This is a genomic window from Nonomuraea sp. NPDC050680, from assembly GCF_040654555.1.
Taxonomy (GTDB): Bacteria; Actinomycetota; Actinomycetes; order Streptosporangiales; family Streptosporangiaceae; genus Nonomuraea.
Genome location: NZ_JBFAIF010000001.1, coordinates 912,720 through 970,093, shown reverse-complemented (window position 1 = coordinate 970,093; position 57,374 = coordinate 912,720). Strand labels below are relative to the sequence as shown.

Below are 57,374 nucleotides of genomic sequence, written 5' to 3'. Positions count from 1 at the left end.
AGACGACCGGCCGGATCGAGGCCCTGCGTCTGGGTGAGCGTGGGCTTGGCGTCGCGGTCACCATGACGATGCAGATGCCCGGCTTCGAGACGGCGCCGGACCATCGGCTGGTCGCGACGGCCAAGCGGGCGGTGGGTGACGCCGGCGGGCCCGATCTGCCGCTGGCGGGATGGACTGCCGCGTGCGACGGCGGATTCATCGCCCGCGACGCGGGGGTTCCGGTGATCGTGCTGGGCCCCGGTTCGGTCGCCGAGCAGGCGCACCGGGCCGACGAGTCGGTCGGCCTCGAGGAGCTCGTGGTCGCTGCCCGCGCCTACGCGCTGTGCGCGATGAGACTACTCACCGGCTGAACCGGGGTCGTCACCGGCGTCCAGGGCCGCCGCGAGCACCTGTGCCAGGTGCAGCGCGGTCCGGTCGGTGCACTGCCCGATCTGCGTGCGGCAGCTGAAGCCGTCCGCGACGATCGCCGTCGCCGGGTCGGCCGCGCGTACGGCGGGCAGCAACACCCGCTCGCCGGCCGCCCGCGACACTTCATCATGGCCCCGCTCGAACCCGAAATTACCGGCGAGGCCGCAACAGCCGGAGTCCGGGGCCTCGGCGTCGATGCCCGCCGCCCGCATCAGCGCGGAGTCCGCCTCGAAGCCCATGACCGAGTGCTGGTGGCAGTGTCGCTGCACCAGCGCCTTCCCGCCCACGTCGGGCGGCCGCCAGTCCGGGGCGTAGGCGGCCAGCAGTTCGGCCAGCGTGTGGGTGAGCCGCTTGGCCCGCTCGGCCCGCTCGTCACCGGGCAGCAGATCCACGGCCTCGTGCCGGAACACGGCGGTGCAGCTCGGCTCCAGCCCGACGACGGGCACGCCCGCCCGCAGGTAGCCGTCGAGCAGGCCCAGGGAGTGGCGCAGCACCCGCTTGGCGACACCGAGCTGCCCGGTCGAGATCCAGGTCAGCCCGCAGCACACCTGGCCGCGTGGCAGCACCACCTCGAAGCCCGCCGCCTCGAGCACCCGGACCGCGGCCCGGCCGACCTCGGGGGAGAGGTAGGTGGTGAAGGAGTCGGGCCACAGCACGACCTTGCCGCGCGTGCCGGTGCCGGCCGGTCGGCCGCGCCGGCGAAACCAGGCCGTCAACGGCTGGTCGGCGAAGCGCGGGATGGCCCGCTCGGGCGCGATCCCGCCGATCCGTTTGAGCAGGCCCGCCAGACCCGACGACGTCGTCCGGTTGACCACTCTCGGGATACGTGCCGCCAGGCGCGACCACAGCGGCAGCCAGCCCATCGAGTAGTGCGACGCCGGGCGGAGCCGATGCCGGTAGTGGTGGTACTGGAACTCGGCCTTGTAGGTGGCCATGTCGACGTTGACGGGGCAGTCGGACAGGCATCCCTTGCACGACAGGCACAGGTCGAGGGCGTCGCGGACCTCGGTGGAGCGCCACCCGCCGGTGATGACCTCACCCCGGAGCATCTCCCACAGCAGGTGGGCCCGGCCCCGGGTGGAGTGCTGCTCTTCGCGGGTGACCTGGTAGCTGGGGCACATCACGCCGCCCGAAGACTCCCGGCACTTGCCCACCCCGACGCAGCGGCGCTGCGCCTGGGCGAAGCTGCCGGCGTCCTGCGGGTAGGCGAAGACCGTCAGCAGGCGCTTGGGGTCGCTCGCTCCGGCATGCCGGATGTTCGCGTCGATCGGCGCGGGGTCGGCGATGATGTCCGGATTCAGCACCCCGGAGGGATCCCAGAGCTGCTTGACCTCGCGGAACAGGCCCATGATGTCGGTGCCGTACATGCGGGTCAGCAGTTCCGAACGCGCTCGTCCGTCGCCGTGTTCGCCGGAGACCGAGCCGCCCAGGCCTACGACGAGGTCGGTGGCCTGCTCGGCGAACGAGCGGAAGGTGGCCAGACCGGCCCGGCTCATCAGGTCGAAGTCGATGCGCATGTGCATGCAACCCTCGCCGAAGTGCCCGTACGAGGCGCCTGACAGGCCGTGGGCCTCCATCAGCTGGTCGAGCTCGCGCAGGTACGTCGCGAGCCGGTCGGGCGGGACCGCGGCGTCCTCCCAGCCGCCCCAGGCCTCCGCGCCGTCGGCCCGGCGGGTGGCCAGGCCGGTGCCGTCGCGCCGGCACCGCCACAGCACGGCCTGCGCCCGCGGGTCGGTGACCAGAGCCGACGTCACGGGGATGCCCGCGTTGCCGAGGTCGGCGACGATCGCGCGGCCGGCGCGGGCCGCGTGCTCGGCGTCGTCGCCCGCGACCTCGATGAGCAGCCAGGCGCCGCCCTCCGGCAGGCCCGCCGCGACCGCGTCGTTCCTGACCTGGTCGGGCAGGCGCCGCACCAGCGCGTCATTGATCGATTCCATGGTCAGCGGCTGGTGGGGCAGCACGTGGGGCACGCACTCGGCGGCGCTGAAGGAGTCGCGGAAACCCAGCACCAGCAGGGCCTTGGCGGCGGGCAGCGGCACCAGGCCGACGGTCGCCCGCAGGGTGGTCGCCAGGGTGCCCTCGGTGCCGCAGAGGAACCGGGCGACGTCGTAGCCGTGCTCGGGCAGCAGCCGGTCCAGCGCGTACCCGGAGATGCGGCGTTTGAGCCCGGAGAAGCGCCGGCCGATCGCGAGGGCATTGCGCTGGGCCAGTTCCTGCATCGCCCGATGGAGTTCGCCTTCGCGGCCGGGCCGGGCGGCCAGCTCGGCCATCTGCCGCCCGGTGTCGGCCTCGGCGGCCGGCACGGTGAGGTCCAGGCGGGAGCCGTCCGCGAGCAGCGCCTCGAGACCCACGAGGTTGTCCGCGGTGGTTCCCCACGCCACCGAGTGGGCGCCGCACGCGTTGTTGGCGATCATCCCGCCGAGGGTCGCCCGGCCGGCCGAGGAGGGATCGGCGCCGAAGGTCAGGCCGTGGCGGCCCGCCGCCGCGGTCAGGTCGGTGAGCACGACGCCCGGCTCGACCAGGGCGGTGCGGCTCGCGGGGTCGAGGTCGAGGATGCGGTTGACGTGGCGGGAGACGTCGACGACCACGCCGCCGATGGCGTTGCCGGCCATGGACGTACCGCCGCCGCGGACCACCACCGGCGCGCCCACCTCGGCCGCGATACACACGGCGGCCACGAGGTCGTCGACGTCGGCGGGCACGACGACCAGGTCGGGCACCAGCCGGTAGTTGGAGGCGTCGGTGCTGTACAGGGCCTTGGTCCCGGGGTCGTGGCGGGCTGTTCCCCGGAGGACGGACGTCAGCCGCGTGGCCAGCGACTCGACGTCGAAAGCCGTCGAGTGGCGGGTCAATGGCTCAGCACGGCGTGCAGGAAGCTCTTGGTGCGATCTTCCTTCGGCGCTTTGAAGATCTCGGCGGGCGGTCCCTGTTCGACCACGGAACCGTGGTCGAACATCACGACGCGATCCGAGATCTCCTCGGCGAAGCGCATCTCGTGGGTCACCATGAGCATCGTCATGTCGGTGCTCACGGCCAGCTCCCGGATGACGTTGAGCACCTCGCCGATCAGCTCCGGGTCGAGTGCCGACGTGGGCTCGTCGAAGAGCAGCACCTTGGGCCGCATCGCCAGCGCGCGGGCGATGGCCACCCGCTGCTGCTGCCCGCCGGACAGCTGCGGCGGCTTGTGGTCGAGGTGCTTCTGCAGCCCCACCATCTCCAGCAGTTCGACCGAGCGCTGACGGGCCTCCTCCTTGTCCAGCTTGAGCACCCGGGTGGGCGCCTCGAGGACGTTCTCCAGGGCGGTCATGTGTGGGAAGAGATTGAACTGCTGGAACACCATGCCGACGTGCCGGCGGGTCGCCCGCATCTGCTTGGTCTCCTTGGGCCGTGAGCCGGGCTTGACGTCCCACAGGGTCTCGCCGTTGACCGTCACGAGTCCCGTGTCGGGGGTCTCCAGGGTCATCAGGATCCGCAGGATCGTCGTCTTGCCCGATCCGGACGGCCCGATGATGGACACCTTCTCGCCCGACTTGACGTCGAAGTGCAGCGATCGGAGCACCTCGTTGTCGCCCCACCGCTTGCTGACGTCGTTGAAGGAGATCATGACCTCGCGGTCCGCCGCGGGCGTCGATTCGGGTACGGGTCCCGATTCGGTGTCAATGTGCGGGGGCAAGTCGACGCTCCAATCTCCGGACCATCTGAGAGGCCGGGTAGCTGACCAGCAGGAAGAGCAGCCCCGCGATGGTCAGCGGCTCGAGGTACCGGAAGTTGTTCGATCCGATCGCCTGCGCGTGGGCCAGCAGCTCGAAGACGGTGATGGCCGACAGCACGGCCGAGTCCTTGAACATCTGGATGAGGTAGTTGCCCAGGATGGGGATCACCGACCGGACGGCCTGAGGAAGGACGATCCGGGTCCAGGTGGCACCGATGGGCAGGTTGAGCGCCTTCGCCGCCTCCCACTGCCCGGGCGGCACGTCGGTGATTCCGGAGCGGTATACCTCGGCCGTGTATGCGCTGTAGTTGATGCCGATCACCACGATGCCGGTGGCCATCGGACTGAAGCTCAGGCCGTAGTTGGGCAGGATGAAGAACGCGCAGTACGCCTGGATCAGCAGCGGCGTTCCCCGGACGAACTGGACGTAGAAGTTGAACAGCTGCGACACGACCGGCAGGCGCGAGAACCGGATGACCGCGACCACCAGGCCGAGGATCATCGCGATGACCGTGCCGGCGAGGGTGATCTGGACGGTCACCCACAGTCCCTGAAGCAGATCCGGCAGGATCGACAGCGCGAATTCAGAGTCCCAGATCATACGGGCATCCCTGCCTTCACGAGCGGACCCGGCTGATCACGGCGTGACTTGGGTCGGCGGTCCAGGGCGAATCGCCGCTCCAGCCACTTCATCAGCAGGGAGATCAATGACGAGAGCACGAAGTAGAGCACGAGAATGGTGAGGAACACGGCCGTCGTCTGCCCGGTGGTATTACGCACCATCTGCCCGCGGAAGGTGAGATCCGCGACCGTGACGAGCGAGACCAGAGAGGTGTTCTTCAGCAGATCGACCATCACGTTGCAGAAAGACGGCAACATGGCCGGAATGGATTGGGGTATCAGCACCCGCCGCATCCGCAGGGCTCGGCCCATTCCGAGGGCCACGCACGCCTCGGTCTGCCCGGCGGCGCGTGAGTTGATCGTGCCACGCACGATCTCGGCTGCGTAGGCCCCCTCGTTGAGCCCCAGCGCCAGCACCGCCGCGGTGAGCGGGGCGAGCTGGAAGCCGAAGAAGGGCAGCGCGAAGAAGAACCAGAACATCTGGACCAGCAGGGAGGTGCCGCGGAAGACCTCGACGAAGACGCCGGCCGGCCACCGAAGCCACCAGTGCTGCGAGAGGCGGGCGAGACCCGCCGTGAACGCGGTCACCACCATGAGGATGGCGCCGAGAACGGTGACGAGCAGCGTGATGAGCAGCCCCTGCAGCAGCAGCGGCGCGTAGGTGATCACATCAGACATGGGTCGTCGATCTCCTCGGCCGTGGGGGTGAGGCTGGGTGGCCCACTCGTGTCAACCGGCGTTCTTGCACAGCTCGGCGGCTGTGACGCCCTTGGTGGTCTGCGCGTCGAAGCCCCACTTGGTGAGGATCGCCGCGAACTCGCCGGTCGCCTTGAACGCGGCGAGCTCCTTGTTGTACTCGGCCAGGAACGTCTTGTCCGTGGGGCGGAAAGCCGCTCCGGACCCGGTCCGTGGCGCGTCACTCACCGGCGCGGTGACCTCGAAGTCCTTGTCCTTCTCCCGCAGGGCATTCAGCGAGAGGGTCGGCAGGAAGAAGGCGTCGGCCCGCCCGGCCCGCAGCGCCTCGATGCCGCTGCGCCCGTCGTCCACCTTGACCAGCTGCCCGTCGGGCACCTTGGCCGTCTTGAGTATCCCGTCCTCGAATCCGCCGGGAAGCACCGCGATCTTCAGCTCCGCGTTCGCGAGCACGCCGGCGACGGTGGTTATCTTCTTCGGGTTGCCGGGCTTGACCCCGAAGGACTCCGTCGACACGATGACCGGCTCCGAATAGAGCACCTCGGCGCAGCGCGACTGCTTCATGAACAGGCCCGCCGCGATGGCGTCCCATCGGTTGGCCTTCAGACCGGGGATCATCGACGCGTACGGAGTGATGACCCCTTGGACGTCGTTGATGCCCAGGCGCTTGCACACCGCGCGGAACACGTCCGGCTCGGCGCCCGTGACGTTTCCGTCCGCGGTGACCTGCGTGTACGGCGGCTCGTTCGCGATGCCCACGCGGAGAAAGCCTTGCTTTCGCCCGGTCGCGAGCAGGTCCTGGGCAGCGCTCGCGGAGCCGGGGATCTCCGTCCGGCTGCAGCCGGCGAGAAATCCGGTCAGCGGCGCGGCCATCGCGGCGGCGCCGAGGCCGCGAAGAAGGGCTCTCCGCGAGGGGTCGTAGGTCATGTCGACTCCGATATCGTCGCGGCCGTCCTGGAGGACAGCGTTGGGAAGCCGGGATTCGCCTGGAGCGGCGCGAGGCCTCGTTGTTGCTGACCGAAGCTAATCAGCTGGTGTAGCATTGTCAACAATCTTATTGATCCCTCGGGATATTGGAACGCGCTCGAAACACTCGCGAAACGCGTTCTCCTCCGCATCACCGCTCAGCCGAAAGGTCATCCGTGAACGAAAAACTCCGTCATACGACCGTCGGTCTGCTTTACCCCGGCTTCGGCGCCGAGGACGATTTCCCCGCCCTCGAGCGACGGCTGGGCGGCGCCGTGCGCCTGCCTCTGGTGCACACGTCGGTCGGTGAGGACGCCCACAGGGTCGACGCGCTGCTGGACCTCGGCAGCGCCGAGCGCTTGGCCGAAGGCGCCCGGCAACTGGCCGGTCACGCTCCGGACGCCGTGATGTGGGCGTGCACCTCGGGCAGCTTCGTCTTCGGCTGGGACGGCGCCCGCGAGCAGGTGGACGACGTGGCGAAGATCATGGGGCTGCCCGTCTCCTCGACCTCGATCGCCTTCGTCGAGGCGGTGCACGCGCTCGGTCTGCGCCGCGTCGCCGTCGCGGCGTCCTACCCGCAGGACGTCGCCGCGCACTTCGTGGAGTTCCTGCGGCGTGGCGGAGTCGAGGTCGCGGCGCTGGGCAGCCACGGCATCCTCACGGCGGCCGAGGTCGGCACCCTCGGCAAGGAGCGCGTGGCGGACATGGTGCGTTCCGGTGACACCGACGACGCGGAGGCCGTGCTGGTCCCCGACACCGCGATGCACTCACTGGCCTGGCTGGACGATCTGGAGAGCGCCGTCGGCAAGCCGGTCCTCACCGCCAACCAGGTCACGGTATGGGAGGGGCTGCGGATCGGGGGAGGGAGCACCCGCCTCGACGGCATGGGATCCCTCTTCCGCCGGTGATCGGCATGACCTCAGTTGATTCGCACCTCACGATGATGAACAATCCACAATCGACGCGCACGCCGGGCTCTCCGCGCCGCACTGTCGCTGCCGAATCGGAGACCAGCATGACCACCCTGGGCAGGTTCATCGGACCCGTGGACCGCGAGTCCACGCCGAGCATCATCGCCCGCAAGCTCCGTGAGGCCATCGCCCACGGAGAGCTCCAGCCGGGCACCCAGTTGGGCGAGGCCGACCTGGCCCGCGAGCTCGGCGTGAGCCGCGGCCCGCTGCGGGAGGCCATGCAGCGCCTGACGCAGGAGGGGTTGCTGATCTCGATCCGCAACCGCGGTCTGTTCGTCATCGAGTTGACCGATGACGACGTCTACGACATCTACGTGGCACGCACCGCCGTCGAGCGCGCCGCCGCCGCCGAGATCTTCCGCCGCGATCCCGTCGCCGCGGGCACCCGGCTGTCGTCGATCATCAAGAAGATGGAGAAGGCCTCCGACCGGATGGACGGAGAGAAGATCGGCGCGGCGGACCTGGAGTTCCACGAGGAGCTCGTCCGGATGGCCCAGAGCCCCCGGCTGTCACGTATGCACCACACGCTGCTGACCGAGACCCGCATGTGCGTGACCGCGCTGCAGGAGACCTACCCTCCGCCCGACGACCGCGTCCCCGAGCACAACGAGATCGCCGACGCGTTCGTCGCCGGCGATGCCGAACTCGTCGACCGCCTGCTCATCGAGCACATGCGCGACGCGGTGGTCCGCCTCGGATCGCGGGGGGCCGCCACCTAGACCGGTCAGGCGAGGGCGATACCGATGTACTTGGTCTCCAGGAACTCCTCGATGCCGGTCGGCCCGCCCTCGCGGCCGAGCCCCGATGCCTTGACCCCGCCGAACGGCGCGGCGGGGTTGGACACCACACCCTGGTTGATGCCGACCATGCCCGTCTCCAGCGCCTCCGCGACGCGCAGCGCGCGTGACAGGTCGTTGGTGTACAGGTAGTTGACCAGGCCGTACTCGGTGTCGTTGGCGGCAGCCACGACCTCTTCCTCGCTGGTGAACGACGTCAGCGGTGCCACCGGGCCGAAGATCTCCTCGTGGCGCATCCGAGCCGACTCGGGCACGCCGGTCAGAACCGTCGGCGGGTAGAAGAAGCCGGGCTCGTTCCCGATCTCTCCGCCGGTGAGCACCTTGGCGCCACGCTCCACGGCGTCGGTCACCAGTTGCCGCACCTTGCCCCGCGCGGCGGCGTCGATGAGCGGGCCGACGCGGACGCCGTCGTCCACACCTCGCCCGACGGGCAGGGCGGCCATCTTCTCGGCCAGCTTCGTACCGAAGGCGTCGATGACGTCGGCGTGGACGTACATGCGGTTCGCGGCGGTGCAGGCCTCGCCGGAGTTGCGCATCTTCGCGGCGATCGCCCCGTCGACGGCCGCATCGAGGTCGGCGTCGGGGAAGACGATGAACGCGGCGTTGCCACCGAGCTCCATCGAGGTGCGCAGCACCTTGTCGGCGCACTGCTCGAGCAGCCGGCGGCCCACGGCGGTGGAACCCGTGAACGACAGCTTGCGCGCCAGGCCGGAGCGGATCAGCGGCTCCATGACCGCGCCCGCGTCGTCGGTGGGCACGACATTGACCACGCCCTCGGGAACACCGGCCTCGGCCAGGATCTCGGCCAGGGCCAGCATGGACAGCGGGGTCTGCGCGGCCGGCTTGATGACACTGGTGCAGCCGGCGGCGATCGCGGGACCGATCTTGCGGGTGCCCATGGCCATGGGGAAGTTCCAGGGCGTGATCAGCAGCGACGGCCCGACGGGCTGCTTGGTCACCAGGAAACGGGCGCCGCCGGCCGGCGCGACCTGGTAGCCGCCGTTGACGCGGACGGCCTCTTCGGCGAAGTGGCGGAAGAACTCCGCGGCGTAGGCGATCTCGCCTCGTGACTCCGCCAGGGGCTTGCCCATCTCCAGCGTCATGAGCAGCGCGAGAGTGTCAATGCGCTCGTGCAGCAGGTGAAAGGCGCGCATGAGCATGTCGGCACGCGCGCGCGGCGCGGTGGCGGCGAACGCGCTCTGCGCCGCGGCGGCGGCTTCGAGGGCGGCCATCCCGTCTTCGGGCGATGCGTCCGACACGGCGCAAAGCACCTTGCCGGTGGAGGGATCCAGCACGTCGAAGGTGGCTCCAGACGACGCGTCGGTCCACTTGCCGTTGATGAAGAGCTGCTTCGGCGCCGCCTCGACGACTGAGCTTTCACGGGCCTGATCAGTCATTTCTCGTCCCTTCCGACGGAGGGTGCTGGGAGCCGACGTCGCTTTGGGGGCTGACGCGGACCGCGAGCCGTTGTAAGTTATCTACCAGTTTGATTGTCGACAATCTACCAGAGGGGTCCTCGTGGCAGAACTCTCTTCGATCCTCAAGCAGGCAACCGGAGTCATCGCCGCCCGCGGCGAAGGCGTGCACCTCTACGATGAGGACGACCGCCGCTATCTGGACTTCACCGCCGGCATCGGCGTCACCAGCACGGGGCACTGCCACCCGCGCGTGGTCGAGGCGGCCCAGCGTCAGGTCGCGACCCTCATCCACGCCCAGTACACGACGGTCATGCACCGCCCGCTGCTCGACCTGGTCGACCGGCTCGGCGAGGTGCTGCCTACCGGCCTCGACCGCATGTTCTTCGCCAATTCCGGCTCCGAGGGGGTGGAGGCGGCCCTGCGCCTGGCCCGCCAGTCGACCGCCCGCCCGAACGTCGTCGTCTTCCACGGCGGCTTTCACGGCCGGACCGTCGCGGCCGCCTCGATGACCACCTCGGGGACCAAGTTCCGCGCCGGCTTCAGCCCCATCATGGGCGGCGTCGTCATCGCGCCCTTCCCCAACCCCACCCACTACGGATGGAGCGAGGAGGAGGTGACCGACTTCGCCCTGCGCGAGCTGGACTACCTCCTGCAGACCGTGACGACGCCGGCCGAGACCGCCGCCTTCTTCGTCGAGCCGGTGCTGGGGGAGGGCGGCTACGTGCCGGCCAACACCCGGTTCCTGGCCGGCCTGCGCGAGCGCGCCGACAGGCACGGGATCCTGCTGGTCCTCGATGAGGTGCAGACCGGCTGGGGACGCACCGGCAAGTTCTGGGGCGGCGACCACTTCGACGCCCGCGCCGACATCCTGATCACCGCCAAGGGCCTGGCCTCCGGTTTCCCGCTGTCGGCGATCGCCGCCCGCGCGGACATCATGGACAAGGCCTGGCCCGGATCGCAGGGCGGCACTTACGGTGCGAACGCGGTGGCCTGCGCCGCGGCCCTCGCCACCCTCGACGTGATCCAGAGCGAGGACCTCGTCCAGAACTCGGCGGCCCGCGGCGCCGAACTCCGCGCGGCACTGCGGGACGTGGCGACCCGGCACAAGAACATCACCGACGTACGAGGCCTGGGCCTGATGCTGGGCAACGAGTTCCGCGACGCGAACGGAGCCCCGGACGGCGCCACCGCCGCCGCGGCCCAGCAGGAGGCCGCCAAGCGAGGCCTGCTGCTGCTGACCTGCGGCGCCTGGGGAGAGGTCGTCCGGTTCATCCCCGCGCTCGTCGTCAACTCCGAGCAGGTGAAGGAGGCCGGCACGATCTGGGCGGAGGCGGTGAACGCGGTGACCGCCTGAGCTCGGCTACGCGTCCGGGGAGCCACCGGGCTCGGGCGGGAACCTCGTCAGTCCCCGGAGCTCCTTGCGCGACAGCAGGCCGAGCTTGCGCAGCGAGCTGGAGACGTGGCTCTCCACGGTCCGCCTGGACAGGAACAGCTCGGTCGCGATCTCCTGGTTGGTCTTCCCCGCCGCCGCCAGCAGCGCCACCTCCCGCTCCCGTGACGACAGCGTCTGCCCATGAGAGGGCCGCCCGCCGCGCCACGGATAGGGGATGGGCACCCCGTTCTGCCGCATGATCCGGCAGATCCGGGCGATGTCCCGGTCCGCGCCCATCGCCCCGTACCGTCGCAGCGCGCTTTCGAGCAGGTCGCCACCGTCGGCCGCGCCACGTTCGCAGCGCCACCTGCCCAGGCGCTCGGCGGCCAGGGCCTCCTCGTAGCGGAGCCCGGCGTCGCGCAGCGTGGTGCGCGCCGCGTCGATCAGCCGCTCGGCCGTCAGCCGATCCGCCCGGGAGCGGGCGATGACGGCCCGGGCGCTCAGCGCGGCGGCCTGCGCGATCGGCGCGTCGGCGCCGTCGATCGCGGCACTCAGTTCGTCGACCAGCGAGGCGGCCTCGCCCGCCTTCCCGAGGGAGTCCAGGGCGTCCACGAGGCACAGTACGGTCTCGGCGCCCCACACCCAGTTCCCCTTGGCCCGCACCTGGTCGAGCCCGGCGGTGGCCTGCTCGACGGCGCCCATGGTGTCGTCGAGGGTCAGCAGGAGCCGGGACAGCGTCATGCGGCCGGAGATGAGCGGCCAGACGGCGCCGACCCGCTCGGCGATCGCGATCACCTCGCCCAGGCCCGCCACTGCCTCCTCGGCCGGGCCCCTCGCCGCCAGCAGTGCGCCCCGCAACAGCCGCGAGTCCAGGGACCCGGCGGCGAACGTGGCCGCCGCGCCCTCCAGCGGGCGCAGGCGGAGTTCCAGCCCTTCCCACCGTCCGGCGGCTCTGTCGACGGCGGCCGTCACCAGCTCGACGACGTCCGCCACCCGGAGATATTCGGCCTGGTCGGCCGCCAGACGGCCCTCGGCCAGCAGGCTTTGCGCGCGTTCGAGCCGGCCGATGTGCAGGGCGCCCTGCGCCCAGTTGAGGCAGGCGCGGGCGTGCTCTCTGGGTGCGGACCGCAGACCGTCGTCTCGGAGCAGGTCGTCGATCAGCCGCCAGCTTCCCGGGTCGCCCTGTTCCAGCAGCAGCGAGGCCCGCGCGATGCGTACCGCGATGTCGACGTCGCGGTCGCCGCTGCGACGCGAGGCCTCCTCGGCCTGCTCGCAGCGCGCGGTGTGCTCGCTGACGTGCCGGTTCACCACGGTCTCCGGTGCGGCGAGCACGGCGAGCGCGCGGCCGAGCAGCGCGGGCCGCTCCGCGAGGTCGTCGATCGCGCCCTCGATCTGCAGGTAGCCCGCCCGCGCCTCACCCTGCTGACGCAGCAGGCGGCCGAGGGCGAAGCGCAGCTCACCACGCAGCGGCGCGGGGAGCGGCTCGGTGGCCAGCAGGCGTTCGAGTATCGGTACGGCCTGGGCGTGCGCCAGCCCGTCGACCGCCACCCGGCCGAGCTTGACGGCCAGCCGCACGCGCAGCTCATGGGGTAGCTCGCCGATCTCCAGCGCCTGGAGCAGGAACCGCGCCGCCGTGGCGTCGTTGCCGTGGGACAGGGCGGTGTCGGCGGCGGCCTCGGCGTTGCCGACGAACTCCGTCGTCCGGCCCGCGAGCCGGAAATGGTGGGCGAGCCTGGCCACCGGCCGGGGGCCGGCCACCGACTCCAGGGCCCGCGCGGTCCTGAGATGCAGCCACCGCCGGCTGGACACCGCCACGGACTCGTACACGATCTGCCGCGCCAGGGCGTGCCGGAACCGGCAGCGGCCGTCCTCCTCGTGCAGGAGCCCGACCGCCTGCGCCTGACCGAGAGCACGGGCGATCTGCGCCGCGCCGCGCTCCGTGACCTCCGCGAGCACCTGGTCATCGGGCGTCATGCCGATGACGGCGGCGGCGCCGAGGATCTCCTGCGCCGCGTCGTCGAGCGAGGACAACCGCCGCAGCACCACGTCCCGCAACACCGTCGGAACGGCGAGCTCGGCCAGGACGTCCGACCGGCCGGGGATCTCGCTCGCGGGCAGGCGCTCCAGGAGCGTACGGAGCACCTCCTCCACCACGAACGGGATGCCGCCCGTCTTCTCGTACAAGGGGGCGGCGAACGTGGGGGGAAGCTCCGCCTTGAGGATGCTCCGCGCGAGCTCGGCCACCTCGGACCTGCTCAGCGGGGTGAGGCTGACCGACCGCGCCGGCCCCGACGGCGCCCGGGCGAAGGCCTCCCGGATCGGGAGCAGCCCCGCCTCCGTACGGACCGTGAGGATCACCGACAGGTGCCTCGGCTGGTGGGCGGCGAGGAAGGCGAGGAAGTCGTGAGTGCCGCTGTCGGCCCAGTGCACGTCCTCCAGGACCAGCACCAGCGGGCTCAGATGGTCGAGCAGGGCCACGGCCGCCCGGAAGACCCGGTGCCGCTCCGCCCGCTGGTCGGGCAGCGGTGGCAGGGGCGGCGGCAGGTGCTCGGCGATCTCGGGGAGCAGCGGCGCGAGCGCCCCGATGACGGGGTTGACCGGGCGGGAGCGGGCGAGCTCGGCCCCGGCCAGGCGGAAGGCGTCGAGCAGGGGGGACAACGGCAGGGGTTCCTGAAGCTGCTCGCACTGGCCCACGAGCCGGCGGGTCCCGGCCAGGCCGGGTGTGGCCAGCAGTTCGCTCACCAGCCGGCTCTTGCCGATGCCTGCCTCGCCTTCGATCAGGGCGAGGGAAGGCGGCGCGGTGATGACCGCGCGCAGGAGCGCGAGCTCAGCCTGGCGTCCGACGAGCACGTCGGACAGGGAGCCCGAGGGGGCGATGCGGGCCGGTCCCAAGGGCATGCGGCGAACCCCCTACCTGCTGGCATCAGCATGAGCAGGCTACCGGATCCTAAACCCGCGGTAAGTGGCGGCCAAAAATCCGTATACGGTACGGATGCTCCACCCGGCCGGCTCTCAATAGCCTCGGCGATCGTCCGCGTGATCCGCGGCGATGCACTGAGGGGCGACGATGGATCTGTCCACATCTCCTGGACGCACTACCAGCAGGCGCCGCCGGCTGGCGGCGGCCATGGCGTTAGCCGGATTGACGCTGGCCGGAGCGGCCTGGCCCGGCCCGGTGACCGCGGAAGCCGAACCGGAACAGCAGAAGACCTACATCGTGCGGATGGCCGCCGACCCCGTCGTGACGTACGAGGGGGATGTGGCCGGGCTGTCCGAGACCAAGCCGCAGCGGGGCGAGAAGATCGATCCCCGCTCCACCGAGGTGACCAGGTACGTCGACCACCTGCGCGGCCGGCACGACGCCGCGCTCAAGAAGGTCGGCGGCGAGAAGGTCTACGAGTACGCCTACTCCTACGGCGGTTTCGCCGCCCGCCTGACCGCGTCCCAGGCGTCCCAGCTGCGCGCGATGTCCGACGTCGTGACCGTGGTCGAGGACAAGAAGGTGTCGGTGCAGACGTCCTCGACGCCGTCCTTCCTCGGGCTGGACGCGCGCGGCGGACTCTGGGACCAGCTCGGCGGCCCCACCGGCAAGCGCCAGGGCAAGGGCGCCGGCGAGGGCCTGGTCATCGGCGTGATCGACAGCGGCATCTGGCCGGCCAGCAAGAGCTTCGACGGCCGCGACGCGGACGGGAAGCCGTACGGCCCGGTCCGCGGATTCCACGGCACGTGCGCGACCGGGAGCCCGGACGACTCCTGGAACAGCGGGATGTGCAACGGGAAGCTGATCGCCGCCAAGCACTTCGACGCCGGGTGGGGCGGTGATGCGGGAGTCAAGGAGCAGCTCCCGTGGGAGTTCCTGTCGCCGCGCGACTACAACGGGCACGGCACGCACACCTCCTCCACCTCGGGCGGCAACTACGGCGTTGCGGCGACCGGCGCGGCCGCGGCGTTCGGCAAGATCAGCGGCATCGCGCCGCGGGCCCGGATCGCCGCGTACAAGGCGCTCTGGTCGACGCAGGACGCCTCGACGGCCAACGGCTACTACTCCGACCTGGTCGCCGCCATCGACCAGGCGGTGGCGGACGGCGTGGACGTCCTCAACTACTCGGTCTCGGGTACGCAGTCGGACTTCCTCGACCCGGCGGAGATGGCGTTCCTGTCCGCCGCGGAGGCGGGCGTCTTCGTCGCCGCCGCGGGCGGCAACAGCGGCCCGGCCGCCGCCACCGTTGCGCACCCGTCTCCCTGGGTGACCACGGTCGCGGCCGGTACGCACAACCGCGGCACGCAGGGGTCGGTGACGCTCGGCAACGGCACCACCTACAGCGGCGCCTCGCTGGCCGCCACCAAGGCCGGGCCCGCACCGCTCGTCGACGCCACGGCGGCCGGGCTGCCCGGCGTCGATCAGACCCGGCTGGCGCAGTGCTACGCCGCCAGGGACAACGACGGCAAGGCGCTGCTCGACCCGGCCAAGGTGAAAGGCAAGATCGTCGTCTGCGACCGCGGCGAGACGCCCCGCGTCAACAAGAGCGTGGCCGTCGCCGAGGCGGGCGGCGTCGGCATGATCCTCACCAACACCGACGAGAACTCGCTCAACGCCGACCTCCACTCCCTGCCCACGGTGCACCTGGCCGTCAAGGACAGGCAGGCGGTCAAGGACTACGCCGCCGCCGACGGCGCGACGGCGACGATCGACCAGGCCAAGATCAACAACAACACGCCGGCTCCGTACGTCGCGGAGTTCTCCTCGCGCGGTCCGCTGTACGCCGCGGGCGGCGACCTGCTGAAGCCGGATGTGATCGCTCCAGGGCAGGACATCCTCGCGGCGTTCGCGCCGCCGGGCGCCAACGGGGCCGAGTTCAACATCTCCAGCGGCACCTCGATGGCGGCCCCGCACGTCGCCGGGATCGCCGCGCTGCTGAAGGACCTGCACCCGGACTGGTCGCCGATGGCGATCAAGTCGGCGCTGATGACCAGCGGCTCCGACATCCTCAACGGGCCCGGCACCGATCCGTCGGTGATCTTCAGCCAGGGCGCCGGCCACGTCACCCCGAACAGCGCCGCCGACCCCGGCCTGGTCTACGACAGCGGCATCAAGGACTGGACCGCGTTCCTGTGCGCCACGACCAAGGGCGTCTCCGACCAGATCTGCGACGCGCTGGCCAAGGAGGGCTACTCGCTCCAGGCGCGTGAGCTGAACGTGCCCTCGATCTCGCTCGGGCGAATGGCCGGCACCCAGACGGTGACCCGCAAGGTCACCAACGTCGGCCGCTCCACCGCCACGTACACCGCCTCCACCGCCGGGCTGACCGGGATCACGGCCAAGGTCACGCCGAGCCGGATCACGCTGCGGGCGGGGCAGACGAAGTCCTTCACCGTCTCCTTCACCCGCACCACCGCCCCGATGAACACCTACCAGGGCGGGCGGCTCATCTGGAAGGACGGCCGCCACACCGTACGCGTCCCCGTCGTCCTGCGTCCGGTGCCCGAGACGTGGGCGGCCACCCACGGAGTCACGGGCGGGCAGGACTCCGCCGAGTTCATCGCCCTGGACCCCAAGGGCAAGCGGGTCTACGTGACCGGCGCGAGCTTCGGGTCCTCGCCCGGCATGCTCAGCCCGCGGATCGAGACCGTCGCCTACGACGCGGCGACCGGCGCCGAGCTGTGGAGCAAGGGCTACACGGGCCCCGCGGGGAACTACGACGAACCGCACGCGCTCGAGGTGAGCCCCGACGGGAGCAAGCTCTTCGTCACCGGTACGAGCGCCGGGAAGGAGACCGGCAACGACGCGGTCACGATCGCGTACGACACCGCCACCGGCGAGGAGCGCTGGATCGCCCGGCACACCGGCCCGGCGGGTCTCTCCGACTTCGCCAACGCGCTCACGGTCGGGCCCGACGGGAAGAGCGTCTACGTCACCGGCATGTCCACGCTGGCCGAGGGCGGCAAGGACGACTTCTTCACGGTCGCCTACAACGCCGACAGCGGCGAGCGTACGTGGCTCGCGTACTACGACGGGCCCGGAGCGGCCACCGACGACGCCAGGGCGATCAAGGTGACGCCGGACGGGTCCAAGCTCGTCGTCACCGGCCAGAGCCAGGGCGAGCCGGGCACCGGCCTGTCGGACTGGGGCACGGTCGCCTACGACGCCCGCACCGGCGAGCAGCTCTGGACGGCCCGGCACAACGGCCCGTCGAACAGCATCGACATCCCCGTCGGCATGTCGGTCGCCCAGGACGGTAAGTCGGTCTTCATCACCGGAGCCAGCGAAGCCCCCGGCACGCAGACGGACATGACCACGATCGCCTACGACACCACCTCCGGAAAGGAGATCTGGGCGGACCGCTACGACGGCGCCGCGCACGGCAGCGACAACCCGCACGACATCACCCTGGCGCCCGGCGGCGGCAAGCTGTACGTCACCGGCAACACCGAGGGCGAGGGGACGAAGTCGGACTACACCACGATCGCCTACGACCCCGCCACGGGTAAGCGGTCCTGGGTCCAGCGCTACGACGGTCAGGCGAAGGGCGACGACGTCGCCTGGGACGTCGCCGTGACGCCGGACGGCGGCAAGGTCGTGGTCACCGGTCAGAGCACGGACGACGAGGCCAGGGGCGGCGACTACGTGACGATCGCCTACGACGCCGCGACCGGTGGGCAGACCTGGACGGGCCACTACGACGGCGCGGCCGGCGCCTCGGACAACGCGCACGCGCTCGCCGTGGACGCGGCCGATGGTGCCGGTGTCCGGATCTTCGTGACCGGCTCGAGCGCGACAGGCGGTAACCCGCCCGACGCGCTGGACATCGACTTCGCGACGGTGGCCTACTTCGAGCCCTGGAAGAAGCCCTGATCCTGAAGTGAATCGCGCGCCTCCGGCTCCCGCCGGGGGCGCGCGAGGCGCGTCAGGGCTTCACGCGCCCCCGGCGGGTGAGGCGCGTCAGGGCTTCGGCGCGGGTACGGTCGAGCTCGCTCTCCTCGGCTCGGGCACGCTCGCGGGCGTACTCCCGCATCAGGTCGTGGAAGGTGTAGCGGCCCGGCTCGCTCTCCTCGATGAGGTGCGCGGCGGCGAGCCGGGACAGCAGGTGGTCGGTTTCGCTCGGGGGCGCGCCGGAGAGCGCGGCGGCGGCCTCGGCGGTGAACGTCGGCCCGGGGATGAGGCCGAGCAGCCGGAACAGCCGCCGTGACGGCGGGTCCAGGCGGCGATAGGACAGGTCGAACGCCCCGCGCACCGCCGCGTGCGGATCCCCGTTGACCGCCAGCGAGGACAGCCGGGTCCCGGCGAGCCGGCGAACCTGCCCGGCGATGCCCCCGGCGGGTCGGCCGAGGACGCCGGCCGCCGCGACGCGCAGCGCCAGCGGCAGGTAGCCGCAGGCCCTGGCCAGCTCGCGGGCGGCGTCCCGCTCGGCCGCCAGGCGCTCGTCGCCGAGGAGCCTGCCGACCAGGGTGCCCGCCTCGTCCGGGGCCAGCATGCCGAGCGGAACGGGGAGCGCGCCGTCCCGGGCGACGAGGCCGGTCAGCCGGTCCCGGCTGGTGATCACGGTGGCGCAGCGCCGGCCGCTGGGCAGGAGCGGACGGACCTGTTCCTCGCTGCCCGCGTCGTCCAGGATCACCAGGACCCGCCGGTCGGCGAGCAGGCTGCGGTAGGCGGCGCTGGCCTCCTCCTCCGCGTGCGGCACCCGTTCGGCGGGCACGCCGAGCCCGCGCAGGAACTGCCCGAGTGCCTCGATCGGGCGCAGCGGCCGCTCCGGCGAGTGGCCGCGCAGGTTGACGTAGAGCTGGCCGTCCGGGAACAGGGAGCGCATCCGGTGCCCCCAGTGGACGGCCAGCGCCGTCTTCCCGACCCCGCCCGTGCCCGTGACCATGGAGATCGCCGCCGCGTCGCCGCCGGTCGCGGCCGAGTCCAGGAGACGGAGCTCGGCCGCCCGCCCGGTGAACTGCCCCGGCTCCGGCGGCAGTTGCGCCGGCATCGCCGACGCCTCCCAAGTCTCCGCCTCGTCCAGGGCGGACCCGTTGAGAGCGGAAAGGTCAGGCGACCTGCCGGGTGGCCTGATCGTCGAGACCTTCCCCCGGAGGATCCGCTGGCGAAGCTGCCGCAGCTCGGGACTGGGATCCAGGCCCAGCTCCTCGATGAGGCGGCGGCGGGTGCGTTCGTAGCGCTCCAGCGCGTCCACCCGCCGGCCCGCCCGGTACAGCGCCAGCATGAGCAGTCCGACCAGACCCTCCCGGAAGGGGTTCTCCGCGACCAGCGCGATCAGTTCGGGGACCAGCCCGGCGTGCCGGCCCGCCCGCGTCTCGGCGTTCAGGCATTCCTCGGTGACCGCCAGTCGTTCCTCGACGAGGGCGTCGCGCAGCAGGTCCAGCAGCCCTCCGCCGGAGACGCCGCTCAGGGGCTCGCCCCGCCACAACGCCAGCGCGCGTCGCAGCCCGGTGGCCCGTGCCTCGGCGGACTCCATCGTCCGCGCGCGGGCGACCGCGTTCCTGAACTCGTGCACGTCCACCTGGTCAGCGGCGAGCCTGAGCAGGTAACCCTGCGAGTAGTACGCGATCGTGACGTCGGCTCTGGCCAGGGCGGGCCGCAGCCGCGAGACGTACCCCTGCACCATGCCCCTGGCGCCCGTAGGGGCCCGCTCTCCCCACAGCCCCTCGATCAGCCGGTCGACCGACACGGTCCGGCCCGCCTCCAGCGCCAGCAACGCCAGCACCGCCCGCTGGCGCGGCGGTCCGAGCAAGACCTCCTGATGTCCGTGCCACGCCCGTACCGCTCCCAGCAGCCCTATCTTCAGCGCTTGGCCGAGGCCCGGCAGTTCTAATCCGTCTGGCATATCGCTCCCCGTCTGGCACGTCGTGGTTACAGGCCGCCATACGAAAGACACGAGACGCAGTCCAGTAGAAATCCTTCCGGATTCAAGCCCCCCTGCAGCGCCGTGCGGCACTCTGAACGCGTTCTCCGGGGTGCATTCGAAGTCGAATGACCGTGGGATGAAAATACGCGGTGCTCCCCGGGGTCAGCTCGGAAAGAGGCAACCTTGTTTTTTCCGCACGACCTGATGAAGGACTTCGCCGGCGCGGTCAGCCGCCATCCCGACCGCCCGGCGATCGCGTACAACGGCCGGACCCTCACCTACGCCCAACTCCACGCCTGGACGCTCGCGACCGGCCGGCGGCTGGGCCCGCGTCCCGGGGTGGTCGGGGTGCTGACGTCTCGGTCGCCGGCGACGGTGGCCGCCCTGCTCGGCATCCTGGCGGCGGGCGGAACGTACGTACCGATCGATCCGGCGTTCCCCTGGCCGAGGCGGCGGGCGCTGATGTCGGCGAGCGGCTGCGCGGCGTTGATCCCCACCACCAAGCCCACCACCAATTCCACTGAGCCCACTGAGCCCACTGAGCCCACTGAGCCCACTGAGCCCACTGAGCCCACTGAGCCCACTGAGATCAACGACCCCGGTAACCCCACTGAGGCCGGCGTGCGCCTGGTGGATCTCCCTGATCTCCCCTCCCGTGCCGCCGAAGCGGGCCGGGTCGCTGCCGCCCATACACCGGAGACGGACGCGGTCGTCGTCGCCGGGGACGATCCGGCGTACATCCTGTTCACGTCCGGCTCCACCGGCGCGCCCAAGCCCGTGGTGACCCCGAGGCGGGCCATCGCCGTCGTGACCGGCGCGCTGCGGGAGCTGTTCGGGCTCACCCCCGAAGACCGCGTCCTGCAGTTCGCGTCCTTGAACTGGGACACCTGCTTCGAGGAGATCCTGCCCACCCTCACCACGGGCGCGACGCTGGTCTTCCACGACCACGCCCACTCGGGATCGTTCCATCGCATGCTGCGCATGATCGCCGCCGAGCGGATCACCGTGCTGGACCTCCCGTCGGCGTTCTGGCATGAGCTGGTGCGCCACCTGGTGGACGAGGGGGCCGCGCTGCCTGCCTGCGTCCGGCTGGTCGTCATTGGCGGGGAGGCCGTGAGCGCGGCGCGGCTGGCCGACTGGCGCGCGCTCGGCACCGAGGGGATCCGCCTGGTCAACACCTACGGGTGTACGGAGACGACGCTCATCACCCACGCCATAGACCTGCACGGCCCGCTGGCAGCAGGGGAGCGGGTGCCGACCGAACCGGCCGCCGGGGGCGCAGGGGAGCGGGTGCCGATCGGACTGGCCGCTGGGGGAGCGGGGGAGCGGGTGCCGATCGGACTGGCCGCTGGGGGAGCGGGGGAGCGGGTGCCGATCGGGCGCCCTCTGCCGCACGTCGGGCAGCACCTTAGCGAGTCCGGCGAGCTGTTGGTCGGCGGCCCGTCACTGGCGCTGGGCTATCGGGGCCTGCCGGAGGCGACGGCGGAGCGGTTCGTCGAGCTCGGCTCCGAGCGGTACTTCCGCACCGGCGACCGGGTCGGCCTGGCCGCCGACGGTACGCTCACGCACGAAGGCCGGCTCGACCACGAGCTCAAGATCCGCGGCATCCGGGTCGATCCGGGCGAGGTCGAGGCGCAGATCTCCGGTCATCCACGGGTGGGCGCCGTGGCGGTGGCGGGCGTCACCGTCGCCGACCACACGACGCTCGCGGCCTACATCGTCCCCGGCCCACTCGCCGACGACGACACGACGCTGGCCGCCGACGTCCGCGACTACCTGCGCGACCGCGTCCCCTGCCATCTCGTGCCCAGCCGGATCACCGTCGTCCCCGAACTCGTCTACACGGCGAGCGGAAAAGTCGACCGGGCGGGTTCGCATCGGCGATACGCGTCCGCCACCGTTTGAGGGAGACCATTCCGTGAATGTCAACGCCGTCTCGGCGGTATTTCAGCGTGTCCTGGAGAACCCGGAAGTCAGCGCGGACTCAGACTTTTTCGTCATGGGCGGGGATTCGCTGCTCGCCACCCGTGTCCTGAGCGCGATCGCCCGTACCAGCGGCGTTGAACTGGATTTCGACGACTTCCTCGACGCGCCGACTCCGAGCGCCCTCGCCAAGAAGATCGCGAGCTCCGCACAGAGCGCGAGTGCCGGGCAGAGCGCGAGTGCCGGGCAGGACGTGAGCCCGGCATGAGCGTCGTCGTCGTGGGAGCCGGCCTGGCCGGGCTCACCGCCGCCGCCGACCTCGCCGCGCGCGGCGTCGAGGTCACCGTCCTGGAGGCACGCGAGCGGGTCGGCGGCCGTACGCACGGCATCGAGGTGACCCCGGGCGTCTGGGTGGACGCGGGCGCCGCGTACCTGGGAGACCGGCACACCGCCCTGAACGCCCTGCTGGCCGAGCTGGACCTGAAGACCACCCCGACCACCATGACCGGCGCGAGCCGGTTCGCTCTCGGCGGCGAGGGCCAGACCCGGGCCGGCCGGTTCCCGCCGCTGTCGGCGGTCGCGCTCGGCGAGCTGTTCGACGCGCTGGACGAGCTGGACCGCGGGGTGCGCGCGGAGGCCCCCTGGCTGTCCGCGGGCGCCGCCCGGCTGGACGCGCTGACCGCGGCCGAATGGGCGCGCGAGCACCTGCGCCACCCGGACGCGCGGCTGTTCTTCCCGCTGTTCCTCGGCGAGATGATGGCCGCGGACCCGGCGGACGTGTCCGTCCTGCACATGGCCTTCTACCTGCGCTCGGGCGGCGGGATCCGCTACCTGAACGCCTTCGCGGGCGGCGCGCAGGAGGACCGGATCGACGGCGGCGCGCACCAGGTGTGCCGGCGGCTGGCCGCCGGACTGGGCGACCGGGTGCGGCTCGGCGAGCGGGTGCGCGCGATCCACCAGGACGGCGACGGCGTGACCGTCGTCGCCGCGACCGGGTCGGTACGGGCCCAGGCCGCGGTCGTCGCGGTGCCGCCGCTGCTGGCCGACGCGATCGACCACCTGCCAGGGCTGCCCGCCCCCCGCTCCAGCTCTCGTACGGCGCCCGGCTGCGCGGTGAAGGTCCACCTGATATACCCGTCGCCGGCCTGGCGGGAGCAGGGGCTGTCCGGCTGGTCGGTCAACGCGCGGGGTCCCTTGCTGTCCACCGTGGACGACTCGCCCGCCGACGGCGGGGTGGGCGTGCTGACCGGGTTCGTGACCGGCGGGGAGGCGCACAGGTACGCGGCGCTGCCCGCCGCCGAGCAGCGCGAGCAGGCGGTCGCCCAGGCCGCGCGGCTGTTCCCCGGATTGCCGGAGCCGATCGGCTGCCACGTCACCGACTGGGTCCACGAGCGTTACAGCCGGGGCTGTTACGCGGCGCTGTTCGGGCCGGGCGACTGGCCGCGGCTCGGCCCGCGGCTGACGGCCCCCCACCGGCGGGTGCACTGGGCCGGCACCGAGACGAGCACGGAGTTCTTCGGACTGATGGAAGGCGCCATCCGATCGGGGCACCGGGTGGCCGCGGAGATAAGCGCGACGTACCGATGGAGGGACATCCATGACTGACAGCACGTCCATCGCCCCCCTGGCCGTCCGGCAGGGATTCATGACCGAGCCCGGACTGGGCGCGGGCAACTTCCTCGACCACGCCCTGGCGGCCAACCCGAACCGGGCGGTGCCGTTCGTCTACAGCCACCACAACGACCACCGTGGCCGGGTGGTGCTGCGCGGCCACAGCCTGGTCGACCTCGCGGCGCTGCGCGACCGGTACGCCAAGTGGTACTGGGCCAACGGTGTACGGCCCGGCGAGCCGGTGGGCATCGTGGTGGCCGAAGGGCTCGAACCGCTGCTCCACTTCCTGGCGCTCACGGCGCTCGGCGCCATCCCGACCATGATCAACGACGCGATGCGGGCCGACGTCATGGTCCGTTACCTCGACCACGTGGGCGTCGTCGGCGTCGTCGCCGATGACACGACCAGGCTGCAAACGGCCTACCGCAACGCCCCGCAGACCAGGCCCAGGTTCGTCGCCCTGGCCGCCGAGGTGCGGGCCTACGACGCCGACTCCGGCCGCTTACCGGAGGAGTACCCCTACCAGCACGCTCCCGACGACATCGTGGCGTTGATCCACTCCTCCGGCACCACCGGCACCCCGAAGTCGACGACGCTCGGACATCGCAGCTTCTGGGACGGCAAGCAGCCGCGGATGCTGCGCTTCCCCGCCGAGCCGTACGACCGGCTGATGTCGCTCATGCCGCACACCCACGCCGGCGGGCTCAGCTACTTCCTCACGGCGGTGCTGCTCGGACTGCCGACCGTGGTCATGGCGGACTGGCGGCGTACGGCCGTGGAGCCGGTGATGGAGGCGTTCCAGCCGACCATGGTGGCCTCCTTCCCCCGGACGTTCGTGGAGCTGGCCACCGGCGAGCTCCCGGTCAAGGGGGCGGCGAAGGTCCATTCCTGGTTCAACACCGGAGACAGCGCCCACTACGGGCACATCAGGCGCCTGGTCGAGCTCGGCGAGCGGCCCGCCGGCCTGATCAAGTCATGGCTGCTTCCGGAGGGTGACGCCGGCGGGCCGCTGCCCGGCTCCCAGTTCGTCGACGGGCTCGGCTCCTCGGAGATGGGGATGGCGCTGTTCGGCCAGGTGACGGCGCCGGAGACCCCGCGCGACGACCGGTGCGTGGGCAAGGCGCAGGACGCGGTGATCAAGGCCGCGGTGCTGGACGAGAACGGCGAGGAGGTGCCTGACGGCACCGTCGGCCTGCTGGCCGTGATCACCCCCTCGCGTACACCGGGCTACTGGAACGACCCGAGGCTGACCAGCAGCTTCGAGCTCAACGGCTACTGGCTGACCGGGGATGTGGCGCGCCGGGACAGCGAGGGCAACTTCTACCACCTCGACCGCACCGTGGATGTCATCGACACCGCGACGGGGCCGGTCTACAGCCTGCCCATCGAGGAGATCCTCATCGCCGACTGCGCCGACCTCGTCCAGGACTGCTCGGTCGTGGGTGTGCCAGGCAAGGCGGGGGAGGGGCAGCGCCCGATCGCCGTGGTGCGGCTCCAGGCCGGCGCCGCCGGCGCCACCGCCGACGAGGTCATGGAGCAGGCGAACAAGGCCCTCGCCGACGCCGGTCTGGCCACGCTCGCCACCGTGATCATCGCGCGGACGGACGAGGACTATCCGCTCGGCCCCACGGGCAAGGTGCTCAAACGCGAGCTCCGTACCCGCCACGCGGTGCTGTTCACCGGATGAGCCATCAGATGAACGCCGGCGTCGCCCGCGGCCCGTACACCTATGCGCGCCGTCCGCTCGTCGAGCCGGACTGGCGACGGCTGCCGGGCTGGCGCGGCGTCACCGACGCGCAGTGGCGCGATGCCCAGTGGCAGCGCGCCCACTGCGTGAAGAACGCCGGGCAGTTGCGCGCGGTGGTGGGCGACCTGCTGCGGGGCTCCTTCTACGCCGACCTGGCGGCCGACGTCGCCCGGTTCGCGACCATGTCCATGCTGATCACGCCCCAGTTGCTCAACGTGATGGCGCCGGACGCCGTGAGCGATCCGGCGGCGTTCACCCGGGCCTTCCTGGCGGACCCGGTCCGCCGCTACCTGCTGCCGGTACGCTCCGACCGGCATCCGGTCTGGCCCAGCCATCCGCGTGCCCGCCGCGACTCGCTGCACGAGGCCGAGATGTGGGTGGTGGAGGGGCTGACCCACCGCTACCCGACGAAGGTGCTGGCCGAGCTGCTGTCCACCTGCCCGCAGTACTGCGGGCACTGCACCCGGATGGACCTGGTCGGCACCTCGACGCCGCAGGTGGTCAAGGCGCGCCTCGCGCTCAAGCCCGTGGACCGGCAGGAGCTGATGCTGGACTACCTCAAGCGCACGCCCGGCGTACGCGACGTGGTGGTCTCCGGCGGCGACGTGGCCAACCTGCCATGGCCGCGGCTGGAGGCGTTCCTGCTGCGGCTGCTCGAACTGGAGTCCATCAGGGACATCCGCCTGGCCAGCAAGGCGCTGATCGGCCTGCCCCAGCACTGGCTGCAGCCCCGCGTGGTCGAGGGGATGGGCCGGGTGGCCGCCATCGCCCGCGGCCGCGGCGTGAACCTGGCCGTGCACACCCACGCCAACCACGCGCGGTCGGTGACGCCGCTGGTCGCCGAGGCGGCCCGGGCCATGTTCGAGGCGGGCGTGCGGGACGTGCGCAACCAGGGCGTGCTCCTGCGGGGCGTGAACACGACCACGGAAGACCTCCTGGACCTGTGCTTCGCGCTGCAGGGCGAGGCCGGAATCCTGCCCTACTACTTCTACCTCTGCGACCTGATCCCCAACGCGGAACACTGGCGGATCCCGGTCCACCAGGCCCAGCGGCTGCAGGAGGCCATCATGGGCTACCTCCCCGGCTACGCGACGCCGCGGCTCGTGTGCGACGTGCCGTACGTCGGCAAGCGCTGGGTGCACCAGGTGGTGGAGTACGACCGCGAACGCGGCATCTCGTACTGGGCCCAGAACCACGGAATCGGCCTCCAGCCGGTCGAGGACCGCCTGTTCCCCTTCTACGACCCGATCGACACCTTGCCCGAGCCGGGCCGCCGCTGGTGGGCCGACGGAGAGGGACGACCATGACCCCGAGCACGCTGCGCCGCCTGTGCTGGATCTTCCCCGATCGCGAGTCCACCCGGGCCACCACGTTCTGGCACCACTTCTTCTGGGACCTCTACGCCGAGGTGGCCGCCGAGCTCGGCCTGAGCTGGAGCCGGCATTCCCCGGACACGGTGACGGTCGACGGCCTGGAGACCGGCAAACCGCGCGTCTACGTGGACGACGAACTCGTCACCCCGGAGGACACGCTCTTCATCACCGCGTTGTACTCGCTGCCCTACCAGTCCATGGACGTGTTCAACCAGTACGCCCTGTACGCCGTGCTGGAGCAGGCCGGCTTCTACCTGTCGTTCCCGCCGGGCCTGTCGCCCATCGCCAACGACAAGCTGGCCACGGTCCTCTACCTGCACGATTCGCCCATCCCGCCGGTGCCCACCCTCCGCATCGGAACCGGGCGGGACACCAGCAAGCACCTGTACGAGGTGGCGCTGGCGAACCTGACCTACCCGGCCATCGTCAAGCCGTCCGGGTGGTGCGGCGGCGGCGGGGTGAACCTGGCCCGCGACGCCGAGGAGATCCGCGGCCTGGCCAGCCTCGCGCAGGGCGGCGACACCACGCTCGTGATCCAGCCCTACCTGGGTGACGGCACGGTCGACTACCGGGTCTACGTCGTCGACGGCGAGCCGTACGCCGTGATGAAACGGATCCCCGAACCCGGTTCGCCGGTCGCCAACGCCAGCCGGGGCGGCACGATGGAGTTCCCGCCCGTCCCGCCCGAGCTGGCCGAGGCGACGGCGTACTTCTACGAGAAGCTGCCGATCCCCTTCTTCTGCGTCGACTTCCTGTTCGACGGCGAGCGGTACTGGTTCTCCGAGCTCGAACCCGACGGTGTGATCGCCCCGGACTTCGGCGACCCCCACCGGGCGCTCCAGCGCGAGGTCACCCGGGCCCGCTGGACGGCCTACCGCGACGCCCACACCCGCTGGCTGACCGAAAGTCAGGTGAAGAAATGACCGAATCGTTCTCACTGCCGCCCGAGGCGGCCGAGCCCCATCTGCGCGTCCCGCGACGAGCCCTGGAGCGGCTCAAGAGCGTGCCCGCACTCGCGCCGCGCTACGCCGGCTGCGACAAGGTGCTCACGCTGGAGGACCTCGCCGCGCTGCCCCCGCTGGTGAAGGACGATCTGAACGTGGCGCTGGCGCACCTGACGCCGAAGGCCGAGGAGGGCGCCACCTGGCTCTTCCAGAGCGGCGGCAGCACCGGCGCCCCCAAGGTCGGCTACGCCCCCACCGGGTTCTACATGGCCGGTGTCTACGAGCAGTGGCGGCCGCTGGAGCCGGACGACGTCTTCGTCAACGGCTGGGGCGCCGGCCGCATGTGGGGCGCCCACTTCCTGGCCGGGGCCTTCGCGGATCTGTCCGGCTGCCGGGTCATCGCGCTGGGCTCGGTGACGAAGGAGGAGTACGGCGACTGGCTGTCGTTCTTCGCCGCCCAGGGCGTGACCGCGTTCGGCGGCACCCCCAGCGTGCTGCGGCTGTGGTTCGCGCACGCGCGGGCCACCGGCGTGCGCCTGCCCGCGCTGCGCAAGGTGCTCTGGCTGGGGGAGGCGTGGCACCCCCAGCTCGACGAGGACATGGCCGTGGTGGCGCCGGACGCGCGCCGCTGGGGCATGTTCGGCAGTACGGAGACCTGGGTGATCGGCACCAACACCCCGCGGTGCCCGGCGGACGTCTTCCACCCGCTGCCCGCGCAGCTCGTGCACGCCGACGCCGACGAGCTGCTGGACTTCACCACGCTCGACCCGGCCATGCTCAACCCGGTGCTGCGCTACCGCACCGGCGACGCCGGCCGCTTCGTGACCTGCGAATGCGGCCGGGAGGACAGGGCGCTGCGAGTGCTGGGCCGCCGCGACTCGGTGGTCCAGGTACGCGGGCTGGGGCTGCACGTGGACGACATCGTCGCCCAGGCGGAGCGCGAGCCGGGCGTCTCCCGGGCGCAGATCCTCATCACCGAGCAGCGGGGCCGGGTGTCCGCGGTGGAGGTGCTGCTGCTGACCGACGCGGACGCGCCGCCGGATCTGCCCGAACGGCTGCGCGGGGAGCTCATGTCCGCGACGTTCACGATCAGCACGGCCTTCCAGCACGACCCGCACGCCTTCCAGGTCACGGCCGTCGACGCGCTGATCAGCAACGAGCGCACCGGCAAGACCGCCGGCTTCGTCGTACGGGAGGAGCCGTGAGGTTACCGGAGTCCCTGGGCAGGCAGTTCAACCTGTACTGGGGCGGCCAGACGGTGAGCCTCGTCGGCGACCGGGTCACGGTGTTCGTGGTCCCGACCTTGATGATCTTCGTGCTGCACGCCTCCGCGTTCGAGGTGGGCGTCGTGGCCATGGCCCAGTACCTCGGCATCCCCGTGCTGGGCCCGGTCGCCGGGGTGCTGGTCGACCGGTGGGACAAGCGCCTGACCATGCTGATGTGCGACGTCGTACGGCTGGTGGCGGTGACGGCGATCCCCGTGGCGTACTGGGCCGGCGTGCTGTCGACGCCGTTGCTGTTCGTCTGCGTGGCGCTGATCAGCGGCGCGACGATCTTCTTCAACGTCGGCTACCTCGTCGCCGTGCCCACCACGGTGCCGCAGGACAAGCTGGTGCGGGCGTACTCGCGCCTTGAGGGCAGCAGCACGGTGTCCGAGGTGGCCGGGCCGTCGATCGCCGCGGGCCTCTACCACGTGCTCGGGGTGGCGGCGCTGCTCGTCGACGCGGCCAGCTACCTGGTCTCGGCGGCGTGCTTCCGCGCCATGCGGCCCTGGGGGGTCAAGGCCGTCCAGCAGGGTTCCGTGTGGTCGCGGCTGGTGCTGGGGTTCCGGCTGAACTGGGCCGATCCGGTGCTGCGCCGGGTGGTCGTGGCGGCCGTGACCCTGAACTCGGGCGGCCCGATCTTCGTCACGGTCCTGCCGGTGCTGGCCTACCAGGGCCTGGGCATCTCGGTGGGCGTGTTCGGGGCGGCGATGTCGGCCGGGGCGGGCGGCGCGGTGATCGGCGCGCTCGTCGCGCCCAAGATCAGCGACCGGCTGGGCCTCGGCCGGACCATGGCCTGGGGACTGCTGCTGCACTGCCTGGTCGGCCTGGGCATCCTCGCCGCACCGGCGCTGCCCGCCGCACTCGTGATCGGCGTGACGTTCGGCTGCTACGGCTTCTTCATGTCGTGCATCAACGTCTGCAGCGCCCCGATCCGCCAGTCGCGGATGACGGCCGAGAACCAGGGCGTGATGCACGCGGCCTTCCGTACCGTGACGTGGGGGGTGATCCCGCTGGCCGCGCTCGTCGGAGGCACGGCGGTCACCCTGCTGACCGGCGGTCTGGGCGTGCTCGACGCGGCCAAGGTGGTCATGGCCGCCGGCACGCTGCTGGCCGCGTTCTCGTTCCTGCCCGCGGTGGGGATCCAGTCGCTGATGGATCGCGCCAAGAACCTCGAGGAGAGCCCGGCATGACCGTGCTGATCACCGGTACGTCCTCCGGCATCGGCCTGGCGACCGCGGTCACCGCCGCCAGGGCCGGCTTCACCGTGGTGGCGACGATGCGCGACCTCAGCAAGGACGGCGCGCTGCGCGAGGTGGCCGACCAGGCCGGGGTCACGCTGGACATCCGCCGTCTCGACGTCACCGACGCCGCGTCCATCGCCGCGTGCTTCCAGGGCGTGCGGGAGGAGTACGGGCGGCTGGACGCGGTGGTCAACAACGCCGGCGTCTCCAACTTCGATCCGACCATGGAGATGTCCACCATGGAGGCCCTGCGGGCCAACCTGGAGGTGAACTTCTTCGGCGTCATAGCAGTGAGCCGGGTCGCGATGCCGCTGCTGCGCGCCGCCCGTGGCCGCCTGCTGACGATCGGCAGCGTGCACGGGGTCGTCGGACAGCCGTTCAACGAGGCGTACGCGGCGGCGAAGTGCGCCGTCGAAGGGTTCATGGAGAGCCTGGCGCCGGTCGCGGCGGCGCACGGGGTGCGGGTCAGTGTGGTCGTGCCCGGCTTCGTACCGGACACCGAGTTCGGGATTTTTCCGGACATCAACCGGGGGACCATCCGGGCGGCCTCGGGGCCGTACGCGGGGACGTTCGACGGCTACCTCGACTGGGTGCGCGGCGCGGGCTGGGAGGCAGCCGGCCAGTCCAAGTGGGAGGTGGCCGAGGTGGTGGTGCGGACGCTGAGCGAGGACGAGCCGCCGTTCCGGATCCCCACCAGCGACTGGGTGGCGGCGTACCTGGCGCGCAAGCTCGCCGATCCGGACGGGTCGGCCGTCCAGGCTCAGGCCAGGACCTGGATCGGGGCCACGGTATGAACGGTATGACCGCCGAGGACCCGGCCTGCCGCTCGCTCGGCATCACGCTGGAGGAGGTGGCCGCCGGCCGGGCGCGGCTGCGGATGCGGATCACCGCCGAGATGGTGAACGGCCACGGCATCGCCCACGGCGGCTACCTGTTCCTGCTCGCCGACGCCGCGTTCGCGTACGCCTGCAACAGCTACGGCCGCGTCACGCTGGCGCACAGCGCGCAGGTGACGTTCCTGCGCCCGGCCGCGGCCGGTGACGAGCTGGTCGCCGAGGCCACGGAGCGCGTCAGGTACGGCAGGAACGGCGTCTACGACGTGACCGTACGCCGCCCGGCCGGCGAGATCGTCGCGGAGTTCCGCGGCCAGAGCGTGACGGTCTCCGGCAGGCCGGTGGCCCGGCCCGATGACACGAGGATCTAGGAGAGACACATGCCCGCCAAATCCCTGCGTGACCTGGTCGACTTCGCCCGCCGCCACTCGCCCTTCTACGCGGGGGCGTACCGCGACGTGCCCGACGGCGCCTCCGACCTCACCCAGCTGCCGATCATCGACCAGGCGGCCTTCTGGGCCGCGAACGTCTATCCGGACAACCGGCTGCTGACCGGCCCGCTGACCGACGCCGGCGTGTACACCTCCGGCGGCACCACCGGCGCGCCGAAGTTCTCCCCGTGGACCCGCGCGGAGCACGCCGACTCGGTGACCGCGTTCGGCGCCGGCATGGTCCGGGCGGGGCTGAAGCCGGGGCACCGGGTGGCGAACCTGTTCTCGGCCGGCGAGATGTACGGGGGTTTCCTCTATATCGAGCACGCGCTGCACAACGCCCCGGTGGAGAACGTCCGGCTGCCCATCGCCTGCCACGCGTCCGACGACTCCGTCGCCGACCTGATCGGGTACTTCGGCGTCGACGTGCTGGCGGGTCCGCCGATGAAGCTCGCGACCGTGGCCGACGCGGTGACCGCCCGTGGGCAGGTGGCCGACACGGTGGAGTTGCTGCTGTTCGCCGGCGACTTCCTCTTCGACGACCTGCGTCCCCAACTGGCCAAGGCGTTCCCCGGGGCCGCGATCGCCTCGCTCGGATACGCCTCGGTGGACGCCGGGCTGGTCGGCGGCCCGGTGCCGGGCGACGACGTACGCGTGCACGAGGCATTCGCCGACCGCACCCTGGTGGAGCTGATCGACGACTCGACCGGCGAGCCGATCACCGTGCCCGGCGTACCCGGCCGGGTGATCGTCACCAATCTGTTCAGGACGCTGATGCCGATCATCCGTTATCCGGCCGGCGACCTGGCGGAGTGGACCGACACGGACCGCCGCGGATTCCGCCTGCTCGGCAGGTCGGCCGAGGGCGCCAGGGTGGAGACGGTGTCGATGTCGACGGAGGCCATCCGCGCGGTCCTCATCGCGGCGGACCCGGGCCGGGCCATGTCGGGGATGCAGATGGTGCAGCGCCGCTGGAACGGCAAGGACGGGCTGACGCTGCGCCTGGCCTGCACCGAGGAGCCGCCGCCGGAGCTGACGCAGCGGCTCATCGACGCCGTGTACGCGGCCAGGCCGCTGTACCCCCAGACCGTGGAGGAGGGAGGCGTCCATCCGCTGACGGTCGAATGGGTGCGGCCTTCGGAGCTGGAGCTGCATCCCCGTACGGGAAAGGTGCTCCAGGTGGTCGACGAACGCCTCCAGTCCTGACCCGGGAAGGTCCATGGCCCAGATAGGTAGGTTCATCCATCTGAATGGCGAAACGCGGTAGCAATCTCCATGGTCAGGTGCGTGTCCCGACTGCTTGGCTGTCGGCATGCGAGTCATCGTGCCCGCCGGCGAAGGGCGGGCGGTAAAGGTCAGTACCGGTCAGCGCGTGCGCGTCACCGACCTCGACGGAGGTCAGGTCGGTGACGCGTTCGCGTTCGCCGCGGCGGATGTGAACGAGCACCTCAGCGCGTCGCACACGCGGGCCGCCATCAGTCGCCTGTTCCCGCTGGTCGGCGAGCAGTTCGTGACCGACCGGCGCAGGCCCATCCTCACCCTGGTGGCCGACACCTCGCCGGGCCGGCATGACATGCTCATCGCGGCCTGTGACCCGGCGCGCTATCGCGCTCTGGGCGTGCCCGGCTTCCATGCCTCCTGCGCGGACAACCTGGGCGAGAGCCTGTCCCGGCTCGGCCTGGCCGCTCCGGGCGTCCCGCAGCCCGTCAACGTGTTCATGCGGATTCCCGTGGCGGACGACGGCCGGTTGAGCTGGCTCAGCTCGGTCAGCCGCCCGGGTGACGCGATCACGTTCGAGGCGGCGATGGACTGCGTGTTCGTGCTCTCGGCGTGCCCGCAGGACCTGGTCGGGATCAACGGGCACCAGCCGACACCGCTCGCGATCGACCTCCTCGACAGCCACGACGACCTGATCACCCAAGGAGTGAGCAAATGATGAACCATGTCCCGCACCCCGCCCTGCGACCAGAACGTGTCGGCGATCTCAGCCTCGCCAACCGGCTTGCGGTCTCGCCCATGACCAGGGTGTCCGCTGCCGCCGATGGCACGCCGACCGCCGAGATGGCCGACTACTACCGGGCATTCGCCCAAGGCGGCTTCTCCCTCATCGTGACCGAGGGAACCTATACCGACACCTGGCACAGCCAGGGGTACACCAACCAGCCGGGCATCGTCACCGACGCCCACGAGGCCGCCTGGCTGGAGATCGTCAGGCAGGTGCACGACGCGGGAGCGTCGATGATCCTCCAGCTCATGCACGCGGGCGCGCTGTCGCAGGGCAACCGCTACCGCGACGAGACGGTGGCGCCGTCGGCCGTCCCGCCGCGTGGGGAGATGATGCCCGAGTACGGCGGGCACGGCTCATGGCCGACACCTCGCGCGATGAGCCAGGAGGACATCGACCGCGCGGTGACCGGTTTCGTGGCCTCGGCCGTCCGCGCCCGGCGAGCGGGTTTCGACGGGATCGAGGTGCATGGCGCCAATGGCTATCTCGTGGACCAGTTCCTGACGGACTACACCAATGAGCGCGACGATCACTACGGCGGCACGGTCGCCCGCCGGGTACGGCTGGCCGCAGACATCGTCTCCGCCATCCGCGCTGAGCTCGGCCCGCACTTCTGCGTGGGGATCCGGCTGTCGCAGGGCAAGGTCAACGACTTCACGCACAGATGGGCGGGCGGCTCCAGGGACGCGGAGACCATCTTCGCCGCGCTCGCCGAGGCGGGCGCGAGCTACCTGCACATCGCCAGTGAAGGACGGGACTGGGTGGAGACGGCGACCCTGGACGGAGGGATGACGATCACCGGCCTCGCCCGGAAGGTGACGGGACTGCCCGTGCTGGCCAACGGCGGCATGCACGACCTCGACCAGGCGGCCATGCTGCTGGAGGACGGCCACGCGGACGTGCTGACCCTGGGCCGGGGCGCGCTCGCCAACCCGGACTTCCCGCGCCGCCTGGCCCAGGGGCTGCCCATGGCGGCCTTCGATCACCAGATGCTCCAGCCGATGGCGACGCTGAGCAACGCCCGCCGGTGGCGGCAGACGGTTTGAGGTCACCCCATCGCGTCGAGCTCAGTCCAGGACGTGAGCTCAGTCCAGGGCGTCGAGGTCAGTCCATCGCGTCGATGGTCAGCGCCAGGAACAGATCCACCCGATCCTCGGTGCGTCCCACGTCCCTGCCGGTCAGCTCGGTGATCTTGGCGAGCCGGTTGCGGAGCGTGTTGACATGGATGTGCAACGCTCCGGCCGTCGCCGCCCACTGCCCATCGTGATCGAGGTAGGTCCGTAGCGTCAGCTCGAGCTCACCGCCGCGCCGCGCGTCATGGTCCTTCATCGGCCCGAGGAGCTCGCCGGAGAACTGGCGCAAGGTCTCCACGTCGAGCGATCCGAGGAGCAGCCGGTGCGTACCCAACTCGGCGAAGGCCCGTACGGAAGGTCCCGTGCGGGTCCGCCGCAGCACGCGGCAGGTATCCCTGGACTGCAGGAGCCGTGGTCGCAGCTCGGCCGAGTGGGCGGCGAGTCCGCCCAGGCCCGCGACCGGGCGGCGGCCAGGGAAACGCAGTTCGACGCCGTTCAGCAGGCGCTGGGCGAGCAGCGGCAGGTCACGCTCGGGATGGCGCCAGGGCAGTACGGCGACGACGTCCTGCGTGCCATCGGCGACGACGACCGGCACCCCCTCGGCCGCGAAGAACTCCCCGATCACCTCGGCGAGCCCGTGCATCGTCGCGGTCTCGCCGAGCGCGAACGCCACGGCACAGACGGCCAGCGGACCGCCCGGGTCCACGCCGAAGGCGCGCAGGCGGCCAGGGACCTCGGCGGAGCGCCGGCCTCCTGACAGGATCATCTCCAGCAGCTCGCTGGCGAAGCGCATCTCGATCGCCTGGACCGCCTGCTGTTTCGCGACCTCCAGGCTGAGGAACCGGGCCGTCTGCTCCAGCGCCTCCCGCTCGTTCGCCGCGAGCTCACGCAAGGGGCGCAGGCAGATGAGAGCCGCGTCGAGGTCGCCGACGGCGCCCACCGGGAACAGCGCCGCGCGCCCCGCGTCCCCCAGATCCACCTCCAGGGCCGGTGGTCTCTTGGTCAATCCCGTGGCCACGGCGTGCAACTGGTCCGTGCCGAGATCGGCGCCGGCCATCGCGAGCGACCGCGCCATCCTGTCGACCACCGCGAGAGGCAGGTCATGCTCGCGCCGCAGGACGTCGAGCACGCCGGAGGCGCCGGCTCCTCGGGAGATCGCCGTGGCCAGGGCGTCTCCCCGGCGCACCATGCCGACCAGCGCCTGCTTGCGTTCGTCGGTCAGCATGTCGGCCACGGCCTGCGAAACCGCCGTGAACGGCACCGCGATGGAGATCTCCAGCAGCGGCAGCTCCCCTTCGCGGCAGGCGTCGACGAGCTCCGGGGGAGTGGCGGGCGTCTCGGTACGCAGGCCGAACACGATGCCGCCGGCCTTGGCCTTCATGACGTTCCGCACGAAGTGCTCCGGCGGCACCTGGTCGAGCCACAGGCCGTTCGTCAGTACGAGTTCGCCTTCGCGTACGTAGTGCGAAGGGTCGGGCAGCTCGGTGTTGTGCACCCAGGTGACAGGCTCATCCAGCGCGCCCGGCCGGCCCGGCGCCAGCACGCGGAGTTCGAGTGAGCCGCGATCCACCAGGGCCTGAAGCGTGAACACGATGTAACTATAGACAGCCGACAGCCGATTCCATGGAGCTTCCGCTGATGGCGGCCTGGGGTGGTCAGGTCCCTTCCACCGCGTACGTGACCAGCGTCGTCAGCACTTCCTTGACCGACTCGCGCTCGCGTACGTCGCACAGCACGACCGGGGTGGTCTCGGCCAGGCCGAGCGCCCGCCGTACCTTGACCGGGTCGTAGCGTTTGGCCCCGTCGAAGCAGTTCACGGCGACCAGGAACGGGATGCCGCGCTGCTCGAAGTAGTCCACCGCCGGGAAGCAGTCCTGCAGGCGGCGGGTGTCGGTGAGCACGACGGCGCCGAGCGCGCCGACCGACAGCTCATCCCACATGAACCAGAACCGGTCCTGCCCGGGGGTGCCGAACAGGTACAGCCACAAGCCGTCGCGGATGGTGATGCGGCCGAAGTCCAGTGCCACAGTGGTGGTGACCTTGGAGTCCACACCGGAGGTGTCGTCCACCCCGATGCCCCGCTCGCTCAGGAGCTCCTCGGTGTGCAGCGGCCGGATCTCGCTGATGGTGCCGACCATGGTGGTCTTGCCGACGCCGAAGCCGCCCGCGATGAGGATCTTGATGGCCAAGGCCGAGGCGACCGCGGTCGCCCCCGGCTCAGAGGCTGCGTAGTCCATGCAGCACTTCCCTGTAGATGCGTTCGTCGATCGTCTGCGCCGCGGGGCGCGGGCGCTCGATGGTGACAAGACCCTCGCGTCGCAGGTCGCCCAGGATCACCCGCGTGATGTTGAGCGGCAGCTTGAGGTGGGCCGCGACATCCGCCACCGGTGTGGGCCTGCGGCACACCGACAGCACGGTGCGATGCTCCGGGATCAGGTCCGCGAACTCATGGGAACCGCCGACCGTGGTGACGATGGCCACCAGGTCGAACGTCTCGCCACGCGGTCGCGCCCTGCCTCCGGTCAGCCCGAAGAGCCGGATCAGCGGCCCGGGATCCTCCCCGGTCACGGTCTGGCGCCGTTCCAGGCGGGTGCCGGTGCCGCTCCCCTCGGCTGAGAGGAGAGGTGCTCCCCGACGCGCTTGACCATGAGCGCCATCTCGTAGGTGACCATGCCCAGCTCGGCGTCACCCGAGGCGAGCACGGCCAGCCGGGCGCCCTGGCCCGCCGCGGTGACGAACAGGAAGCCACCCTCCAACTCGATGATGGTCTGTCGTACACCGCCCAGGCCGAAGTGCCGTCCCGCGCCCATGGCGAGGCTGTGGCTGCCGGCGGAGATGGCGGACAGATGCTCGGAGTCCTCCCGAGTCAGCTCCCGGGAGCCGCCCATGGCCAGCCCGTCGGCGGACAGCACGATGGCGTGCCGGATGCCGGGGACCCGCTGGGTGAGGTCGTCGAGGAGCCAGCTCAGTTCACTTCTGGCGTCAGGCATCGGGATTGTCGTCCTTTCGGTTCCACACGTCGTGTTCCTGCTCCGTCTGGTCGCGACCCTGCTGCCAGCCACGTTGCATGGACGACATGATCTGTGCGAGCTCCTCCGGCGAGCGCACCGAGACGGCGCTGCGGTCCGCGCGCCGCGCGGCGCGCAGCTGAGGAGCCATGTTGGCTTGAGGTACGCGCATAGGCAAGCCGTCGAGGTCCTCGTCGGCCTCCTGGGCGGGCACTGTGCGGCTCCACTCTACGGATGGACCGGGGGACCCGGCGGAGTCGCGTCCCGATCTCGAAATCGGTCCGGTACTCGGCTCGGCGAGGAACTCGCTCCCCGGCCCATTCCCCAGCCCATTCGCCGAGCCGTTCGTCGAGCCGTTCGCCGGCCCCGGCACGGGGCTGGCCTCGAACCAGGTCGCGCGCTCGGGCTCCGGTTCGCGGACGAGCGCGTCCGGGTCTGCCGGGCCCCCGTGGTCACCGGGGACCTTTCGGCCGTTCACGGCCTCCGCCCCGCGGGCGGAGAAGGCATCCGAGGCGAGGGGGGAGAAGAGCTCCGGCGAGAAGGGCTCCGGAGAGAAGGGCTCCGGGGACAGGGACACCACGCGGGGCCGGGCCTCGGCGGGCGCGGTGCCGATCGCGCGCATGGGCCTGGGGGCGCGACCGGCGTGGCCCACCGGGTGCGCCGCGGCGACGGCCAGGGCCTCGGCGTTGGCGAGCAGCGCGGTGGGGATCAGCATGATCGCGGTGGTCCCGTCGTACGGCGAGCGGCGCAGCATGATCTTGATGCCGTGCCGGGCCGCGAGCCTGGAGACCACGAACAGGCCGAGCCGGTCGCTGTCGGCCAGGTCGAACTCCGGCGGGTCGACCAGCCGGGCGTTGAGCTCGTCGAGGGTGTCCTGGTTCATCCCCAGGCCCCGGTCCTCCACCTCGAGCGCGAAGCCGTTGGCCGCGGTCATGCTGCGGACGTGCACGGTCGTGTCGGGCGGGGAGAAGACGGCGGCGTTCTCCACCAGCTCGGCGATCAGGTGGATCACGTCGGTGACCGCGGCGCCGACCAGCAGCGGGGAGTCCGGCATCGGCGCGACCGTGACGCGGGTGTAGTCCTCGACCTCCAGCACCGCCGCGCGTACGACGTCGAACAGCGGCACGGGGTCGCGCCAGCGACGGGCGGGGGCGGAGTCGGACAGGATGATGAGGTTCTCGGCGTGCCGCCGCATGCGGGTGGTCAGGTGGTCGAGCTTGAAGAGGTCTTCCAGGACCTCCGGATCGTCGACCCGGCGCTCCATGGTGTCGAGCAGCGCGAGCTGGCGATGGAGCAGTGCCTGGTTGCGCCAGGCCAGGTTGAGGAAGACCTGGGCGACGCCCTTGCGCAGCGTCGCCTGGCCCACCGCGGCCTCGACCGCGGTGCGGCGTACGGCGGAGAAGGCGTTCACCACGCGATCGACCTCGGCGGTGTGGGCCGGGTCGAGACCGGGCGCCTCCGTGGCCGGATCGACGTCGTCGCCGCGGCGCAGCCGCTCGACCAGCCGGGGCAGGCGTTCTTCGGCGAGTTCGACCGCGGAGGCCTGAAGCCGTCTGAGCTCGGCGATCAGCGACTGGCCGAACCGGTACGACAGCGCCACCGACGCGACCACCGCGGCCAGGCCCAGGATCAGGACCAGCCAGATACGCCAGTACGCCCCGGTCTTCTGGTCCTCGGCCTCCACCGAGGTGCGGCCCAGCTCCTCGTGCGTGTCCAGGTTGATGGTGCTGAGGAGGGTCTCGGCGTCGGACTTCCACTGGTCGGGGTCCACCGGCGGTGATCCGTTGGTGTCCCACCCGAACAGCCGGTCTTCCACCGACAGCAGCCGCTTGTACGGGGCGCTGGCGACCAGCTTGTCGTAGTTCGCCCGCAGGGCGGGGCCGGCGTCGCGTTCGGCGTTGCCGAAGACGAGCCGGCGGCTGGTCATCGCGGCGACGAACGCGGCACGGTCCGTGGGGGACATCTTGCGGCGCACGATCGTGCTGGTGAGCACGGCGTGCTCCTGGCCCAGGTATTCGGCAGTGGCGCTGTAGGCCGCCATGCCGCGCACCGCGCGGTAGGACGAGAGGCTGCTCAACGCGTCGGAGTCGGTGAACTGCCGGTTGGCGATGCTGATCAGCTCGCTGTACGCGTCGATGATCTTCAGCGGCGGGGACAGCGCGCCCTCGTCCGCGCGCTCGCGCAGCGACTGGAGGCCGTCGAGTGCCCGCACCAGCTCCCGCACCTCGGCCGGGGTGTCGTCCGCCGACCCGTCGCCGGCGGAGCCGATGGATCCGATGGCCTCGCGCAGCCGCGCGGCCTTGCCATCGGTGATCGGCCGCTGCTCGACCAGCAGCCCGTACGTGCCGGTGCTGCGTGGCGCCGCCGCGGAAAGCTGGCGCTCCTGCTGCAGCTCGATGATCAGCTCCAGCACCGGTGACCCGATGGCGTCCCACCGGTCCTGCGTCTGGGAGACCGCGGCGATCTCATCCGCGCTGGAGTAGGCGATGAATCCCCATAAGGCGACCATCGAGACCAGCGGAAGCAGCAGGATCCTGAGCAGTTTGGTGCGGATCGGCGGAGGCGAGCTCATCCATCGTGTCCAATTCCGCGCGTAGTGGTGCGCCGCTAGGCAGTCGTGAACTGGTAGCGGCCCCCCAGGATGCCCGCCACGACTGATACGCCTGTGGTGCGTCCACTATGCCGATGGGGCAGATGTACTTCAAGCTCCAGATGTGAAGATTCGTGCACGATGGTGGGTTGACTCTTTGTCAACACACGGTTCGTGATCGTGATAGTTGGCGTCTGACGCACAGTGACGAGCGGCAGCACCGCCGCGGCCCGGATCGCCGACTGGCTCGGGGCTCGCGTAAAAAGCCTTCCATTCACCGGAGAGCGCTATCCGATAGATCGGACCAGAGCTATGTTTCAGGCGCATGATTCCCTCCGGCCCGTCCCCGAAGGAGTTGCGTACATGCCTGAAACTCTCGCTCCGACGCCGAAAAGGAAATCGAGCCGTCGCGTTTTCGCGCTGCTGACCGCCATCGTCGCCCTTCTCTCAGGAATCCCCGCGACCCCGGCCCTCGCCGGCGCGGCCCGCCCGGTGGTGCGGGCGGAGACCGGCCTGCTCAGGGGCGCCGTGGCCGATCGCGTGGAGCGCTTCCTGGCCGTCCCGTACGCGCAGCCGCCGGTCGGCGACCTGCGCTGGAGCGCGCCCCGCCCGGCCCGCGCGTGGACGGGCGTTCGCGAGGCCGCCGAGTGGGGCAACCGCTGTCCCGCCGCGGCCAGCGGCAACGGACCGCGTTCCGAGACCGAGGACTGCCTGTACCTCAACGTGTTCAGGCCCGCCGGCGTCAAGGCCGGGCAGCGGCTGCCCGTGCTGTTCTGGATCCACGGCGGCGGCCTGGTCAACGGCTCCGGCAACCAGCACGACGGCAGTCTGATCGCCCGGCTGGAGAACGTCGTGGTGGTGAGCATCAACTACCGCCTGGGCGTGTTCGGCTTCCTGGCCCACCCGGCGCTCACCCGCGAGGCCGGTCAGTCCGGCAACTACGGGTTCCTCGACCAGCAGGCGGCGCTGCGATGGGTCCAGCGCAACATCGGCGCCTTCGGCGGCGACCCCCGGCAGGTCACCATCGACGGCGAGTCGGCCGGCGGGTTCTCCGTCTGCGGCCACCTCACCGCCCCCGGATCGAGCGGGCTCTTCAACCGCGCGATCATCCAGAGCGGCTCCTGCGTCAGCGAGCCCGTCAGCCAGGGGGAGCAGTCCGGCGCCTCCATCGCCGGCCGGCTCGGCTGCGCCGACGACGCGACCGCCGTCGCCTGCCTGCGCGCGCTGTCCCCGGCACGGCTCGTCGACGGGCCGCAGTTCAGCTCGTTCGTGTCCGGCGGCCCGGTGCTGCCGGAGGCTCCCGGTGACGCCGTCCGTGCGGGTCACTTCCAGCGCGTGCCCCTGGTCGTGGGCTCCACCCGCGACGAGGGCCGTACGTTCGCGCAGGGCAATCTGGACTGGACCCGGGAGCAGTACGAGAACTTCGTCCGCTCCCTGTACGGCGGCAACGCCGACGCCGTCCTGCTCCGGTATCCCTGGCCGGCGGTGCCGGACCGGTTCACCGGCGCGTACCTGTCGGCGGCGATCCTCACCGACTCCGGCTTCATCGCGGGCCTGGGCGGCTGCCCGACGCTCCGGTTCATCAAGGACCTGTCCGCCTACACCCGCGTGTTCGCCTACCGGTTCGACCACCGTACGGGGCCGGGCCTCACCCCCGAGCCGGTCGGGTACGAGTGGGGCGCCGGGCACGCCGCCGAGCTGGCCTACCTGTGGCCGAGCTTCGACAACGGCACGCCGATCGCGCCCACCTTCGACGCGGCCGAGCGCCGGCTGGCGGCGGACATGGTGCACTACTGGGGTTCGTTCACCCGGCTCGCCCGGCCGCAGGCGCCGTTCGCGTCGCCGTGGCCGGACTACAACCGCACCTCGCGCGTCATGTCACTGCGCGCGGGCGGACGGTCGGTGATGGTCCCGGCCGCCGAGATGGCCACCGAGCACAACTGCGACCTGTGGGACGCGCTCTGACCTTCTGCCCGTCGGACCAGGGCGAAGACAGGACGGCTTGCCCGTCGGACCGAGGCACGACGAAAGTGCCGCGCCAACCGAGCCGATGATCCGATCCTGAGGGCCGCCCCCGTCGTACGGGCGGCCCTGAGCGGGGTGCCTAGCCGAGCAGGGAGCGGACCTCCCCGTACCCCCGCCTTACCCCGCACACCCGCACCCTGAGCGGGGTGCCTAGCCGAGCAGGGAGCGCACATACTCGCTGACCGGCTGGGTCGGCCGGCCGATGAGCTCGCTCAGCGTGCCGGGGGTGTCGGCGAGCCAGCCACGGGAGATGTTGACGTCCACGTCGGCCATGAGCGCCGCGAACGGTGCCGGGAGGCCGGCGCCGGCCAGGACGCCCGCGTAGTCGTCCTTCGGCAGGTTCTGGTAGGCGACCTCCTTGCCGGTGGCCTTGGAGATCTCGGCGGCCAGGTCGGCGAGCGTCCAGGCGGTGTCGCCGCTCAGCTCGTAGACCTTGCCGTCGTGGCCCTCTCCGGCCAGCACGGCGGCCGTGGCCGCGGCGTAGTCCGCGCGCGAGGCGGCGGCGATCCGGCCGTCGCCGGCGGCGCCGTAAACCGCGCCGAGCTGGGGAGCGGTCTTGATCGACTGCTCGTAGTTCTCGTGGTACCAGTTGTTGCGCAAGATCGTATACGTCACGCCGGACGCCTTGATGTAGTCCTCGGTGGCCTTGTGGTCCGCGGCGAGGCCGGCCTCGGTGGTGTCGGCCTTGGGCGCGCTGGTGTAGGTGAGCGTGGCGCCGGCCGCCTTGGCCGCGTCGACGACCGCCGAGTGCTGCTGGAGCCGGTTGGCCTCGGTGCCGGAGACGAGCAGCACCTTGGTGGCGCCCTCGAACGCGCTCTTGAGCGTCTCGGGCCGGTCGTAGGAGGCTTCGCGCACCTCGACGCCGAGATCCGCGGCCTTCTCCGGGGTACGCGCGGCCGCGACGATCTGCGCGGCGGGCACCCGCTTCTTGAGCTCCTCGACCACCAGTCGGCCCAGGTGTCCGCTGGCTCCGGTTACCACGATCATGGTTACTCCATCTCAGTACAAGCTAATGGTTAGTACTTTCTATCAGAAAGCACTGTTAAGCTAGCACGCATGGAGGAGTTCGAGAACCTGGTGGCCGACGTCTTCTCGCGCAAGTGCACTTCCCGCACGGTGCTGGAGACGATCACCGGCCGCTGGGCGATCCTGGCGCTGGTGGCCCTCTACGAGGGGCCCTACCGCTTCAACGCGCTGCGCCGCCGCGTCGACGGGGTGAGCGAGAAGATGCTGTCCCAGACCCTCCAGACCCTGGAACGCGATGGCATGGTGCTGCGGGTGGCCGAGCACACGATTCCGCCCCGGGTCGAATACAGCCTCACCTCGCTGGGCCGCGAGGCCGCCGAGCGCCTGATCCCGCTCATCACCTGGCTGGAGGACCGCATGCCTGACGTCGTGACCGCCCGCGAGGGCTACCAGGGCCGTTAGAGGCGCACCGGTCCCTCAGCTCGCCGTCCGTACCTGCACGTCAGCTGGCACGTCAGCTGGCACGTCAGCTGGCAGGTCAGCCCGCTGTCCGTGCCTCTGGCAGTAGGGCGAAGCCCGTCCCGAAATCGCGGTTGATCGGCAACGTGACCACCACGAACTCCTTCCTGGCCACCTCGACGCCCTGGATCTTGCAGGCGATGGCGGCCGTGCAGTCGCCCCCGGTCAGCCCCATCAGCCGGCCGCCGCGGACCCTGGCCTGCACCATCGTGAGATGCAGGATGAGGTCCACGCCGAAGGTCACCCGGCCCACCGGCCGGCCGTTGACCTGTACCTCGACATAGGGCTCGTGGTGGGAGACGACCTCGTGCTCGGCCAGCGGCACGACCTGTCCCGTACCCGGGTTGTCCAAGGTCCTGCGGGCCGCGGCGCGCAGACTGCGGTACTTCGCCCAGCCGCCCAGCAGCACCGACCCCACGTCGATGCCACCGAGCAGGCCGGCGCCCGCCTCCGCGGCCCTGCGCGCCAGCTCGCCGGGCGGCGCCTGGACCTGCCGGGTGATCTCGTCGAGCACCCGGCGGGCGTCCACGGCCCGCGCCAGCTCCTGGGCCGCCTGTCTCGGGTCGGCGTAGAGCAGCAGGTCGGCGGTGCTGGGCTGGGTGATTAAGGTAACGGTCACCGTACGATCTCCCTGATCTCCTGCCGGCCCTGGTCGTGGTGGCAGACGAAGTCGAGGCTGAGCGAGGGCGCGAACTCACGGATCCGCAAGCTCGGCGAGAGGTCGGCGTACGGGACGCAGACCACGGAGGGCGTCGCGGACGTCCGCCGGCCGCGACGGGCGCGGCGCAGCGCCCAGACCACTACGCCCGCCGCCACGAGCGCGGCCACCAGCAGGATGGGCAGCGGCGTGCTCGACGAGTCGCTCTCCTCCGGGTCGATGACGCTGACCTGCGGCGACTCGTCGGTCCCGGCGGGGGTGACGGCGGGGCTCGCGGGGTCGGTCGGCGTGGGCGCCGGGGTCAGCGTGACGGTGACGGAGCTGCCACGGTCGACGGTGGTACCGGCGGCCGGATCCTGCCCGCTGACGCGGCCCGAGTCCCCGCTGCCGACGACGAGCGTGAGCCCCTGTCCCTGGAGCCGCCGCCTCGCCGCGCTCGCGCTGAGCCCGTCCAGGTCCGGGACCTCGACGCGGTCGTCAGGCGTCGGGGTTACCGTCGTGGGGGGACGCAGGGTCAGCGTCACGGTGCTGCCACTCGGCACCTGCGTGCCGGCGGCGGGATCCTGGGCGTCCACCACGCCCAGATCGGCCGCGAATCCCTCGCCCACCGACGGGACGAGCCCTTTGTCGCGGATCTTCTTCGCCGCCACGTCCTCCTGGTCGCCGACGACGTCCGGGACCTCCACGGTCGGCGCCCGCAGGTCGATGGTCACGGTGGAGCCGCAGTCCGCGGTCTCCTCGCTGGTCGGGGTCTGGTCGGTGACCGTCCAGTCGCCCGCCGAGCCGGAAGGCGTCGAGTCCGTGTCGAAGCCGCCCTGGGCCAGCGCGGCGACCGCGCTGTCCCGGGTCATCCCCATGACGTTCGGCACCGGCCCCGGGCGGGTGCCGTCATGCGTCTCGCTGTTCCATTCGGACAACGTCGGGCAGGACGGCTCGGCCGTTGGCGCCGTTACCTCCGCTGCCCCGGCCATCGGCTCCGCCCACGCCGCTGCCTCCGCCCCAGCCGCTGCCTCCGCCGCCCCAGCCGTCGTCAGCGCCGCCGCCCCCGCTGCCCCGGCCGTCGCCGGGCTCAGCACGATCAGGCACGCGGCCGTCAGCGTCATCACGCTCGCGGCAAGTACGTAGGCCACCAGGCCGTACCGGCGCATCGCCACCTCCCCGGCTCAGGGTTTTGACGCTAGGCGCGCAACCCGGCCGGGTCATGAGTAGGCCTCTACTCAACTCGCGTACTCAACTCGCCTGGCGGCCTCCCCGCAGGAGCGAACCAGCCCTTCGCACGCGCGGGGACGGCGGTGCGCGTCGTCCCCGCGAGGGCGGCCGGGCGGCGGCCGGGGATGAAGGCCATGATCACCAGGCCCGACGGACCCATCACCAGGCCCACAGCAGCAGGACGACCCGGCTTCCGATACCGTGGTGACCTGATGATGGAGAGGACCGCCCGGGCCGAGCGCGTGAGCGCGACGCGAGAGCAGATTTTGACGGCGGCGGAGCGGCTGTTCGCCGAGCACGGCGTCTTCGCCGTGTCCAACCGCCAGGTCAGCGAGGCCGCGGGGCAGGGCAACACGGCGGCGGTCGGCTACCACTTCGGCACCAAGACGGATCTCGTACGCGCCATCGTGCGCAAGCACTCCGAGCCGATGGAGCGGCTGCGCCTGCGCATGCTGGCCGAGACGGCCGGCTCCACGGACGCGCGGGACTGGGTGGGCTGCCTGTTGCGCCCGATCACCGAGCACTTGGGCGCTTTGGGGAACCCCACCTGGTTCGCCCGGTTCAGCGCCCAGGTGATGACCGATCCCGCACTGCGGGAGATCATGGTCAAGGAGACGATCAGCTCGCCGTCCCTGCGCCAGGCGGTCGACGGGCTCAACCGGTGTCTTCCCGATCTGCCGCCGGAGGTACGCCTCGAACGCGGCGACATGACGCGTCAGCTGATGGTGCACATGATCGCCGAGCGCGAGCGCGCACTCGCCGAAGGCACCCCCACACCCCGGTCCAGCTGGCATGACGCCGCGACCGGGTTGATCGACGCGATCGTCGGTCTGTGGCTGGCACCGGTCACTCCCCGCTCGTAACCGCTGACCGTTCAGGTAGGGCTCACCGCACCTGAACGGTCAGCGTCGCGCGGTACTTAGTCCGATCTCAAGCGAAAGCTGTTTGATCGTGCGTAATTAGGCCCTCCTCGATCGGCGTAAGGCGGGTTACATTCACGTTAATTTGCCCTCTCTTATCCCCCTGAGCAGAACGAAGGGAGAGGCATGAGAACGAGAACCGCAATCGCCGCCCTGACCGCTGCGGCGATCCTCATGCCGGCCGCCGCCGCCAACGCCACCGGGACCGCCACCGCTACTGGGACGGTGGGCATCGCGGCTCCGCCGCCCGACGACCAGTTCCAGAAGGTGACCCTGAACGACAATCCAGGAGAGCCCATGGACCTGGCGGTGTTACCGGATTCGAGGGTCCTGCACACCACCCGGCCCGGTGTGGTCTGGTTGCACGATCCGAAGACCGGTCTCAACACGCAGGCCGCCCGGCTCGACGTCTACCGTCACGACGAGGAGGGACTGCAGAGCATCGCCCTCAGCCCCGGCTTCGGCAAGGGCTCCAAAGCGGACGACTGGGTCTACCTCTACTACTCCCCGCCGCTCAACACTCCCGTCGACGACCCGGCGACGCCGGACTTCAACGAGGGCGACGCGCCGGTCACCGGCACACCGGCGGACTTCGCGCCCTTCGACGGGCTGATCCGGCTGTCCCGCTTCCGCTTCACCGGCGCCACGATCGACCTCCGTACCGAGCAGCGCATCCTCGACGTGCCGGTCAACCGCGGCATCTGCTGCCACGTCGGCGGGGACATCGTCTTCGACGCCGACGGCAACCTCTACCTGTCCACCGGCGACGACACGAACCCGTTCTCCTCCGACGGCTACAACCCCATCGACGAGCGGCCCGACCACAACCCGGCGTTCGACGCCCAGCGCAGCGCCGGCAACACCAACGACCTGCGGGGCAAGGTCCTTCGCATCAAGGTCCGCGCCGACGGGTCCTATACGATTCCCCGCGGCAACCTGTTCCCGCCCGGCACGGCACGCACCCGGCCGGAGATCTACGCGATGGGCCTGCGCAATCCCTTCCGCATCGAGGTCAACCGGTCCACGGGCGAGCTCTACGTCGCCGACTACTCGCCCGACGCTCGGGAGGCCGACCCCCAGCGCGGCCCGTCGGGGACCGGCAAGTGGACGGTGATCCGCAAGGCCGGCAACTACGGCTGGCCGTACTGTGCGACGGCGCGGCTCCCGTACGTCGACTACGACTTCGCGACCGGCGCGTCAGGCGCGGCGTTCAACTGCGCGGCGCCCGTCAACGAGTCGCCGCACAACACCGGCCTGCGCGCGCTGCCACCGGTGACGCAGCCGAACGTGTGGTACTCCTACGGGGCTTCACCGGAGTTCCCGCAGCTGGGCACCGGTGGCATCGGGCCGATGGCCGGTCCGGCGTACCACTTCGACCCGCGCGCCACGCGCGGCCGAAACTCCGTGGCGTGGCCGAAGTACTTCGACGGCGTTCCGCTCTTCTACGAGTGGACCCGCGACTACGTCAAGGCGTTCCACCGCGACGGGCGGATCGAGGACGTGCTGCCCTCGTTCGTCTTCGACAACCCGATGGACATGGAGTTCGGCCCTGATGGCGCGCTCTACGTGCTGGAGTACGGCGACGGCTACTTCCAGGAGAACCCGGACGCCCAGCTCTCGCGCTACGACTACATCGGCAACACCGGCAACCACACTCCCGTCCCTGTCGCCGCCGGCTCGCCGACCGACGGCCACGCCCCGCTGACCGTCCGCTTCACCAGCGCCGGTACGAGCGACCCCGACGGCGACAGACTCCGCTACGCCTGGGACTTCGACGCCGACGGCAAGGTCGACTCCCGCAGCCCCGAGGCGTCGTACACCTACCAGAAGAACGGCCTCTACAACGCCACGCTCAAGGTCAGCGACACCGCCGGCATGTCCGCGGCGACGTCGGTGCGGATCGTGGTCGGCAACGCCGCGCCCGTCGTGGAGCTGGTCCGGCCCGCCGAGGGGCAGGCTTTCCACTTCGGCGACGTCGTCGAGTTCGAGGTGCGGGTCACCGACGACCAGCCGGTGGACTGCGCCAAGGTGACCGTGGACTACATCCTCGGCCACGACGACCACGGCCACCCGCAGACCACGGCCCGCGGCTGCACGGGCTCCATCCAGACCACCTTGCCGAGCGGACACGATCCGGAGACCGACCATCTCACCGGCGTCTTCGTCGCCGGCTACACCGACCCCGGCGGCACCGATCTGCCCCCGCTGACCGGCAGCGACCAGGTCGTCCTCCAGCCCACACGTTAGGAGCTCTCCCATGTGCTACGGCTACGGTCCCAGCAGGCGCTCCCTGCTCGCCGCGGGCCTCGGATTGGGGGCGGCCGCCCTGGCCGCCGCTTCCCCCGCAGCCGCGGCGACGCCGCCGCACCACTCCGGCGGGGAGCGCGTCCCGCCGAACCAGATCAGCATCCAGCTCTGGACGGTACGCGACGACCTCGCCCAGAACTACGACGCCACTCTCACCTACCTGGCCGAGACCGGCTACCCGAAGGTCGAGCTGGCGCTCGGCTACTTCGGCCGTACGGCCCAGCAGCTCCGCCAGTTCCTCGACGGGATCGGCATCCGGGCCAGCTCCAGCCACGACGGCCTCACCACCGACGCCGCCGGTCTTGACACGAAGATCGCCAACGCGCTGACCCTCGGCCAGTCCTTCATGGTCGTGCCCTACCTGAACTCCACCAGCGAGGACGAGTTGAAGGCGTGGGCCGAGCGCATGAACATCGAGGCGCGGGCTGCCCGCTCGGCCGGGCTGCGCTACGGCTACCACAACCACGCCCACGAGTTCACCACCGACCTCGGCGGCGGTAAGACGCCCTGGGACGTGCTCACGGCCGAGCTCGATCCGCACCTGGTCCATCTGGAGATCGACCTGTATTGGGCGGTCACCGGCGGTGTCGGGCGCGGGGCCGCCGACCCGGTGCGCTTCGCGCTCGACGTCATCCGCGAGGCGCCGCAGCGGGTGCTGCAGTTCCACGTCAAGGATCGAGCACTCGACGGCGACATGGCCGACCTCGGCACCGGGACCATCGACTTCCGGCGCATCTTCGACAAGCACCGCGTGATGGAGTACATCGTGGAGAACGACACTCCCGATGTGACCCCCCGGCGTACCGCCGAGGTCGGCTATCGCTACTTGCGGAAGGTGCGGTTCTAGAACCTGGTGGTGGCCCAGGTGGCCTGATGCGACGGGTTGCTTCGCGCCCGAGGACGTACCGGCCGCGGCGGCAGACGATCATCACGATTTATCGGCCTGCCGGCTCTGCCGGATAGCCGCCGTGGTGTCGGCCGAGGGTTGGCGCAGCCGCCGCGCCGCGACCACCAGCAGGACCACCGCGCCCATGGTGAAGAGGGCGTTGCCGGCCAGGTCCACCGGAAGGCTGGGCGGTGGGTTTCCAGGGAGCGGGATGACTCTCCACGGGAAGGAGTGCCAGGCGTAGGTCAGCATGGCCCCGCCGGCGAGTGCCAGCCGGTGGGCCTGCGACCAGCCCGCGCGGCGTGACCAGCGGACCAGCGTGGTGACCGCGGTCACGAACAGCGCCAGATAGAGCAGCACGCTGAGCCACGCCGGGAGGGGGATCGCCTCTGCCAGCCAGGGCGACAGGCCGGTGGGGTCGACCGCGTACAGCAGGACGAAGACGCTTCCGGCGATCAGGGCGAAGGTGCCGGCGACCCACGGGCTGGGGGCGCGGCCGGGCAGGGGAGTGGCGTCGGTGCTGCGCCTGGGGAGGCGCAGGCCGATGACGATGATCGCGGCGATGACGACTCCGGCGCCGATGAGCTGGGGCGCGGAGGCGAAGTCGGTGAGGGCGATGGCGGCGATGGCGCCGCCCAGGACGATGACCCCGTACAGCACGCTCATGACCGTGAGGCCGACCTTGCCCAGCCACGGTGTGGTGCGCCGCGAGCCGGCGAGGGTCTCCGCGACCGCGATCGGGACGCTGATGCTGAACACCGTGTGTACGCCCACCATGAACATCGTCCACGGCCCGGCCAGGCCGAGCGCGGGGATGAAGCCGTAGTCGAGGATGCGGAAGCCGGACCAGTTCGGGTTCCAGAGTGTCTGGGTGACGAAGGCCTCCTCGATCATGCCGTAGGCCAGTGCGAAGGTCATCATGGTGGGCCAGCCGCGTCCGGTGCGGCGGGCGAACTCGCGGATGATGAGGGCGCCGCCGCCGTACAGGGGCACCAGGGCGAGCAGGTTGCCCACGTCGGTGATCGACATGTTGCCCATCAGGTATTCGCCCGTCAGCGGTGCCAGGAAGAGCAGCCAGACGGCGGGTGCCAGGCGAGGAAGTAAGGCTCCTTGGGTCATGACTCTTGAATACCATCAATCGGTGCAAATTTACAACAGTGTAAAAATATTCTGATGTAAGATCACACCTCATGGAGGAGACACTGCGCGAACGCAAGAAGCGGCAGACCAGGCAACTGCTCATCCGCGCGGCCGTCCGGCTGTTCGCCGAGCAGGGCTACGAGGAGACCACCGGCGCGCAGATCGCGGCGGCGGCGGACGTGTCCACCAAGACGTTCTTCAACTACTTCCCCAGCAAGGAGGACGTGCTGTTCGCCGAGGTCGAGCAGTACTACGGGCTGGCGCTGGAGGTGATCGCCGACCGCGCGCCGGACGACACGGTGCCGCAGGTGCTGCGCAGGACCTACGACCGGGTCATCGCCAACTACCTCCGCCAAGGGCCGGGGATCGAGGACCCGGAGCTGGCGGAGGTCTACCAGAGGGTGCTCGCGACCGTTCCCGCCGTGCAGGCCAAGGCCTTGCTCATGACGTTCGACGCGCAGCGCCGGATCGCCGGCGCGTTGCTGGCGGCATTCCCCGACCGGCTGGACCCCATCAGCGCCGCGTCGGCGACCGGCGCGTTCATGGGCGCGGTGCAGGCGGCTGGGCTGGCCAGCCTGGAGACGTATGGCGAGTCGGAGCAGGACTATCTGGCCTCGACCCGGCGGGCCGTGGACATCGCCATACAGGGCCTGGAATCGCTGTGATGGACAAGGGCGGCGTCTAGGAGGCAGAACCGGCGACTGGCGGCCGGACGCGGCCATGTTGCCGATCCGGACGCGTGTCACGTTGCCGATTCGGACGTTTTCAGACCGGAAACCGAGTGGCATCCTCACGGTTGTAGGAAACCTGTTCGCAACAATCCTGGCGCGCGGCCCTGGACCGTCCGACGATCCTGGCGCGCGGCCCTGAACCGCCGCTCGCGGGCCGGGATCCTCCGCCGCGACAGGTCATGTCCGGCGTACTCGCGCATCCTTCACACCGTGGGGTGATTCACCATGCCCGCAGCCAGGGGCCTTCCCCTCGCCGGTCTTCGGGTCATCGATCTGGCCGACGGCAAGGCCGAGATGTGCGGCCGCTTCCTCGCCGACCTCGGCGCCGACGTCATCCGGGTCGAACCGCCCGGCGGCGCGCCGACCCGGCACCGCGAACCGGTCCACGACGGCGTGAGCCTCTACTTCGCCACACACAACGCCAACAAGCGCGGCGTCACCCTGGACCCGCGCGACCCCGCCGGCCGTGACCGGCTGCTCGACCTGGCCGCCGGGGCGGACTTCCTCATCGAGACCGAACGCCCCGGCACCCTCGACGCCCTCGGTCTGGGCGCGGATGCGCTGCACGCACGCAATCCGGCGCTGGTCGTCGTCTCGATCACCGACTTCGGGCAGACCGGCCCGTACCGGGACTGGATCGGCACCGACTGGACGCACATGGCGCTGGGCGGGGTGCTGTCGCGCTCCGGCATCCCCGGCCGTGAGCCGGTCATGCCGCCCGGCCCGCTGGCCTACGAGTCGGCGGCCGTCCAGGCCGCATGGGCGGGCCTGCTGGCGTACCTGAACCGGCTCGACACCGGCCGCGGCGATCACGTCGACTGCTCGGTGTACGAGATGACCGCCCAGGTTCTGGACCCGGGCTTCGGCATGGGCGGCTCGGCCACCGGCGGGGTCCCGGCCACCCGGCTGCCGCGCGGCCGTCCGCAGGCGGGCGACCTCTACCCGATCTTCCCGTGCGCCGATGGATACGTCCGGATCTGCGTGCTGGCCAAACGCCAGTGGCGCGGGATGTTCGGCTGGCTGGGGGAGCCGGCGGAGTTCGCCGACCCCAAGTACGACAGCATTGGCGCCCGATTCGGCGCCGCTGAGCGGCTGCGCGTCCTCATGGGCGAGCTGTTCAGAGACCGGACCAGGGACGAGCTCGTGGCCCAAGGTCAGGAGCGCGGCGTGCCGATCGCGGCGCTGCTCGACCCCGGCGAGGTGCTCGACAGCCCGCACTTCCGCGCGCGGGAAAGCCTGCTCGACGCCGAGGTCGCCCCCGGGCTGACCGGCCGTGTGCCGTCCGGGTATGTCGAGGTGAACGGTGCACGGGCCGGGTTCCGGCACCGGGCCCCCGAGCCGGGGGAGCACGACGACGAGGTCTTCGCCGAGGTGGCGCCTGGTGGGCCGGTCACCTCCGGCACAGCCTCCGAGTCGGCCGAGGTCGCGCCGCGGCGGCCCCTCGACGGGCTGAGGGTGCTGGACCTGGGCGTCATCGTGGTCGGCGCGGAGCTGGGCCGGTTGCTCGCCGACCAGGGCGCCGAGGTCATCAAGATCGAGAGCCGGGCCTACCCGGACGGCAGCCGCCAGTCGCTCGGCGACGAGGTCATCAGCGTCGGCTTCGCCTGGGGCCACCGCAACAAGCTCAGCGCCGGGATCAACCTCCGCTCACCCGAGGGCCTGGAGCTGTTCAAGCGGCTCGCCGCCGGCTCCGACGTCATCCTGTCCAACTTCAAGCCGGGCACGCTGGAGTCGCTGGGTCTCGGCTATGACGTCATCAGCGAGCTGAACCCCGGCGTCATCATGGCCGACAGCAGCGCCCTGGGCCCGACCGGTCCGTGGAGCAGGCGCATGGGCTACGGCCCGCTCGTCCGCGCCTCCGCCGGGCTGACCGGGCTCTGGCGGGACACCGAGGTCGAGGCCGGGTTCTGCGACGGCATCACCATCTATCCCGACCACATCGCCGCGCGGGTCGGCGCCGTCGCCGTGCTCGCCGCGCTCATCGAGCGGCGGCGTACCGGGAAGGGCGGCACGGTCAGCGTCGCCCAGGCCGAGACGATCCTCACCCAGCTGTCCACCGGCTTCCTGCGCGAATCACTCGAACCCGGCTCGTTCACCGCCCACGGCAACAGCGGCGAGTGGGACGCGCCCCAGGGGGTCTACCCGTGCGCGGGCGACGACGAGTGGTGCGTGGTGAGCGTCGACGGCGACGAGCAGTGGCGGGGCCTGTGCACGGTGATCGGCCGCGCCGACCTGCGCGCCGACGCGCGGCTGGCCACCGCCGCGGGCCGCCGCGCGCACCGCGACCTCGTGGACGCGGCCGTGGCCGAGTGGACGGCCGCCACCCCGCCGCGAGCGGCCATGGAGCGGCTGCAGGAGGCCGGGGTGCCCGCCGGGATGATGCACCGCGTCATCGAGTATCTCGACGACCCCCAGCTCACCGCCCGCGGGTTCCTGCGGGAGATGCGCCATCCCTACATCGAGCACGCCCTGCGTACCGAGAACGCCCCGGCGACCTTCCGCGGCGTCGCCGACCCCGAGCTGCGCCCCGCGCCGCTGGCGGGGGAGCACACGCGAGTGGTGGCCGCCAAGCTGCTCGGCCTGGCCGAGTCCGAGATCCAGGCGCTCATCGACGCGGACGTGCTGGAAGAAGCACCCGTACAGAGTGATGAAGGTAAGAGGAGTTGACCATGGGTGAGCCCGCCGCGCTCGTCGAGCGCCGCGACCACATCGTGTTGATCACATTGAACCGGCCCGAGGTCCGCAACGCCGTGAACGCGGAGCTGACCCGCGCCGTCGGTGAGGCCCTGGACGAGGCGGACGCGGACGCGTCGGTGCGTGCCGTGGTGCTGACCGGGGCGGGTGACAAGGCGTTCTGCGCCGGTGCCGACCTGAAGGCGGTGGCCCGCGGGGAGTTCGCCACCGAAGGGCTGGGGCTCAAGCCGCACTGGGGATTCGCCGGATGTGTCACGCATCCCATCGCCAAGCCGGTCATCGCCGCCGTCAACGGGTTCGCGCTCGGCGGCGGCACCGAGATCGCCCTGTGGGCCGACCTGGTGGTGGCCGCCGAGACCGCCGCGTTCGGGCTGCCGGAGGTCAAGCGCGGCATCCTCGCGGGCGCGGGCGGCGCGTTCCGGCTGGCCGCGCAGCTGCCCACGAAGGTCGCCATGGAGATCCTGCTGACCGGCGAGCCCGTCACCGCCGCCGACGCGCTGCGGCTCGGCCTGGTCAACCGGGTCGTACCGCGGGCCGAGGTGCTGACCGCCGCGTTCGCCCTGGCCGAGACGGTCAGCGCGAACGCCCCGCTGTCGGTGCAGGCCAGCAAGCGGATCGCGCGCGGCATCTCCGACGGCACCATCCCGTCCGAGCAGGCCGCCTGGGAGCGGAGCGCCGCCGAGAGCGCCGCGCTCATGCGGTCGGCGGACGCCAAGGAGGGGCCACGCGCCTTCGCCGAGAAGCGCGCCCCGGTTTGGGAGGGACGATGAACGCCACGTCGGTCATCGCCGGTCTCGGCATCACCGAGATGGGCAAGGTCTACGGCCGGAGCGCGCCCGAGTTCGCCGCCGAGGCGGTACGGCTCGCCGCCGCCGACGCCGGTCTCGACCTGCGCCAGGTGGACGGCCTGCTGACCAACACCGGCCTCACCGCCGACGTCGGGCTGAGCCTCCAGCGGGACCTGGGGCTGCGCGAGCTCCGCCTGCTGTCGGAGGTGCAGGCGTACGGCTCGTCGGCCGGCGCCATGGTCCAGTACGCCGCCATGGCCGTCTCCTCCGGCATGGCCGACATCGTGGCCTGCGTCTTCGCCGACGCGCCGCTCAAGGACAAGGCGTCCGGGGGCGGCGCGGCCTACGCCGGCGCGGGCCGCAGACTGGCCGGCTGGCAGGGCCTGACCGCGGCTTCGGGGATCTACAGCGCCAACACCATGTACGCGCTGGCCGCCCGCCGGCACATGCGGAAGTACGGCACGACCAGCGAGCAACTGGGACACATAGCCGTCGCGCAGCGCGCCTGGGCGGCCAGGAACCCCCTGGCCCAGATGCGGGACCCGATCACCATCGAGGACCACCAGAACTCCCGATGGATCGCCGAGCCGTTCCACCTCCTCGACTGCTGCCTGGTCAGCAACGGCGGCGTCGCGGTCATCGTCACCTCCGCAGACCGGGCCGCCGACCTCGCCCAGCCCGCCGTGCACATCCGCGGCTGGGGACAGGGGCACCCGGGGTATGTCATGGGCAGGGACAGCGAGTTCGGCCTGGTCAGCGGTGCCGCCCTGTCAGGGCCGACGGCGCTGAAGATGGCCGGGGTGTCGATCGAGGACATCGACGTCGCCGAGCTGTACGACTGCTACACCTACACCGCGCTCATCTCCCTGGAGGACTACGGATTCTGCGCCAAGGGCGAGGGCGGCCCCTTCGTCGCCGGCGGCGTACTGGGACCGGAGGGGACGCTGGCCGTCAATACCGGCGGTGGCCAGCTCTCCTCCTATTACATGTGGGGGATGACCCCGCTGTCGGAGGCCGTCATCCAGGCCCGTGGCCAGGGCGGCGACCGTCAGGCGCCGCGCAACGACATGGTGCTGGTCAGCGGCAACGGCGGCGTACTCGACCACCACTCCACCCTCATCCTCAGCCCGCACGCGCGATAGGAGCATGCCGATGCCCGTGGGAATCGTCCACCGTGACGCGGCCACCGCCGAGTTCTTCGACGGCACCGCGCGCGGCGAACTGTTGATCCGGCACTGCGATCAGTGCGGCGCCTTCTCCGCTCCGCAGGCGCGTACGTGCCCGCGGTGCGGCTCACCCGAGCTGTCCTGGACGGCCGCGGCCGGGACGGGGTCGGTGGTGAGCTGGTCGGTGGTGCACACCAAGGGCGCGCCGCCGATCGTGGTCGCGATCGTCGAGCTGGAGGAGGAGCCGTGGCTGCAGCTCCAGATCACCGGTGCCGCGCCCGAGGAGGTGTACGACGGCCTGCCGGTCCGCGTCGCCTTCGAGCACCCGGAGGGCGGCGAAGCGGTCCCCGTCTTCCGCCCGGCGTCGTCGTGAGCCACTGATCACGGGTCACACCAGCACCGCGCCACCGGCGATGTCGACGATGACGCCGGTGATCCAGCTGGAGTCGTCGGAGGCGAGGAAAAGCGCGGCCCGGGCGACGTCCTCGGGCGTGCCGAGCCGCCGCAGCGGGTGTGACTCGGCCAGCGAGCGCTGGACGTCGGCCGGTAGCCATTGCTGGTTCGTCTCGGTGAGGATCGTCTCTGGGGCGAGGCAGTTGGCGCGGATGCCGTACGGGCCCACCTGGGCGGCCAGATCCTGGGTGAAGAGCTGCACACCGGCCTTCGCCGCGGCGTACGCGACGATCGTCCGTTCACTCGGCTTACGCCCGGCCGCCGAGGACAGGGTGATGATGTTGCCGGTCCCGCGCTCCTTCATGCCGGGCAGGAAGCACTTGACGGTCAGGAAGGTGCCGGTCAGGTTCCGGTCGATGTCGGCCCGCCAGCTCTCCTCCGTGATGTCCTCGATGGGCATGGGGCGGCTGTCCGAGCTGCCGGCGTTGACGACCAGCACGTCGACGCGGCCGTACCGGTCGAGGATCTCTTCGCGAATCTGGGTGAGGTCGTCGGCGACGGTGACGTCCCCGGTCACGCTGATGGCCTCGCCGCCGAGGCCGTCGATGCGTGCCTGGACCGCGGCGAGCGCGGCCTCGTCCCGGCCGTGCAGCGCGATCCGGGCCCCGGCCTGCGCGAACGTGGTCGCGATGGCCGCGCCGATCCCTCGGGAGCTGCCGGTGACCAGGGCGACCCGGTCCTTGAGAAGGTTCATCGGCTGTCGTTCCTCCGGGGTCAGGCCGTCGCCGTCAGAGCGATGATCGCCACGGCCAGGGTGGTGTCGAGCATGAGACAGAACTCGGCGAGTGACCGGGTCACCACCCTGTTCGCCCGGTAGTGGTAGACGTCCCATGCGGCGTGGCAGAGCAGGCCCAGCGCCACCAGGTAGCTGCCGGCCGTCGGGTTGACGAACAGCGCGATCGTGGCCGCGGCGCCGAAACCGAGCATGGCGATCAGCTGTAACGGCAGCCCACCGGGCTCAGGCCGGGTACCGCGCAGGGGGCCGTAGCCACGCAGGAGACCGTAGCCGCCCAGCAGGACGCCCAGGCCCAGCACCGCCCAGGTCGCCTCGAAGTCGTCATCGA

47 protein-coding genes (2 of these 47 cut by a window edge) are annotated in these 57,374 nt (G+C 71.1%); 28 read left to right on the top strand and 19 right to left on the bottom strand.

Features of this window, described 5'->3' with window-relative positions:
• A protein-coding gene (locus AB0H88_RS04545; protein ID WP_357641212.1) for a M20 family metallopeptidase crosses the window boundary here: on the top strand, positions 1–350 show its 3' portion. 877 nt of this gene lie to the left of the window's left edge; 350 of the gene's 1,227 nt are visible here — the last part of the coding sequence; the start codon falls outside the window, past its left edge; it ends in the stop codon at positions 348–350.
• On the opposite strand, the gene AB0H88_RS04540 is transcribed toward AB0H88_RS04545, so the two are convergent.
• From AB0H88_RS04540 to ehuB, 5 genes are read right to left on the bottom strand one after another with little or no spacing between them, the layout of a single operon-like run.
• On the bottom strand, positions 336–3,260 hold the full coding sequence (locus AB0H88_RS04540) for an FAD-binding and (Fe-S)-binding domain-containing protein (protein ID WP_357641210.1): 2,925 nt from the start codon (positions 3,258–3,260) through the stop codon (positions 336–338). The two genes, AB0H88_RS04545 and AB0H88_RS04540, sit on opposite strands and share 15 nt — an antisense overlap.
• On the bottom strand, positions 3,257–4,012 hold the full coding sequence (gene ehuA, locus AB0H88_RS04535) for an ectoine/hydroxyectoine ABC transporter ATP-binding protein EhuA (RefSeq protein ID WP_357641998.1): 756 nt from the start codon (positions 4,010–4,012) through the stop codon (positions 3,257–3,259). Before ehuA ends, AB0H88_RS04540 begins: the two co-directional genes overlap by 4 nt.
• 52 nt (positions 4,013–4,064) lie before the next feature.
• On the bottom strand, positions 4,065–4,721 hold the full coding sequence (gene ehuD / locus AB0H88_RS04530; protein ID WP_357641208.1) for an ectoine/hydroxyectoine ABC transporter permease subunit EhuD: 657 nt from the start codon (positions 4,719–4,721) through the stop codon (positions 4,065–4,067).
• Positions 4,718–5,419: an ectoine/hydroxyectoine ABC transporter permease subunit EhuC gene (gene ehuC / locus AB0H88_RS04525; RefSeq protein WP_357641206.1), complete on the bottom strand. Its 702-nt coding sequence runs from the start codon at positions 5,417–5,419 to the stop codon at positions 4,718–4,720. The genes ehuD and ehuC overlap by 4 nt, the downstream gene beginning before the upstream one ends.
• Positions 5,420–5,470: 51 nt before the next feature.
• Positions 5,471–6,361 carry an ectoine/hydroxyectoine ABC transporter substrate-binding protein EhuB gene (gene ehuB, locus AB0H88_RS04520; RefSeq protein ID WP_357641203.1) on the bottom strand — a complete coding sequence of 297 codons (891 nt, stop codon included), beginning with the start codon at positions 6,359–6,361 and terminating at the stop codon, positions 5,471–5,473.
• A 215-nt stretch (positions 6,362–6,576) separates the two neighbouring features.
• Between ehuB and AB0H88_RS04515 the strand changes: the two genes are divergently transcribed.
• Entirely contained in the window at positions 6,577–7,308 is a 732-nt protein-coding gene (locus AB0H88_RS04515) for a maleate cis-trans isomerase (RefSeq protein ID WP_357641201.1), read from the top strand.
• 107 nt (positions 7,309–7,415) lie between these two features.
• Entirely contained in the window at positions 7,416–8,090 is a 675-nt protein-coding gene (locus AB0H88_RS04510) for a GntR family transcriptional regulator (RefSeq protein ID WP_357641199.1), read from the top strand.
• A gap of 5 nt (positions 8,091–8,095) precedes the next feature.
• Here AB0H88_RS04510 and AB0H88_RS04505 read toward each other — a convergent pair whose 3' ends face one another.
• On the bottom strand, positions 8,096–9,565 hold the full coding sequence (locus tag AB0H88_RS04505) for an NAD-dependent succinate-semialdehyde dehydrogenase (protein WP_357641197.1): 1,470 nt from the start codon (positions 9,563–9,565) through the stop codon (positions 8,096–8,098).
• Between the two features lie 121 nt (positions 9,566–9,686).
• Here AB0H88_RS04505 and AB0H88_RS04500 point away from each other — a divergent pair, with 121 nt between their 5' ends.
• Positions 9,687–10,940: an aminotransferase class III-fold pyridoxal phosphate-dependent enzyme gene (locus AB0H88_RS04500; protein ID WP_357641195.1), complete on the top strand. Its 1,254-nt coding sequence runs from the start codon at positions 9,687–9,689 to the stop codon at positions 10,938–10,940.
• Positions 10,941–10,946: 6 nt separating this feature from the next.
• Here AB0H88_RS04500 and AB0H88_RS04495 read toward each other — a convergent pair whose 3' ends face one another.
• A complete protein-coding gene (locus tag AB0H88_RS04495) occupies positions 10,947–13,856 on the bottom strand; it encodes an AAA family ATPase (protein WP_357641193.1) in 2,910 nt (969 codons plus the stop codon).
• A 169-nt stretch (positions 13,857–14,025) separates the two neighbouring features.
• Here AB0H88_RS04495 and AB0H88_RS04490 point away from each other — a divergent pair, with 169 nt between their 5' ends.
• Positions 14,026–17,811 (top strand): S8 family serine peptidase, encoded by a 3,786-nt coding sequence (locus AB0H88_RS04490; protein WP_357641191.1) that lies wholly within the window; start codon positions 14,026–14,028, stop codon positions 17,809–17,811.
• A gap of 52 nt (positions 17,812–17,863) precedes the next feature.
• Here AB0H88_RS04490 and AB0H88_RS04485 read toward each other — a convergent pair whose 3' ends face one another.
• Positions 17,864–19,783 carry a BTAD domain-containing putative transcriptional regulator gene (locus tag AB0H88_RS04485; RefSeq protein WP_357641189.1) on the bottom strand — a complete coding sequence of 640 codons (1,920 nt, stop codon included), beginning with the start codon at positions 19,781–19,783 and terminating at the stop codon, positions 17,864–17,866.
• Positions 19,784–19,987: 204 nt separating this feature from the next.
• Here AB0H88_RS04485 and AB0H88_RS04480 point away from each other — a divergent pair, with 204 nt between their 5' ends.
• The 13 genes from AB0H88_RS04480 to AB0H88_RS04420 all read left to right on the top strand — a co-directional run bounded on the left by AB0H88_RS04480 (position 19,988) and on the right by AB0H88_RS04420 (position 34,223).
• Positions 19,988–21,709: an AMP-binding protein gene (locus AB0H88_RS04480; protein WP_357641188.1), complete on the top strand. Its 1,722-nt coding sequence runs from the start codon at positions 19,988–19,990 to the stop codon at positions 21,707–21,709.
• A 13-nt stretch (positions 21,710–21,722) separates the two neighbouring features.
• On the top strand, positions 21,723–21,995 hold the full coding sequence (locus AB0H88_RS04475; protein WP_357641186.1) for an acyl carrier protein: 273 nt from the start codon (positions 21,723–21,725) through the stop codon (positions 21,993–21,995).
• Positions 21,992–23,332 (top strand): FAD-dependent oxidoreductase, encoded by a 1,341-nt coding sequence (locus AB0H88_RS04470; RefSeq protein WP_357641184.1) that lies wholly within the window; start codon positions 21,992–21,994, stop codon positions 23,330–23,332. Before AB0H88_RS04475 ends, AB0H88_RS04470 begins: the two co-directional genes overlap by 4 nt.
• On the top strand, positions 23,325–25,025 hold the full coding sequence (locus AB0H88_RS04465; protein WP_357641182.1) for a class I adenylate-forming enzyme family protein: 1,701 nt from the start codon (positions 23,325–23,327) through the stop codon (positions 25,023–25,025). Before AB0H88_RS04470 ends, AB0H88_RS04465 begins: the two co-directional genes overlap by 8 nt.
• The gene (locus AB0H88_RS04460; protein ID WP_357641180.1) at positions 25,022–26,392 is read left to right on the top strand and encodes a lysine 2,3-aminomutase; all 1,371 of its coding nucleotides are present in this window, start codon (positions 25,022–25,024) and stop codon (positions 26,390–26,392) included. The genes AB0H88_RS04465 and AB0H88_RS04460 overlap by 4 nt, the downstream gene beginning before the upstream one ends.
• Complete coding sequence (locus tag AB0H88_RS04455) at positions 26,389–27,381, top strand: hypothetical protein (RefSeq protein WP_357641179.1); 993 nt, start codon at positions 26,389–26,391, stop codon at positions 27,379–27,381. The genes AB0H88_RS04460 and AB0H88_RS04455 overlap by 4 nt, the downstream gene beginning before the upstream one ends.
• Positions 27,378–28,607, top strand: a complete 1,230-nt coding sequence (locus tag AB0H88_RS04450; protein ID WP_357641177.1) for an AMP-binding protein — start codon at positions 27,378–27,380, stop codon at positions 28,605–28,607. Before AB0H88_RS04455 ends, AB0H88_RS04450 begins: the two co-directional genes overlap by 4 nt.
• On the top strand, positions 28,604–29,857 hold the full coding sequence (locus tag AB0H88_RS04445) for an MFS transporter (protein WP_357641175.1): 1,254 nt from the start codon (positions 28,604–28,606) through the stop codon (positions 29,855–29,857). The genes AB0H88_RS04450 and AB0H88_RS04445 overlap by 4 nt, the downstream gene beginning before the upstream one ends.
• A complete protein-coding gene (locus AB0H88_RS04440) occupies positions 29,854–30,702 on the top strand; it encodes an SDR family NAD(P)-dependent oxidoreductase (protein WP_357641173.1) in 849 nt (282 codons plus the stop codon). The genes AB0H88_RS04445 and AB0H88_RS04440 overlap by 4 nt, the downstream gene beginning before the upstream one ends.
• A complete protein-coding gene (gene paaI / locus AB0H88_RS04435; RefSeq protein WP_357641171.1) occupies positions 30,699–31,112 on the top strand; it encodes a hydroxyphenylacetyl-CoA thioesterase PaaI in 414 nt (137 codons plus the stop codon). Before AB0H88_RS04440 ends, paaI begins: the two co-directional genes overlap by 4 nt.
• Positions 31,113–31,121: 9 nt before the next feature.
• A complete protein-coding gene (locus AB0H88_RS04430; protein WP_357641170.1) occupies positions 31,122–32,378 on the top strand; it encodes a hypothetical protein in 1,257 nt (418 codons plus the stop codon).
• Between the two features lie 106 nt (positions 32,379–32,484).
• Positions 32,485–33,108, top strand: a complete 624-nt coding sequence (locus AB0H88_RS04425) for an urea carboxylase-associated family protein (protein WP_357641168.1) — start codon at positions 32,485–32,487, stop codon at positions 33,106–33,108.
• The gene (locus tag AB0H88_RS04420; RefSeq protein ID WP_357641166.1) at positions 33,105–34,223 is read left to right on the top strand and encodes an NADH:flavin oxidoreductase; all 1,119 of its coding nucleotides are present in this window, start codon (positions 33,105–33,107) and stop codon (positions 34,221–34,223) included. Before AB0H88_RS04425 ends, AB0H88_RS04420 begins: the two co-directional genes overlap by 4 nt.
• 58 nt (positions 34,224–34,281) lie before the next feature.
• Here AB0H88_RS04420 and AB0H88_RS04415 read toward each other — a convergent pair whose 3' ends face one another.
• The 5 genes from AB0H88_RS04415 to AB0H88_RS04395 form a co-directional block, all read right to left on the bottom strand.
• Positions 34,282–35,841: a PucR family transcriptional regulator ligand-binding domain-containing protein gene (locus AB0H88_RS04415; RefSeq protein WP_357641164.1), complete on the bottom strand. Its 1,560-nt coding sequence runs from the start codon at positions 35,839–35,841 to the stop codon at positions 34,282–34,284.
• Positions 35,842–35,905: 64 nt separating this feature from the next.
• Complete coding sequence (locus tag AB0H88_RS04410) at positions 35,906–36,487, bottom strand: ATP/GTP-binding protein (protein WP_357641162.1); 582 nt, start codon at positions 36,485–36,487, stop codon at positions 35,906–35,908.
• The gene (locus tag AB0H88_RS04405) at positions 36,468–36,818 is read right to left on the bottom strand and encodes a DUF742 domain-containing protein (RefSeq protein ID WP_357641161.1); all 351 of its coding nucleotides are present in this window, start codon (positions 36,816–36,818) and stop codon (positions 36,468–36,470) included. The genes AB0H88_RS04410 and AB0H88_RS04405 overlap by 20 nt, the downstream gene beginning before the upstream one ends.
• A complete protein-coding gene (locus AB0H88_RS04400) occupies positions 36,815–37,240 on the bottom strand; it encodes a roadblock/LC7 domain-containing protein (RefSeq protein ID WP_357641159.1) in 426 nt (141 codons plus the stop codon). The genes AB0H88_RS04405 and AB0H88_RS04400 overlap by 4 nt, the downstream gene beginning before the upstream one ends.
• A complete protein-coding gene (locus AB0H88_RS04395) occupies positions 37,233–39,830 on the bottom strand; it encodes a sensor histidine kinase (protein ID WP_357641158.1) in 2,598 nt (865 codons plus the stop codon). The genes AB0H88_RS04400 and AB0H88_RS04395 overlap by 8 nt, the downstream gene beginning before the upstream one ends.
• A gap of 381 nt (positions 39,831–40,211) precedes the next feature.
• On the opposite strand from AB0H88_RS04395, the gene AB0H88_RS04390 reads away from it, so the two are divergent.
• Complete coding sequence (locus AB0H88_RS04390) at positions 40,212–41,813, top strand: carboxylesterase family protein (protein WP_357641156.1); 1,602 nt, start codon at positions 40,212–40,214, stop codon at positions 41,811–41,813.
• 210 nt (positions 41,814–42,023) lie between these two features.
• On the opposite strand, the gene AB0H88_RS04385 is transcribed toward AB0H88_RS04390, so the two are convergent.
• Positions 42,024–42,860, bottom strand: a complete 837-nt coding sequence (locus AB0H88_RS04385) for an SDR family oxidoreductase (protein ID WP_357641154.1) — start codon at positions 42,858–42,860, stop codon at positions 42,024–42,026.
• Between the two features lie 69 nt (positions 42,861–42,929).
• Here AB0H88_RS04385 and AB0H88_RS04380 point away from each other — a divergent pair, with 69 nt between their 5' ends.
• Positions 42,930–43,301, top strand: a complete 372-nt coding sequence (locus AB0H88_RS04380; protein ID WP_357641152.1) for a helix-turn-helix domain-containing protein — start codon at positions 42,930–42,932, stop codon at positions 43,299–43,301.
• A 76-nt stretch (positions 43,302–43,377) separates the two neighbouring features.
• Here AB0H88_RS04380 and AB0H88_RS04375 read toward each other — a convergent pair whose 3' ends face one another.
• Both AB0H88_RS04375 and AB0H88_RS04370 read right to left on the bottom strand, forming a co-directional pair.
• Positions 43,378–43,977 (bottom strand): hypothetical protein, encoded by a 600-nt coding sequence (locus tag AB0H88_RS04375; protein WP_357641150.1) that lies wholly within the window; start codon positions 43,975–43,977, stop codon positions 43,378–43,380.
• Complete coding sequence (locus AB0H88_RS04370; RefSeq protein WP_357641148.1) at positions 43,974–45,164, bottom strand: PASTA domain-containing protein; 1,191 nt, start codon at positions 45,162–45,164, stop codon at positions 43,974–43,976. The genes AB0H88_RS04375 and AB0H88_RS04370 overlap by 4 nt, the downstream gene beginning before the upstream one ends.
• A 273-nt stretch (positions 45,165–45,437) precedes the next feature.
• Between AB0H88_RS04370 and AB0H88_RS04365 the strand changes: the two genes are divergently transcribed.
• The 3 genes from AB0H88_RS04365 (at position 45,438) to AB0H88_RS04355 (ending at position 49,299) form a co-directional block, all read left to right on the top strand.
• The gene (locus AB0H88_RS04365; RefSeq protein ID WP_357641146.1) at positions 45,438–46,088 is read left to right on the top strand and encodes a TetR/AcrR family transcriptional regulator; all 651 of its coding nucleotides are present in this window, start codon (positions 45,438–45,440) and stop codon (positions 46,086–46,088) included.
• Between the two features lie 183 nt (positions 46,089–46,271).
• Positions 46,272–48,392 carry a PQQ-dependent sugar dehydrogenase gene (locus AB0H88_RS04360; protein WP_357641144.1) on the top strand — a complete coding sequence of 707 codons (2,121 nt, stop codon included), beginning with the start codon at positions 46,272–46,274 and terminating at the stop codon, positions 48,390–48,392.
• A gap of 10 nt (positions 48,393–48,402) precedes the next feature.
• Positions 48,403–49,299 (top strand): sugar phosphate isomerase/epimerase, encoded by an 897-nt coding sequence (locus AB0H88_RS04355; RefSeq protein WP_357641142.1) that lies wholly within the window; start codon positions 48,403–48,405, stop codon positions 49,297–49,299.
• 81 nt (positions 49,300–49,380) lie between these two features.
• Here AB0H88_RS04355 and AB0H88_RS04350 read toward each other — a convergent pair whose 3' ends face one another.
• Positions 49,381–50,457 (bottom strand): hypothetical protein, encoded by a 1,077-nt coding sequence (locus tag AB0H88_RS04350; protein ID WP_357641140.1) that lies wholly within the window; start codon positions 50,455–50,457, stop codon positions 49,381–49,383.
• Positions 50,458–50,528: 71 nt separating this feature from the next.
• On the opposite strand from AB0H88_RS04350, the gene AB0H88_RS04345 reads away from it, so the two are divergent.
• The 5 genes from AB0H88_RS04345 (at position 50,529) to AB0H88_RS04325 (ending at position 56,230) form a co-directional block, all read left to right on the top strand.
• Positions 50,529–51,143 (top strand): TetR family transcriptional regulator, encoded by a 615-nt coding sequence (locus tag AB0H88_RS04345; RefSeq protein WP_357641138.1) that lies wholly within the window; start codon positions 50,529–50,531, stop codon positions 51,141–51,143.
• A gap of 291 nt (positions 51,144–51,434) precedes the next feature.
• Positions 51,435–53,876, top strand: a complete 2,442-nt coding sequence (locus tag AB0H88_RS04340; RefSeq protein ID WP_357641136.1) for a CoA transferase — start codon at positions 51,435–51,437, stop codon at positions 53,874–53,876.
• A 2-nt stretch (positions 53,877–53,878) separates the two neighbouring features.
• A complete protein-coding gene (locus AB0H88_RS04335) occupies positions 53,879–54,673 on the top strand; it encodes a crotonase/enoyl-CoA hydratase family protein (RefSeq protein WP_357641133.1) in 795 nt (264 codons plus the stop codon).
• Positions 54,670–55,833 carry a thiolase family protein gene (locus AB0H88_RS04330; protein ID WP_357641132.1) on the top strand — a complete coding sequence of 388 codons (1,164 nt, stop codon included), beginning with the start codon at positions 54,670–54,672 and terminating at the stop codon, positions 55,831–55,833. Before AB0H88_RS04335 ends, AB0H88_RS04330 begins: the two co-directional genes overlap by 4 nt.
• A gap of 10 nt (positions 55,834–55,843) precedes the next feature.
• Positions 55,844–56,230, top strand: coding sequence for an OB-fold domain-containing protein (locus tag AB0H88_RS04325; protein WP_357641130.1), 387 nt, complete (start codon positions 55,844–55,846; stop codon positions 56,228–56,230).
• A 15-nt stretch (positions 56,231–56,245) separates the two neighbouring features.
• Here AB0H88_RS04325 and AB0H88_RS04320 read toward each other — a convergent pair whose 3' ends face one another.
• Positions 56,246–57,004, bottom strand: a complete 759-nt coding sequence (locus AB0H88_RS04320; protein WP_357641128.1) for a glucose 1-dehydrogenase — start codon at positions 57,002–57,004, stop codon at positions 56,246–56,248.
• Between the two features lie 20 nt (positions 57,005–57,024).
• Positions 57,025–57,374 carry the 3' portion of a hypothetical protein gene (locus AB0H88_RS04315; protein WP_357641126.1) on the bottom strand. 235 nt of this gene lie beyond the right edge of the window, so the window shows 350 of its 585 coding nt (coding positions 236–585); its start codon lies beyond the right edge, outside the window; the stop codon is at positions 57,025–57,027.

Excerpts from the sequence above, each read along its gene's own strand:
- AB0H88_RS04455 (WP_357641179.1), top strand. The coding sequence starts at position 26,389 with ATGACCCCGAGCACGCTGCGCCGCCTGTGCTGGATCTTCCCCGATCGC.
- ehuC (WP_357641206.1), bottom strand. The coding sequence starts at position 5,419 with ATGTCTGATGTGATCACCTACGCGCCGCTGCTGCTGCAGGGGCTGCTC.
- AB0H88_RS04365 (WP_357641146.1), top strand. The coding sequence starts at position 45,438 with ATGATGGAGAGGACCGCCCGGGCCGAGCGCGTGAGCGCGACGCGAGAG.
- ehuD (WP_357641208.1), bottom strand. The coding sequence starts at position 4,721 with ATGATCTGGGACTCTGAATTCGCGCTGTCGATCCTGCCGGATCTGCTT.
- AB0H88_RS04340 (WP_357641136.1), top strand. The coding sequence starts at position 51,435 with ATGCCCGCAGCCAGGGGCCTTCCCCTCGCCGGTCTTCGGGTCATCGAT.
- AB0H88_RS04330 (WP_357641132.1), top strand. The coding sequence starts at position 54,670 with ATGAACGCCACGTCGGTCATCGCCGGTCTCGGCATCACCGAGATGGGC.
- AB0H88_RS04505 (WP_357641197.1), bottom strand. The coding sequence starts at position 9,565 with ATGACTGATCAGGCCCGTGAAAGCTCAGTCGTCGAGGCGGCGCCGAAG.
- AB0H88_RS04465 (WP_357641182.1), top strand. The coding sequence starts at position 23,325 with ATGACTGACAGCACGTCCATCGCCCCCCTGGCCGTCCGGCAGGGATTC.
- AB0H88_RS04495 (WP_357641193.1), bottom strand. The coding sequence starts at position 13,856 with ATGCCCTTGGGACCGGCCCGCATCGCCCCCTCGGGCTCCCTGTCCGAC.
- AB0H88_RS04360 (WP_357641144.1), top strand. The coding sequence starts at position 46,272 with ATGAGAACGAGAACCGCAATCGCCGCCCTGACCGCTGCGGCGATCCTC.
- AB0H88_RS04385 (WP_357641154.1), bottom strand. The coding sequence starts at position 42,860 with ATGATCGTGGTAACCGGAGCCAGCGGACACCTGGGCCGACTGGTGGTC.
- ehuB (WP_357641203.1), bottom strand. The coding sequence starts at position 6,361 with ATGACCTACGACCCCTCGCGGAGAGCCCTTCTTCGCGGCCTCGGCGCC.
- AB0H88_RS04470 (WP_357641184.1), top strand. The coding sequence starts at position 21,992 with ATGAGCGTCGTCGTCGTGGGAGCCGGCCTGGCCGGGCTCACCGCCGCC.
- AB0H88_RS04510 (WP_357641199.1), top strand. The coding sequence starts at position 7,416 with ATGACCACCCTGGGCAGGTTCATCGGACCCGTGGACCGCGAGTCCACG.
- AB0H88_RS04460 (WP_357641180.1), top strand. The coding sequence starts at position 25,022 with ATGAGCCATCAGATGAACGCCGGCGTCGCCCGCGGCCCGTACACCTAT.
- AB0H88_RS04355 (WP_357641142.1), top strand. The coding sequence starts at position 48,403 with ATGTGCTACGGCTACGGTCCCAGCAGGCGCTCCCTGCTCGCCGCGGGC.
- AB0H88_RS04490 (WP_357641191.1), top strand. The coding sequence starts at position 14,026 with ATGGATCTGTCCACATCTCCTGGACGCACTACCAGCAGGCGCCGCCGG.
- paaI (WP_357641171.1), top strand. The coding sequence starts at position 30,699 with ATGAACGGTATGACCGCCGAGGACCCGGCCTGCCGCTCGCTCGGCATC.
- ehuA (WP_357641998.1), bottom strand. The coding sequence starts at position 4,012 with ATGATCTCCTTCAACGACGTCAGCAAGCGGTGGGGCGACAACGAGGTG.
- AB0H88_RS04400 (WP_357641159.1), bottom strand. The coding sequence starts at position 37,240 with ATGCCTGACGCCAGAAGTGAACTGAGCTGGCTCCTCGACGACCTCACC.
- AB0H88_RS04425 (WP_357641168.1), top strand. The coding sequence starts at position 32,485 with ATGCGAGTCATCGTGCCCGCCGGCGAAGGGCGGGCGGTAAAGGTCAGT.
- AB0H88_RS04370 (WP_357641148.1), bottom strand. The coding sequence starts at position 45,164 with ATGCGCCGGTACGGCCTGGTGGCCTACGTACTTGCCGCGAGCGTGATG.
- AB0H88_RS04410 (WP_357641162.1), bottom strand. The coding sequence starts at position 36,487 with ATGGACTACGCAGCCTCTGAGCCGGGGGCGACCGCGGTCGCCTCGGCC.
- AB0H88_RS04485 (WP_357641189.1), bottom strand. The coding sequence starts at position 19,783 with ATGCCAGACGGATTAGAACTGCCGGGCCTCGGCCAAGCGCTGAAGATA.
- AB0H88_RS04345 (WP_357641138.1), top strand. The coding sequence starts at position 50,529 with ATGGAGGAGACACTGCGCGAACGCAAGAAGCGGCAGACCAGGCAACTG.
- AB0H88_RS04335 (WP_357641133.1), top strand. The coding sequence starts at position 53,879 with ATGGGTGAGCCCGCCGCGCTCGTCGAGCGCCGCGACCACATCGTGTTG.
- AB0H88_RS04350 (WP_357641140.1), bottom strand. The coding sequence starts at position 50,457 with ATGACCCAAGGAGCCTTACTTCCTCGCCTGGCACCCGCCGTCTGGCTG.
- AB0H88_RS04380 (WP_357641152.1), top strand. The coding sequence starts at position 42,930 with ATGGAGGAGTTCGAGAACCTGGTGGCCGACGTCTTCTCGCGCAAGTGC.
- AB0H88_RS04450 (WP_357641177.1), top strand. The coding sequence starts at position 27,378 with ATGACCGAATCGTTCTCACTGCCGCCCGAGGCGGCCGAGCCCCATCTG.
- AB0H88_RS04390 (WP_357641156.1), top strand. The coding sequence starts at position 40,212 with ATGCCTGAAACTCTCGCTCCGACGCCGAAAAGGAAATCGAGCCGTCGC.
- AB0H88_RS04430 (WP_357641170.1), top strand. The coding sequence starts at position 31,122 with ATGCCCGCCAAATCCCTGCGTGACCTGGTCGACTTCGCCCGCCGCCAC.
- AB0H88_RS04420 (WP_357641166.1), top strand. The coding sequence starts at position 33,105 with ATGATGAACCATGTCCCGCACCCCGCCCTGCGACCAGAACGTGTCGGC.
- AB0H88_RS04395 (WP_357641158.1), bottom strand. The coding sequence starts at position 39,830 with ATGAGCTCGCCTCCGCCGATCCGCACCAAACTGCTCAGGATCCTGCTG.
- AB0H88_RS04325 (WP_357641130.1), top strand. The coding sequence starts at position 55,844 with ATGCCCGTGGGAATCGTCCACCGTGACGCGGCCACCGCCGAGTTCTTC.
- AB0H88_RS04320 (WP_357641128.1), bottom strand. The coding sequence starts at position 57,004 with ATGAACCTTCTCAAGGACCGGGTCGCCCTGGTCACCGGCAGCTCCCGA.
- AB0H88_RS04440 (WP_357641173.1), top strand. The coding sequence starts at position 29,854 with ATGACCGTGCTGATCACCGGTACGTCCTCCGGCATCGGCCTGGCGACC.